We start from the raw sequence: 56,462 nt of genomic DNA, 5'->3' as shown, positions 1-56,462 counted from the left end.
TCCTGGGCCCGGGCGATGTGCCAGCCGGCGAAGTTGCTGCTGCCGGAGTACAGGATCTTGCCTTGCTGGACGGCGACCTCGATAGCCTGCCAGATCTCATCCCAGGGCGTGTTCCGGTCCACGTGATGGAACTGGTACAGATCGATGTAGTCCGTCTGCAGTCGTTTCAGGCTGGCATCGAGCGCCCGGCGGATGTGCAGTGCCGAGAGTTTGGACTCGTTGGGCCGGTCGGTCATGGTGCCGAACAACTTGGTGGCAAGCACCGTGCGCTCGCGGCGCTCGCCCCCCTGGGCGAACCAGCGGCCAAGTATTTCCTCCGTCCAGCCGCGGTGGCTGGACCCGCCATACACATTGGCCGTGTCGACGAAGTTGATGCCGGCGGCCTGCGCGGTGTCCAGGATGGCGAAGGCCTGCGTCTCCTCGGTCTGCGGGCCAAAGTTCATGGTGCCCAGGCAAAGGCGCGAGACTGTCAGGCCCGAGCGGCCCAGATGCGTATAGCGCATGAAGTTTTCCTCTCCGCCCTGGCCTCCTCTGCCCTGACGGGTTGCGGGTTTCTCCGGAGCGGGACGGTGCGTGCCGGCCCGCTCCGGAGTCTGGCGTCAACGCTCCAGGCGGAACCCGAGCTTGATGGTGACCTGCCAGTCGGCGACCTGCCCGTTTTCAAGGTGGCCGCGGATCTCCTTGACTTCGAACCAGTCAAGGTTCCGGAGGGTCTTGGCGGCCTCGGCGATGCCGTTCCGGACGGCCGCATCGACGCCCTCGTTCGAGGTTCCGACAATTTCAGAAATGCTGTAAGTGTGATTAGGCAACTTCGCTCCTCGTGATCGCCATCGATGCCCGGCTGTGGGCCGTTCCTGCAGACTAGCCGACCGAACCCGGCCGGACTAGGGGTTTGTGCCCGGAGTCCGGGACCCCGGGAGGCGGTCCGGGCAGCGGGCGTTTGGCCTGCCGGGGCGGGGTGTCTGCGCGCGGCCTGATCCGGCTCACCATCCAGGGCAGCATGTAGTGCGCCATCCATGCCAGGTCACCGGCCCGGGTCTCCCGCCAGTTGCCCGGCGGCATCGGCTTCGGTTCCAGCGGCCGCAGACGGTGTGGCACGCTGAGCGTGTCCAGGACCATAGCCGCAATGGTGTGGTGTCCCAGCGGCGAGAAGTGCAGGCGGTCCGGATCCCACATCCGCGGATCGCTCAGTTGCCGCAGGGCCCACAAATCGGCGATGACGACATCACGCCGGGCGGCGATGACACGGATGTTCTCGTTGAATACCGCGACCTTCCCCCGGATGTGTCCGAACACAGCGGTCTCGCCCCAGTCCGGCCCGGTGAACAGGACCACCGTGGCCCCGGTGGCAGAGAGGGCTGCCACGGCGTCGTCCAGGGCCGCGGCCATCCGGTCCGGATCGCCGCGATGAAACACGAGATCGTTCCCGCCGGCGGAGAGCGAGACGAGGTCAGGCTTCAGGTTCAGGGCCGGTCCGAGTTGCTGGTCGAGTATTTCGCGCAGGACCAGGCCGCTGATGGCAAGGTTTGCATACCCGAACTCGCGGCGGCCCTCGCCGAGTTCCTCGGCGATGCGGTCCGCCCACCCCCGAATGCCCCCGGGGCTCAGCGGTTCCGGGTCGCCGACGCCTGCCGTGAACGAGTCGCCCAAGGCGACATACCGGCTCCAGGGCCGGGATCGCAGGTCACCGGCACGCCCGCGTGCGGAGCTCTGATCCCCTGGGTGCCACGGCCCCGCGGCGGGGAGGTTGACGCCGGTACCGCCGGCGTCCGGCTCTAGGAACCTGGCGGCGTTCACATCACCAGCAATACGCCGATATTCCATGCCTCGCTAGGTACTTATGCCCCTAGCGGGGCGGCATGCGGCCGCAGCGGCCACCCCTGGCCGTCCGCCACCCGGGAGGCGAAATACTCAGGGGGGTATAATGTGGAGCCTGACGCATCGAACCGGAGGAACCAATGGAACTCGATCCCACCGACATGAAGCCTGTCATTAACCGGCTTCGCCGCGCCCAGGGCCAGCTCGCGGCCGTCACCAGGATGATCGAGGAGGGCCGTGACTGCAAGAGCGTCGTGACCCAGCTGGCGGCCGTGTCGAGTGCCCTGGACAAGGCTGGGTTCTCCATCATTGCCACGGGCCTGCAGCAGTGCATGCAGCAGGAAGACCCCAGCCTGGACCGCGCCGAACTCGAGAAGCTCTTCCTCTCGCTCGCCTGAGCTCATCATCCGGGCAAAGTGCGGGTCCGCGTCAGGCGGGGCCCCCGGCCAGCACGAAGGTCTTCAGATCGTCAAGGGTCTGCTGCATGTGGGCGTCCATGGCGTCGCGGGCGCGGTGCGGGTCGCGGGAGGCCAGGGCGTCAGCGATGTTCTGATGGTGCCCGATGGCGTGCTCCTGGATCTCCGGCACCTTGGAAGTTTCCGTCCGCCGTTTTTCCAGCACGCGGTGCAAGGGTTCGAATAACACGGCGACGAAGACGTTTTCCGAGGCCTGCAGGATGAGGTCGTGGAAAGCGAGGTCTTCCTCCACGAATGCCGCGAGATCATTCCTCTCGTGGGCCAGCCGCATCCTGTCGACGTGCGCGCGGAGGGCCTGGATGTCCGTGTCCGACATTCGCCCGGCAGCCAGTTCGCAGGCGCCCGTCTCCAGCATCCGCCGGAGCTCGATGAGCTGGATGGCGGCCGAGGCGTCGTTTGTGCCCTCCGAGGCTGCCCGCAGCACGGCGTCCAGGGAGCCCCAGCGGTTCACCGGGTTCACGAACGTGCCCCGGCCGCGTTCCACGCTGAGGATCCGCTGGGCTTCAAGGGTTTTCATGGCCTCGCGCACGGTCATGCGGCTGACTTCGTGCCGGGAGCTGAGCTCCAGTTCGCCGGGGACGCTCGCGCCGGGCGGGAACTCGCCGCCAATAATCCGATCCAGCAGTTCGTCGGCCACAACGCCGACCAGCGATTTCCTAGCCAATTCTCCCCGTCCAGCGACTTGTTGCCTGATGGTGTGCTCCGTGATGGCCAAGTCTACTTGCGCGTCGTTGTGCCATATGCCACACTAGCATTCATATGCAAGATGTCTGACATCTTACATTTTGTTCCTGCTGCGGCTCGCGGAGAACCGCAGTTTTCCACTGACAGATCCACACACAATGGAGTGCATAGTGCCCCTCGAAGCAGACGTGCTGGCCGCTTTCCCCGCGGAAGTACAGATCCCCGCCCGGCTGGTGGCAGACAGCGTGGCCGCCTCCTCCGAGGCATCCCCCCGTGTCCTGGTCGTACTCGACGACGACCCCACCGGCACCCAGTCCGTGGCGTACCTGCCGGTCCTCACCCGCTGGGAAGTGGCGGACTTTGCCTGGGCGTTCGCCTACGAAGTCGACGGCCAGCGCCAGCGCGCGGTCTACGTGCTCACCAACACCCGCAGCCTTGACCCTGCCGAGGCGGCTGCCCGCAACGAGGAGATCGTCCGCAACGCACTCGCGGCCGCAGCGTCCGCTGAACCCGCGCTTCGGCTCAGCTTTGTCAGCCGCAGCGACTCCACCCTCCGCGGACACTACCCGCTCGAACCGGACGTCATCGCAGCCACCGTCACCGCCGTCAACGGCGAGAAGACGGACGGCGTCGTGATTGTTCCCGCGTTCCCCGACGCCGGCCGCGTCACGGTCGGCGGCGTGCACTTCACCCGCGGCACAGGCACGGACTCCGGGCAGCTCACCCCCGTGGCCGAGACCGAATTCGCCCGGGACGCCAGCTTCGGCTTCGCCAACTCGGAGATGGCCAAGTATGTCGAGGAGAAGTCGAACGGCCGGTTCCCCGCGGATTCGGTGATCGTGCTGGATCTGGACATCATCCGGGCGTCCGCCGATCCGATGATCTCCGCCAAGGCCATTGCCGATGCCATCGACGCCGCCACGGATTCGACTCCGATCGTGGCGGACATCGTCACCGAAAACGACCTGCGGGCGCTGGCCCTGGGCCTGGAAGAAGCGGAAAGCCGCGGCAAGAAGCTGCTCTACCGCGTGGGCCCGCCGTTTGTCCGGGCACGGATCGGCCAGGAAATCCGCACCGAACTCAGCGGCGAGGAAGCCTATGCGGGCAACATCCCCACGGAAGCCGGTGGCCTGATCGTGGTCGGTTCGCACGTCGGTGTCACCACCCGCCAGCTCAACGCCCTCACCGAGCAGCACAGCGCGGCCCGGATCGTGGAGATCGACGTCGAGAAGCTCCTCGGCGACAACGCGGGGGAGTACCTGGACGAAACCGTGGACACGGTCGTCGCTGCCCTCCGCGGCGGCGACGTGATCGTGCACACGAGCCGGCTCCTGATCAAGACCTCCGACGCCGCCGAAAGCCTGCGGATCGCCCGCACCGTCTCTGCCGCCGTCGTTGCCGTGGTGAACCGCACGCTAAAGACCTTCCCGCCCCGCTTCGTGATCGCCAAGGGCGGCATCACGTCCTCGGACGTGGCCGCACACGGCCTGGAAATCCGGCACGCGATAGTCCGCGGGCCCATGCTGCCGGGCATCGTCAGCCTGTGGGAACCGGTGGACGGTCCCGCCAAGGGCATCCCGTACATCGTCTTCGCCGGCAACGTGGGCGACGACCAGTCCCTCGCCGATGTCACGCGCAAGCTCAGCAACACCTTCTAATCCCCCCAGCACCACACGTCATTCGATGGAGAACACCATGACCAGCAACTACACCATCACCGTCCTTGGCCTTGGCGCCATGGGCCTGCCCATGGCCACGCGCCTGGCAAGCGAGCTCACCGTCCACGGCTTCGACATCGCCGAACCGCGCCTGAAGCTGGCTGAAGAGGCCGGCATCCGCACCTTCGCCTCCGCACGGGAAGCCTCGAAAGGCGCCGACGCGCTGCTGCTGGCAGTGCGCAACGGTGAACAGCTAAACGATGTCCTGTTCGGCGAGAACGGCGTGGCCTCCGTGCTCAAGCCGGGCGCCGTCGTGATCCTGGGCAGCACCGTGGGCACCGAGGCCATCCCGGCCGCCGTCGACCGCCTGGCCGAATACGGCGTCGAACTGGTTGATGCCCCGCTGTCCGGCGGCCCCAAGCGTGCCGGCGAGGGCGACCTCCTGATCGTGGTGGGCGCCTCGCCCGAGGCCCAGGAAAAGGCCCGCCCGGCCCTTGAGCTGCTCGCCTCCACCCTGACCGTGGTCGGCGACAAGCCCGGCGACGGCCAGGCCCTCAAGACCGTCAACCAGCTGCTCTGCGGCATCCACATCGCCGCCGCCGCCGAGGCGATGGCCCTGGCCGACGCCCTCGGCCTGGACCAGGCCAAGACCCTCGCCGCCCTTGAAGCCGGCGCGGCGGGTTCCTTCATGCTTTCCAACCGCGGACCGCGCATCCTGGAGGCCTACACCGAGGACGGCGCCGAAGTCCTCAGCCGGCTGGACATCTTCGTCAAGGACATGGGGATCGTCGGCAAGGCCACCCGCGCCGCCGGCCTCGCCGCCCCGGTGGCCGCCGCCGCCGAGCAGCTCTACCTCCTCGGCCAGGCCCAGGGCCTCGCCGCCGCCGATGACTCCGCCGTCATCAAGGTCGTCGCGCCCACCAGGCGCACCGCCTAACCAGCCACCCCCATCCCCGACGACGGCGTTCCCCCCCCTCCGCCGTCGCCGGGTCCCCACCCCACTGTTCCCGGCGACTGACTCGCTGGGCGACCTTCCTGTCAAAGGAGACACCTCTTCATGACCCCCCTGCTCAATTCCCTGATGGTGCGCGCAGCCGACGCGCCCGTCATCAAGCCGGCCGTGGAGCTGGGAACTCCGCTGCTGCTGACAATCGCGGCGGCCGGCGTCGCCCTGCTGCTGGTGATGATCATCCGCTTCAAGATCCAGGCCTTCGTGGCCCTGCTGACCGTCAGTATCCTGGTGGCCGTGGCCGCGCAGATCCCGCTCAAGGACGTGTTCACCGTGGTGGCCGCCGGGGTGGGAGGCACCATGGGCAAGGTCGCCCTCCTGATTGCGCTCGGCGCGATCCTGGGGCGGATGATCGAGGTATCCGGCGGCGTCCAGTCCCTCGCCGACCACTTCACCGCCAAGCTCGGGGCCACCCGGGTGGCCGTCGCCCTCACCGCAGTCGGCTTCCTGGTGGCGATTCCGGTGTTCTTCGAGGTCGGCATCATTGTCCTGGTGCCGGTCGTCTACGCCTTCGCTAAAATTGCCAACGTCCACCCGGTGAAGTTCGGCCTGCCCATGGCCGGCATCATGCTAGCCATCCACGTGGCCGTGCCCCCGCACCCGGGGATTGTTGCCGGTGCCGGCGTGCTCGGCGCCGACATCGGACTGATCGCCCTGATCTCGCTGACGATCTGCGTGCCGCTGGGCTTCCTGTCCTACTGGGTCGCGTCCATCATGAACCGCAAGACCTTCGAACTGCTGCCGGCCGTCAAAACCCAGGTGGACGAGTTCGGCTCCGCCACCATGGTCCGCGTTGGCCACGAGGGCCCGGGCAGCAAAGCCATCGCCCCGCCCCGTCCGGGACTGATCATCTTCCTCATCGCCACCCCGATCGTGCTGATCCTCCTCGGCACCGTCGGCACCCTGGTGATCGACAAGAACGACTTCTGGTACGGCGTCGCGGCGTTCGTGGGCAACCCCGTCTTCGCCCTGCTGGTGGCCGTTGCGCTCTGCTTCTTCCTTCTGGCCGTCCGCCGGCAGTGGTCGCTGACGGAAACCGGCGAAATCTTCGAAGGCGCGTTGCCTCCGATCGCGTCCATCCTGATGGTTGTTGCGGCAGGCGGCGTGTTCGGCAGCGTCCTGCAGGTGAGCGGAATCGGCAAGGCTCTCTCCGAATCCCTCGACACGCTCGGCGTTCCGCTGCTGCTGCTTGGCTTCATCATCTCCCTCGCCCTCCGCGCAGCCCAGGGCTCGGCCACCGTCGCGATCGTCACCACGGCCGGCCTGCTCTCCTCCGCCGTCGCCGGCGGCGGCTACACGCCGGCGCAGACCGCCGTGATCGTGATCGCCATCGGATTCGGCGCCCTCGGCCTCTCCCACGTGACCGACGCCGGTTTCTGGGTGGTTGTGCGCTACTACGGACTGACCGTCGCCGACGGCCTCAGGACCTGGACCGTGCTCACCACCGTGCTGGGACTGGCAGGCTTCGCCCTGACATTCGTCGCCTGGATGCTGGTGGGGGGACTGAGCGCCTGATGCGTACCCAACTGGACACCCTGGTGACCGGCGCCCTGCAGCAAGGCTCTGCCGTTCCGGCGTTCACCTGTTACGACTTCACCACCGCGCTCGCCGTTGTGGGGGCGGCCGAGGAATCCGGCCGGGGCGCCATCCTGCTGGTCGCACCGAAGACCGCGGCAACGCCCAACGGGCTGCGGCTGGTCGCCGCCCTGCGCGGACTCGCCGACGCAGCCTCCGTGCCGATTGCGGTGCAGCTGGATCATGCCACCGACCCGCAGGTGATCGCCGACGCCGTCAGTGCCGGGGCCGACTCGGTGCTGGTCGACGGGTCCTCGCTGCCGTACGAGGACAACATCGCCCTGGTCCGGAACGTCCGCGCGGCCTTGGCAGCGCAGGGCCGGGCCGACGTCGTCATTGAAGCAGAACTCGGCGGACTCGCCGGCGACGAGGACCGGGCCTTCGGGACCGACGCCGCGGATAACGCAGGCAGCACAGTGGCGGACGCCCCCGCCGGGCTCACCGACTCCGCCCAGGTGGAGGACTTCGTGGCCCGCACCGGGGCGCAGCTGCTCGCCGTGGCTGTGGGCAATGTCCATGGCAAGTACAAGGGGGAGCCCCGGCTGCGCTGGGACGTGCTGCAGGACATCGCCGTGCGGACCCGGATCCCGCTGGTCCTGCACGGCGCCTCCGGCATTCCGGCCGAGGAACTGGTCAAGGCCGCCGCGATGAACGTGGGCAAGGTCAACTTCAACACGGAGCTGCGCACCGGCGTCCTGGCGGTCCTTGAGGAACAGACCACAGCGCACCGGGCCGACGGCGAGAACCTCCAGGCACTGCTGGGCCTGTGGAATGCCTCGGCCAGGACCTTCGCGGCCACCGCCCTGGCCACACTCTCGCGCTGACACTGTGACTGCCAGAGCAGTATGGCCCGCAGCCGGCGCGCATCCGGGCCATACTGCTCTGGCAGCCAGGGCGCCGCGGCCCGACAATGATGGCAACACAGCCTGTCTTCCCGAGGGGTGCCATGCTTGCGCAGCAGCGGCCAACCGGCGACCCGGCGCCGATGCCGGACCGAGACCCGGTGATCGACCTTGTCCGGTTCTTTTGCCTGGCATTGGTGGTGGTCGCGCACACCATGATGGTGAGTCCCGTACTGCACCCGGACGGCACCGTGACGTCCGAGAACACCTTGGGCGATCAGCACTGGTTTGAACCAGTGGTGTGGGTCTTCCAGATCATGCCGCTGTTCTTTGTGGCCGGAGGCATCACCGGGCTGCAGTCCTGGCGCCGGCTCCGCGCCAGGGGCGGCAACGCCTTCGATTTCATGCAGGCCCGGCTGCTGCGCCTGATCCGGCCGGCCGCCGTCCTGCTGGCGGTCATGTTCGTTGGCCTGTCGGCGGCCCGCCTCGCAGGGGTTGACCCTCAGGTCATCGAGCTGCTCACCAGCGGAGCCGGCATGCCGCTGTGGTTCCTGGCCGCGTACCTCGCCGCGCAACTCAACCTTCCCTGGCTGGCGGCCCTCCACACCCGCGCGCCATGGCTGACCTTCGCCGGCCTCACCGCCCTGGTGGTGACGGTCGATTGCCTGCGGGGAGTGCTGCCGCTGCTGGCATACCTGAACATGCTGTTCCTGTGGTGCGCCGTGCAGCAGCTCGGATTCATCGTGGCGGATGGCCCGCGGCTGCTGCCGGGCCGGCCGGCGCACCTGGGCATCATGGTTGCCAGCAACATGCTGCTGGGGTTGATAGTCCTGCTGGGGCTGTATTCCGGGAACATGCTGGTGAACCTCAATCCGCCCAATGTGACGCTGCTGCTCCTGGGCATCTCGCAGGCCGCCGCCCTCCAGCTCTTCCGGCCGGTGCTGTCCCGGATCGCGTCCGTGGCCGGGGTGCGCCGGATGATGGGCGTGGCCGGCCGGCGGTCCATGACTGTTTATCTGTGGCATCTGCCCCTGCTGGCGGCGATGTCCGGGTTGCTGCTGCTGACGGATTTCCCGCAGCCCGCCGGAGGGAGTGCGGCCTGGTGGTGGGGGCGGCCCCTGGTGCTGTTGGGGGTCATCGCCCTGCTGCTGCCGGTGGTGGCATTGTTTGGCAGGCTGGAGGAGCGGCCGACGGCGTCCGGCCCGTCGCCGAGCCGGCCGGCGGCCGCCGTGCTGCTGGCCGCAGTCGCCGTTTTTGTCCCGGCAGTCAACGCCGCGCTCACCGGGCTCACGCCCGGGCTCCTCGGCGGGGGTGCCGCCTGCTTCGCGCTCGCCGTCGTGCTCCTGGGCCGGATTCCGGTTCGGCTCACGACGCCACCTGACGGGCAGGGCGGATCGGAACCGCCATTGCCACGCCCGCCATTAAGTGCCAATGTCGAACCATGACGGAGAACTCGGCAACCACGGAAGACACCTTCACCCCGGACGTCTCCACCACCCGGAACGACGAGCTGCACCGTTACGAACTCCGTGTCGGCGACAAGCTCGCCGTCCAGGTGCGCTTCATCGACAGGCCGGGCCATATCGACTTTATCCACACGGATACCGCAGAGCAGTTCCAGGGCCAAGGGCTCGCCAAAGTGCTGGCGCACTTCGCCCTCGATGACGTGGTTGCCTCCGGCAAGCGGATCATCCCGAATTGCCCGTTCATGTACCGCTACCTGCGCAAACATGAGTCGTACCACCAGTATGTGGATTGGCCGGAACGGGTCCCAGAGGGAGCCTGAGCGCCTGGCACGGGAGCCGGAACGGAGTCATCGGCCTGCCCGCTTGTGGGCAGCGGACCAACCTCGTAAAGTTTGACCAGAGTTATGCAGTTGGCTCTTGGACAGGTGACTTTGGAGTACCCCATGAACCATAAACTGCGTGTGCTTGTCCGGGTGGATGTCGATCCCGCACAGGTCACCCTCGAAATTACCGGCTGCGTTACCCAGTCTGACTCAGCAACCCTCCTGCACATTGTGCGCCGCGCCTGCCGCCTCGAACCGGGCGCCGCCGTGGTCATCGATCTCCACGGCGCCTCCCACCTGGACCCTGAGGTGCTGCTGGATCTCCGGCGTCTCGCTGATGCCGGACACCTGCCCTCTCCCGATGCCGGGGGCTCCGCAGAGTCCGGACCGCTTCGTTTCACCCTCGACGAGCCGGCGGTGCTGCCAATCTGCCTCGTGCACGTCGGCGCCGACGCCGAAGTCCTCGCCGGACTCGACACCGACGACCGCCCGGCCCCCGTTGCCGTCGCCGGGAACGGAGACAGCGAAGCTGCCGGACTGCTCGACGTCGGGCCCGGCTCCGGATCCGGCTCCGGGCTGGGGGAGGCCAACAGCCCGCTGGCCGCGGAAACCGGCGGCGCCAGCGACCTTGGCTCCATCGACGGGCTGGCGCTTTCGGAGTACTTCGAGGGAACGCTGGATCCTGTGGCCACGGTCCGGGCACTGTCCGACACGGCGTTGTGCCGGCTCGCGGACGCTCTCTACCGCCACCTCGACACCAGCAGCCCCTCTTTCGGGGCGCACACCTGGTACGAGCTTGCGGCCGAAGAGCTTCAAAACCGCCACCTGCTCGATGACGGTGACCCGGCAGGGGACGAACTGGCGCAGGACACGGCCCTGGCCTGAGCCGGGACGAGACTAGGCTGTCGCTATGAACCCTCAAACAGCCTCTACATCCGGCAGCACAGCCATGGTCACGGGCGCGACGGCAGGCCTTGGCGCCGAGTTCGCCCGCCAGCTCGCCGAGCAGGGCCACCGCGTGGTGCTCGTGGCCCGCGACGCCGGCCGCCTCGCGGCCACCGCTGCGGAGCTGGAGAACAGCTACGGGACCGCGACGGAGACGATCGCCGCGGACCTGACCGACGACGCAGGGATTGCCGCCGTCGTCGCGCGCCTGACCGACCCCGCGCGGCCGGTGGAAATCCTGGTCAACAACGCGGGAATCGGCCTGCTGCGGCCCTTCGAGGACAACGACATTGCCGAGGAGAAGAAACACCTGAAGCTCCATGTCGAAACCGCCATGGAGCTCAGCCACGCCGCCCTGCAAGGCATGCTCGGGCGCCAGTCCGGCAGGATCATCAACGTCGCCAGCGTGGCGGCCTTCCTGCCCCGCGGCACCTATTCCGCAGCGAAGGCCTGGCTGCTGAGTTTCTCGCGCTCGGCCAACATGGCCTATGCGGCGCGGGGGGTGAAGGTCACCGCCGTGTGCCCCGGCTTCACCCACACCGAGTTCCACGACCGGATGGGGATGGACAAGACGGCGACGCCGCGCTGGATGTGGCTCGAGGCCCGGCAGGTGGTCAGCGAGGGACTGGCGGACAACGCCAAGGGCAAGGCCGTCTCGATCCCCAGCAAGCGCTACAAAGTCCTGACCTCGGTTTCGCGGGTGCTGCCCTCAAAGCTCATCGCCGGGCCGGCGCGGCGCGCCAAGTAGCCGCCGGGTACATCAGCGGACGGCCAGGCGCCGTCGGCGGATCAGTACGACGACGGCGATCCCGACGGCGGCGCCCACGAGTGTTTCGACGGCCCGTTCGGTCACCAGCACGGCGGGATCGGCCGGCGCGGCAAGCTGTCCGACCAGCAGGATCACCGGGGTGAAGGAGACCATGGCAAGACCGTAGTGCCGGGTCATGAACAGCTCGGTGCTGAACTGCAACACGATCACGAGGCAGACCAGGACGGCGGCCTCCTGCCCGGGGAAGGCCAGCAGCGGTGACCCCGGCCACGGGAACAGGACCGCCGCGACCACCACGAGACCGCCCAGTGTCCCGACGATCCGGTGGACGCCGCGGTACACGCTGCTGGGCAGGTCCGCACCGGCAAGCGGCACCGCCGCCGCGGCCATGGCCCAGTGCGGGTGGCCGCTGCCGCTGAGGACCCCCAGGGTCCCGGCGCCGCCGACAGCGGTGACGTAGCGGGCGGCATGCAGCCACGCCGCCCGGCGCCCGGCCCCGCGCAGCACTGTGACGTCCCGCCGCCTCCCGCGCTGCCAGGTGCGGCCGACAAACCAGCCGCCAAAGCCGACCATGATGGAGAACGCGGCCGATCCCGCGGCGATGAGAACGCCCGTGTGCCAGGGGACGGCGGCGGGAACGGAGGCGCACGCGCCCAGGGCCAGGATCCCGAAGAAGGGACCGGCGGGTTTCAGAGCCGTCTTGTCCGTGAACAGCGAGCCCACGCCGGCGAACGCGGCCTCAATGATCACCAGGGCCCACGAATGAATGTGGTGGGCCGAGAGGAAGACGCCGACTCCTACGCCGGCAACCAAAAGGACAGCCGCCTGGCCTTGATGCCGGAGCCGGAGCTGGTGAGGCTCGGTGCGGCCGTACATGCCGGTCAGCGCGCCGAAAACAGCGTAGCCCGCCAGCCCGGGGCGACCGGCCGCCAGGAGCGCCAGGGACGGAACGGCCACGCTGATCGCCACCCGCCAAGCCGACACGTGGTCCTTGTTGGCCGGGGCCAGGCTGTGCAGCGAACGGATGTGGTGCAGCAGGGACTTCACAACTGCCTCTCCGATTCCTGTGGTTCCTGTGGTTTTCCCGGGCCCGGGGTTTGCGGGGTTCGCGGGGCCCGGGTGCTGATAGTGGTTCGGACACGCCTAAGGCCTGCCCGGATGCGTCCCCCGACGGGTAAGCATCCGGAACAGGCCTCAAAGGGCGGGGCTGTCAGCTACGTAGCCTGGACTGCTGCTGCCGGTCCGGGCGGACCGGCAGGCTTAGGCTGTGGCCGGGACTTTCTCGCCTTCCCCGCGCCCTGCGGTGGAATCGACGGCCGGTGCGACCATGGGCATGTCCATGTGCTCGAGGTCGATCAGCGGGTTCTCGTCCTGCGTCGCGACCAGTTCGCGGGCCTCAGCCTGGGTGTCCACGCTCGGCATGGAGCCGGGCAGCGGCATCTGGGCGGATTCCTTGAGGAAGTAGATCGCTACTGCGCCGATCGCCGAGGTGGCCATCAGGTAGTAGGCCGGCATCATGTCGTTGCCGGTTGCGCTGATCAGGGCGGCAACGATGAACGGCGTGGTGCCGCCGAAGATGGCCACCGAGAAGTTGTACGCGATGCCCATGGCGCCGTAGCGGCTGGCCGTCGGGAACTGGGCCGGCAGGGCCGACGCCAGGTTGGCCACGTAGAACGTCACGGGGAAGGCAATCAGGGAAAGGCCGGCCAGCGTGGACCAGATTTCACCGATGCCGATCAGCAGGAAGGCGGGGGTGGCGAGGACGACGGTGCTGATGGCGCCGATCCACAGTACGGGGCGGCGGCCGATCCGGTCAGAAAGCCTGCCGGTCAGCGGGATGCAGAGGCTCATGATGACCAGCACGGGGATGGTCAGCAGCGTGCCGTGCAGCTCGTCGTAGCCCTTGGACTCCGTCAGGTACGTCGGCATGTAGGAGGTCAGTGCGTAGCCGGCGGTGTTTGCTGCCGCGACCAGGATCATCGCGACGATGAGGGAGCGCCAGTACGCCTTCACGATGCCCACCGGGCCCTTGGAGGCTGTGGTGTCCGAGGCGGTTGCGTCCTTGGCGAGGTTCTCCTGGGCATCCAGGGTTGCCTGGAACTGCGGGGATTCCTCGATCTTGCTCCGGAAGTACACGGCGATCAGGCCGAGCGGGCCGGCAAGGAGGAACGGGATGCGCCAGCCCCACTGCTCCATGGTGTCCTGGCCGAGGGTCAGCTGCAGCACCGAAACGAGGGCCGCGCCAAGGGCGAAACCGAGGTAGCTGCCCATGTCCAGGAAGCTGGCGAAGAATCCGCGGCGCTTGTCAGGGGCGTACTCGCTCACAAAGGTCGTGGCGCCGGCGTATTCACCGCCGGTAGAGAAGCCCTGGATAACTTTGAACAGGACCAGCAGGACCGCAGCCCAGATGCCGATCTGTGCGTAGCCGGGCAGGAGCCCGACGGCGAAGGTGCTGGCGGCCATGATCATCAGGGTCGCGGCGAGGACCTTCTGGCGGCCGATCTTGTCGCCAAGCCAGCCGAACACGACTCCGCCGAGGGGGCGGGCGATGAAGGTGGCGGCGAAGGTTCCGAGCAGGAACAGGGTCTGGACGGACTTGTCCGCCTCCGGCAGGAATACGGGTCCCATGGTGGTGATCAGGTAGCCGAACACGCCGACGTCGTACCACTCCATGGTGTTACCCACGATGGTGCCGCCGAGTGCCTTCTTGAGCATCGGCTGGTCGACAACGTTGACGTCGGACTCGCGGAGTCGACGGCGACGTAGCTTCGGTTTCTTCACACCCTTGGGTGCGCCTTGGTTGGTTCTGCTGGCGTCGATGACGCCTGCTGAAGAGTCGGTCGTGCTTCGGTCTGTGGGCATTTGGGAAGCTCCTAGGGAGATCATTTGCTTGCGACTTGTAGCTGCCCCGCTCTGGGCAGGCTTTCAATTTTACGGGAATTCTCTGGAGTTTCCGAGTTGCGTGCCGTATGATCGCCCATTTCGCGTGCAAATTGGGGGCAATTCACTAATTTCTTTTGCCCGCTTTCGCCGCGCGGATACTGGGAACCGGCCATCCGGGCGGCGCCGCGCCCAAAATTTTCCGCGCCAGCCCTCGATTGCGGGGGTTTCCGACGGGATTCGGGCCGACGGAAAGTCCGACGGCGGGCGCTACAGACATCTCCCCGGGGCAGTCCTACGATTGATGGACACTTCATTTCACAGCGGTTAATTACAGCGGGAAGGAAGATCAATGGCGGATCATCAGTTCGGAGAAGAAATCGAGCCCGAGGTCGCGAGCCATCTGGCGCAGTCCATGGCTGAAGCCCCGGGACCCGAGGCCCTGCACCACGCTCCCCCCGGGCCCGGCCAGGGACAGCAATGGCCGGACGGCAGCGGCAAGCAGCGGCACCCCAAGGACCGCGACACCGCCCGCGGGCGGCAGGGCCAGCAGGTGGCCGCCGGCGCCATGCACCGGCAAAGCCGTCCGCAGCTGCCCCACCACGACTAGCCCCATCACCGCTGGCCCCACACGACTAGGGGCCGGCGGCAGGGTCTGCCACGACGTCGGCTGGCGCCTTATCCAGGCGCCAGCCGCGCCACACCGGGTGCCGGAGCTTCCCGCTGCCGGTCCATTCCCCGTAGGTGACCTCGCCGACGAGTTTTGCGCTCACCCAGTTGGCGTCTGCCGCGTCAGCGTCCGGCACGTCCCGGAACGGGGAGGTTTTCCGTGGCAGGGCGTCGAGTTGTTGCCTGAGCTCCTTGAGTTCACGGGTGCTGAAGCCGCTGCCCACCCGGCCCACATACCGTAGTTTCGAGCCGTCCGGAATCCCCAGCAGCAGCGAGCCCACGGATTCCCGGCGCCCCCCTTTTCCGGGCCGCCAGCCGCCCACCACCACCTCCTGGGTCCGTTCAACCTTGAGCTTGAGCCAGGACCGGCTGCGCTGGCCGACGTAGCGCCCGTCCGTGCGCTTGGCCATGACCCCCTCGAGTCCGAGCTCGGCGGCGCTTTCCAGGATGTGCGCGACGTCGCCATCGATCACGCCGGAAAGCTCCACCGGGGCGGCGGAAGGGCGGAAAAACTGCTCCAGCCGGCGGCGCCGCTCACTCAGCGGCTGGCGCCGCAGGTCCTCGCCGGCGTCGAAGAGCAGATCGAACAGCATCAGCCGCACGGGCGTCGACTGCTGCGCCCGGGCGACGTCGGCGGCCCTGCTCAGTTTCATGCGGCCCTGCAGCAGCCCGAAGTCGGGCCGGCCGGAGCGGCCGACGGCGATGATCTCGGCGTCGGCGACGAAGCCCTGCTCCGGCCAGGAGGACCGGTCCGTCAGCTCGGGGTAGCTCACTGACATGTCGATGCCATTGCGGCTGATGAGCCGGACTGTCGTTGCGTCGCCGATCACCAGGGCCCGCACCCCGTCCCACTTGAGCTCGATCTGCCAGTCCAGGTCCGGAAGGTCCGCCAGGGTCCCTGATGTGGCCAGCATCGGGCTGAACCCTGAGGCGTCGGGGGCACGTTCGGTGCCGGCGGCGGTTTCCGCTCCGCCCTCGCGGTGGCCGCGGCCGTCCGCTGCCTCGTCAGTGTCCTTCTCGGTATGCTCCGCTGTGTCGGCCGGGTTGTCCGCCGTGCCGGCCGGGGGCCGCGGGCCGGGACGGCCCTGCGGGCCCGCAGGGTCCATCAGGTGGATCAGCCACTGGTCATCGGCCCGGCCGGTGTGGATCAGGGCGAACCTGCGCGCTCCGCCGAGGCCGCCGCCCTCCGCGCCGGTCAGGGTGGCGATGACCTCCTTGCCCGCGATCCATTTTTCGCATTCGTAGTGTCCGTGGTCCCAGATGCTGACCGTCCCGGCGCCGTACTGGCCCTTGGGAATGTCACCCTCGAAGTCGGCGTAGTCCAGCGGGTGGTCCTCGGTCTGGACCGCGAGGTGGTTCTTGGTTTTGCTGGTCGGGACGCCCTTGGGCAGCGCCCAGGACACCAGCACGCCGTCGCGTTCCAGCCGGAAGTCGTAGTGGAGCCGGCTGGCGTGGTGCTCCTGGATGACGAACTTCTCCCGCCGTGTCCCGCCGTCGTCCCCGGCGTGGTGACGGTCCGCGGTGAAGGGCTCGGGAGTGGACGACCTGTCCCGTTTGGTGCGGTAATTTTCCAGCCGCGGATCGGTGTCGCCGCCGTCGCCGGCCGGCTCGGGAGAGATTTCGGCCCGCCCTCCGGGCAGGTGGACGTCCCGGTGGTCCACCCGGCGGTCCGGCGCGTGCGCCGCCGGGGCTCCGGCGCCGTGCCGGCCGCCGGAAACCGGGGCGAACGGATCCTTGCCGGCTGCGACGCGCTTCATCACCTCCTGGAAATCCAGCTGGTGCAGCGACGCGGAGCTGAGTTCCCGCCATGTCCGCGGGGCGGCCACCGTCGGCCGGAGCTGGCCGCGCAGCGAGTACGGCACGATCGTGGTCTTGGCCGCGTTGTTCTGGCTCCAGTCCACCAGCACCTTGCCCGTGCGTAGGGTCTTTTTCATGTCGCTGACGGCGAGATCCGGGTGGTCTGCCTCGAGCGAGCGGGCCAGTTCGCGGGCGAAGTCGGAAATCCGGTCCGAGGTCTGGGACCCGTCCAGGGCCGCGTAGAGGTGGATGCCCTTGCTGCCGCTCGTCACCGGTACGGGGTCCAGGCCAACGTCCTGCAGGATGGTGCGGGCCAGCCTGGCCACCTCCACGCACTCCGCCAGTCCCGCGCCTTCGCCCGGGTCCAGGTCCAGCACCAGCCGGTCGGGCGGCATGGCGTTGCCGTGGGAGTCAACCCGCCACTGCGGCACGTGGATCTCCAGGGCCGCGATCTGGGCCAGCCAGGTGAGGGTGGCGGGATCATTGACCAGGGGATATTGGATGGTCCGGTCCTTGTGCGTGATGGCGGCACGGGGCACCCAGCCGGGCGTTGAATGGTCCAGGTTCTTTTGGAAGAACATCTCTCCCGGGGCATCTGCGGTCCCGACGCCGTGGACCCAGCGCTTCCGCGTGGCCGGCCGGTTGCGGGCGGCGGGGATCAGCACCGGCGCGACGGCGGCGTAGTAGGCCAAGACGTCGGCCTTGGTGGTGCCCGTCTCCGGGTACATGATTTTTTCCAGGTTGGTGAGCACCAGTTCGCGCCCGTCCACGCGGACGCGTTCCTTACCGTTGGGCAAAACCCTTCACCTCCGCGCAACTGTGATGTTCACTTGATCCATGAGAGCCATCTGGAAAGGCGCAATAGCGTTCGGGCTGGTCAACGTGCCGGTCAAGGTCTACAGCGCCACCGAGGACCACGACATCAGCCTCCACCAGGTCCACAACGCCGACGGCGGCCGGATCCGCTACCAGCGCCGTTGCGAGGTCTGCAGCAAGATCATCGACTACGAGGACATCGACAAGGCCTACGAGGACGACGGCCGCACGGTGGTCCTGACCCGCGACGAGCTCAAGTCCATCCCGGCGGAAAACAGCCACGAAATCGAAGTGGTCCAGTTCGTTCCGGTCGACCAGCTCGATCCGATGATGTTTGAAAAGAGCTACTACCTTGAACCCGACTCCAAGTCGCCCAAGGCGTATGTGCTGCTGCGGCGCGCCCTCGAGGACACAGACCGGGTCGCAATTGTGCAGTTCGCGCTCCGGGACAAGACCCGGCTTGGCGCGCTGAGGATTCGCGACGAGGTCCTGGTCCTGCAGTCGCTGCTGTGGGCCGACGAGGTCCGCGAGGCCAGCTTTCCCGCACTCGAGACCTCCATCCGGATCTCGGCGCAGGAACGCGAGATGTCCGCGGCCCTGGTTGACTCGATGGCCTCCGACTTTGAGCCGGACCAGTTCACGGACGATTACCAGGAGCAGTTGCGCCAGCTGATTGAGGCCAAGCTGGACAAGGGGGAGTCGCTGGACACGGAGGAGACCTTCGGCGCCCCCGCCGAGGCCGGCGAGGGCGAAGTTATCGACCTGATGGAAGCCCTCAAGCGCAGCATCGAGAAAAAGCGCGGCGGCGGGCCGGCGGAGACTCCTGCCGGGGGCTCCGGTTCTGCTGCGAAGGCCGCCCCGAGGACCTCCGCCAAGACGGTGGCAGCCGATTCCACAGGCACTAAATCCACGGCCACCAAGACGGCGGCAGCCAGGAACGGCTCCAAGACTGCGGCGGCTTCCAAGACTGAAGCGGCGCCTAAAGTGACGGCGTCGAAGACGGCGCGAAAGCGTGCCTGAGCCCGGATGCCGGCTGGCGCCGTCGTGCACGTTAATCAGGAGTTCCGCAGGGCGGAGATGAGCTCGTTCTTCTTCTTGGCCGAGTAGCCTTTGAGGCCGATCTCCTTGGCGCGTGCCTTCAGCTGCGGCACTGTCCAGTCCTCGTAGTCTCCGGCTTTGCCGCCCTTGCGGCCGACCGAGGAACGGCCCCGTTTGGCGGCGGCGTTGGAGATCCTGGCGGCTTTTTGCTTGGAGGCGCCGTCCTCGAGCAACTTCTCATAGAGCTCGGGGTCCTTGATGCTGGGGCTCTCTGAGCCTTGTGGCTTGCCTTTCGTCGTTGGCATGGCTTGCGCGATCATCTCCTTCGGCCGGGAACCACATGGGCGGCGGCCCGCGGTCGGTGCCGCCGGGGGATTCCAAACTAGCCGCGCCGCGGGGCCGTGACAAGCATTTGCTAAGGCCGCTTATAAAAGTTGCCCCGACGGTCCGCCGCCAGAGCAACGCGGGGTCACTTAGCGCCCAAGTACCCCACCGGAATGGGCCGTAAATGACCCCGCGTTGCTTCTGAACGAAGCGGCAGGCAACGCGAAGGCCCGGCCGGCCCCTGATCGGGGCCGGCCGGGCCAACTGAAGCTGCCGGTGTTCCGGCGCGGGGCCGGAAGGTGGGGCTATTCGGCGTCGTGATCCGTCTCAAGGATCTGCACGAGGCGGTCAAGTGCGGCGTCGGCGCCCTCACCTTCGGCACGCAACACCACAACTTCGCCGTGCGATGCGCCGAGGCTCATCAGCGACAGGATGCTGGCGGCGTCCATCGCCTCGTCCTCGGGCTCGCCCAGCCGGGCAATCGTGATCTCGAGGTTGTCGAACTCGCCTGCAGCCTCGGCGAAGATGGCGGCCGGACGGGCGTGCAGCCCGACCCGGCTGGCAATGGTGGCGTTACGTTCGGTCATTTCTGCTCCTTGAAGTCAGCTTGGGTGTTTGTCAGCTGTGAGTATCTGCTTGGAAAATCGTCCCGGTTCAGGCGGCTACGGGAACCGTTTCCACCGTATCAACCGGTTTCTTGACTGCCCAGCGCTTGAGCCCGATCACGGCGAAGGCGCCGACAACGGTACCGGCCGCAATGGCGATGCAGAACCACAGGAACGAATCGATCGCGAAGAAGACGAAGATTCCGCCGTGCGGGGCCTTCGAGCCCACACCGGCCGCCATCGAGATGGCACCGGTCACGGCGCCGCCGAGCATGCTGGCGGGGATGACGCGGAGCGGGTCCGCGGCGGCGAACGGGATGGCGCCTTCGGTGATGAAGGAGGCCCCCAGCAGCCAGGCAGCCTTGCCGTTTTCCTGTTCCGCAAGGCTGAAGAGCCTCTTGTTCAGCACGGTCGCGGCCAACGCCATGGCCAGCGGCGGGACCATGCCGGCGGCCATGACGGCCGCCATGATCTGCCACGGGGCCTGGTTGGTGATGGAGGCTGCGCCCAGGCCGGCGACTGCGAAGGAATAGGCAACCTTGTTGACGGGACCGCCGAGGTCGAAGCACATCATCAGGCCCAGGATGACGCCCAGGGCGATGGCGCTGGCACCGGTGAGGCCCGACAGGAACTCGTTGAGCCCGACAGTGACCCGGGCGATGTAAGCGCCCAGGAACACGAACAACAGGCCCGACGCCGCGAGCGACGCCACGAGCGGGATAACGACCACCGGCATCAGGCCGCGCAGCCAGCGGGCCACTTTAAGCTTGCCGATCGAATGGGCCACGTAGCCGGCGATCAGGCCGCCCACGATGCCGCCGAGGAACCCGGCACCCATGAAGACGGCAACGGCGCCGGAAACGAAGCCCGGGGCGATGCCGGGCCGGTCAGCAATGGCGTAGGCGATGTAGCCGGCCAGCGCGGGTACGAGGAAGCCCAGGGACAGGGCGCCGATCTTGAAGAGCACGGCCCCCAGGTAGGCGCCCAGCGGGCCCCAGGCCAGCTCCGGGTACACGGTAGGCAAGTTCGTGAGGCTGTTCTCCGCCAGGATCTTGTCCGCGAAGGCGGTGATGTTGTAGCCACCCAGCAGGAAGCCGAGGGCGATCAGCAGACCGCCGCCAGCCACGAACGGGATCATGTAGCTGACACCGGTCAGGAGGGCCTTCTTCAGCTTCGTGCCAATGTGCTCACTCTTTTCCTCGGCGGCCATCTCAGCCTGCTCCTCGGCGCCGAAGTGGGGCACGCGGTGGGCGTGCGGGTTGTCCGCTGCGGCGAGTGCCTCGGCGACCATCTTGTCCGGTTCGTCGATGCCTCGCTTGACCGGCGCGTTGATCACCGGCATGCCGGCGAAGCGCTCCTTGCCGCGCACGTCCACGTCCACTGCAAAGATCACGGCATCGGCGGCGGCGATCACGGCGGGGTCAAGTGCCTTGGCGCCGGAGGATCCCTGCGTTTCGACCTGCAGGTCCACGCCGACCTCCTTGGCCGCGGCGACGAGCGAGTCGGCGGCCATGTAGGTGTGGGCGATGCCGGTGGGGCACGCGGTGACGGCGACGAGGCGCTTGGGCCCCTTGGCCTTCGCCGCGCCGGCACCTTCACCGGTTGCGGCCGCCGCGGCTGAGGCGCCGGCCGCGGATGCGGCGCCGGTCGCTTCGGCAGCGGTGTGGGCGGCCGGCTTGTCCGCCAGGGCGGCGTCGACGAGGTCGACAATTTCCGCCTCGGAGGTCGCGGCGCGCAGGCTGGCCGTGAAGTCCTTCTTGATCAGCGACCGCGCCAGCTTCGAAAGCAGCTTCAAGTGGTCCTGGTCCGCGCCCTCGGGAGCGGCGATGAAGAAGATGATGTCAGCGGGCCCGTCCTTGGCGCCGAAGTCGACCGGCTGGGACAGCCGCGCCATCGCCAGCGTGGGTTCGGTGACCGCCGTCGAGCGGCAGTGCGGGATCGCGATGCCGCCCGGGACGCCCGTGGCGGTCTTGGATTCCCGGGCGAAGGCGTCGGCGAAAAGCCCTTCGGCCTCGGTGGCGCGTCCGGTGGCTGCAACCCTGCCTGCCAGATGCCGGATCACGTCCTCGGGCGAGCTGCCCAGATTCTGGTCGAGCTCGACCAGTTCGGTAGTAATGAGCTGTGTCACTGTCAATCCTTCCGGAGGGCCGTGATGGTTACGGCATCAGGGGTGGTTTGGTTGACTGCCGGGACAGTGGAGCCAGGCAGGGAAGCGGCGGCGGCACCATGGGCCACCGCCTGACGGAGGCAATCGACCGGGGCGGCGCCCTGGCTGGATGCGAGCAGGTATCCGGCCAGCGAGGAATCGCCGGCGCCGACAGTGCTGACCGCGGTGACCGGCGGGTGCGTGGCCAGCCACGCGCCGTCGGCCGTCACAAGAACGGCACCCTTGGAGCCGAGGGTGGCCAGTACGGCACCCACTCCGGATCGCACGACGGCGGAGGCGGCAGCTGCTGCAGCCTCCGGGTCCGCTTCGAGCTCCTCGGCGGACTTGTTCGTGGCGAAACCGGCTGCGGCAGCCAGTTCCACCAGTTCCTCGGCGTTGGGTTTTAAAAGGTCCGGCTTTCCCGAGGTGTCGCCGGAGACCGCTGCGGCGAGGGGTTCGCCGGATGAATCGACGGCGACCCGTGGTGCGGCCTCGCCGTCGAACATGGACCGCAGCCGCCGGGTGACGGTTGCGTAGAAGTCGGCCGGGACCCCGGGTGGGAGCGAGCCGGCCAGGACTACCCAGGCGGCACCGCGGGCGTGGTCCAGCAGCAGGCTGATCAGGGCCTCCTGCTGGTCCTCGCTGAGGGCCGGTCCGGGTTCATTGATCTTGGTGGTGACGCCGCCGGGCTCGGTGAGGGCCACGTTGCTGCGCAGCGGCTCGCCAATCGGCAGGGCCGCGAACGGAACGTCGGTCTCCCGCAGGCCGGTGAGGACGGGGTCGGCCTCGGCGCCGGGGAGAACGGCGACTGTCTTCAGCCCCGACGCGACGAGGGCGCGGGAGACGTTGACTCCCTTGCCGCCGGATTCCTGGCGGACGGAGAGGGCCCGCTGAACTTCCCCGCGGAGGAGGGGGCCGGGCAGCGCCACGGTGCGGTCCAGGCTGGGGTTGGCGGTGAGGGTGACAATCACGCGACCACCACCTCCACTCCGGCTTCCGCAAGGGCGTCGGCGAGTTCCCGGCTGGGTTGCGAGTCTGTGATCACGGTGTCCAGATCTTTCAACGAGGCGAACTGGACCAGCGTTTCCGCGTCCAGCTTGGAGGAGTCAGCCAGCACCACAATGCGGCGCGCTGATTGGACGAAGGCAGCCTTGACAGCGGCTTCTTCAGGATCGGGTGTGCTCAGCCCGAAGGCTGCATGGATGCCGTTGGTGCCGATGAAGGCGATGTCCGGGCGGATCCGGCGGGCGGCTTCCACCGTGGACTGGCCGACGGCGGCCTGGGTCAGGCCGCGGACCTTGCCGCCGAGCAGGTGCAGGGCGATCCCGGGTCCGCCGGACAGCCGGGACGCGATGGGCAGCGAGTGGGTGATGACGACGAGTTCGGCGTAGGACCCGGACGCCGCAACGGTGCCCTGCGCGGCGGCTCCGGCGGCCCGGGCGGACAGGAGTTCGGCGAGGGCCTCCGTGGTGGAGCCGGCGTCGATCAGGATGCTGCCGGTGAGGCCCTGGGGAATGAGGGCCAAGGCGGCCTCGGCGATCCGGGTCTTCTCGGGCTGCCGCTGGACGGTCCGCTCCAGGATGCTTTCTTCCGTGGTGCTGAAGCGGTCCGGGGAGACCGCGCCGCCGTGCACCCGGCGCACGCTTCCGGAGGCTTCCAGGGCGGCGAGGTCCCGGCGGATGGTTTCGGTGGTGATGCTGAAGCGCTCGGCCAGGTCCGTGACACTGGCCCGGCCGCTGGCGTAGATGAGCCCCACGATCAGCTGCTGGCGTTCTTCGGCGAACACTTACCCTCCATTGCGTACTGCGTCTGACTTGGTTCTTGTTCTTGCCGTGCGTTGAGCTGGAATTGCGCCCTGGCCGCCTCGGTGACTCCCGTCACATGAAGTGGAATTATTTGACTTTATCTTTGTTCTTGTTGGTTTGTCAATGAAAAACCACATGAACGCAGAAGGGTGGGCTTCGCCGCGGGACATGTCCAGTGGTCGGGCCGGGCGTCTGGGGACATGTCCGGTGTTCGGGCCGCGGAGTGGGCACTTGGGGAATATGTCCATGGGCCGCCGCGGGGGTTGGGCATGTGCTGCGCTTGGGGTGGTTGCGGGCCGGGTTCCGGAGGGGACATGTCCAGTGTTCGGGCCGGGGAGTGGGCATTTGGGGAATGTGTCCATGGGCTGCCGCGGGGGCTGGGCATGTGCTGCGCTTGGGGTGGTTGCGGGCCGGGATGGCGGAAGCCGGGCCCGACCTCGAGGTCCGGCCCGGCTTCCGGGTCGTTTGATTCCGCGCCGCTCAGTGGGTGCGGGGAAATCTCAGATGCCTGCGTCGCGGCTCTCATTGCGGGTGATGGTCTCGCCGGTGTTGGGGTCCACTACCGTGCGGCTTTCGCTGACCCGGCGCGTGCGGCCGCGTCCTGGGCCGGCGAGGACGAGAGAAGCGATGAGTCCAATCACGCCGACCGCCATCAGGATGTAGCCGATCATGGCCTGGTTCACATTGGGGATCAGCCCCGGGACGACGGCCCAGGCCAGGATGGCGCCGATGGCGATGAGGAAGATTGCGGAACCGATTCTCATAACGTGCTCCTTGATGCCCGGGGGGCGGACTGATGATGGTAAGCATGCTGTCCAGCGTCACGCTACAACCCCGCCCCTACTGTTTCAATGAAGCACCCTCCGCCCCGCGGGGAAAATTTCCGCGCCGGTTTCGGCCAGCCGCGCCTTTTCCAGACGGATGCGCCACGGATCCGGGGGGCGGAGGTCCGCTTCCGCCGCGGAAACCGCGGAGCGCGGCCCCGTGCCACGCGTCCCGCCCCGCACGGGGCCGCGGAGCGCGGCCCCGTGCGGGGCGGGACGCGTGGCGGTGCTGGATAGGCTGAGCCAATGGAGACGGTGATCTGGTCAAAACCCGAACACGAACGCGGCGGCACCCCGCTGCTGGTGATGCTGCACGGCTACGGCACGGACGAATTCCGCATGTCCAAGCTGTTCGCTTCCCTGCCGCCCGAGTTCAGCTGCGCCGCCCTGCGTGGACCCAAGGACATTGGAGACCACTACGGCTGGTTCCTGCTGGACTATTTCCTCACCCATGACTTTGCCGACGTCATCGCCTCCACGAACGCGGTCTTCGCCTGGATCGAGTCGGTCAAAGCCCGGCACAGCAGCGTCAGCCTGTTCGGATTTTCGCAGGGGATGGCGATGGCCAGCACGCTCCTGCGGCTCCGGCCGGAACAATTCCGCGCAGCTGTGGGGCTCTCGGGTTTTGTCCTGGACAACGAACTGCTGGCGATGAGTGAATCGTTCACCGCCCGGCCGCCGTTCTTTTGGGGCCGGGACAAGGGCGACGTCGTCATCAACGACGCCGCTACCGAGCACACCGAGGCGTGGCTGAACCGGAATACCCAGCTCACAGCCAGGACCTATCCGGGCATGGGTCACACGATCTCGAAGGCCGAACTCGTGGACGTCAGCGCGTTCCTGCGGCACTACGTCCTGCGCTGACCGGGCGCTGACCAAGGCATTACGTCCTGCGCTGACCGGGCGCTGACCAAGGCGCTGACCAAGACACCCGCCGGTCCCGCCAACCCACGGCCAAGCAGGCCTGCCAACCCGTTCCCGCTCCGCTGCCAAACTCAGAATCATCCACTTGCATGCCAAATATGTAAGCGCTTACAATCGACCTCGGCCATGAACACCGGGCCCACTACTTCGGGGGGAAGAAAGGGCTGAGTCCGTGCCGCAGGCCAATACCCCGCGCGTGAGAATCCAGCACGTCCCCGCGCTCCCCGGACTCTCCAGCTGCACCGTCTCCTCCGGACCTCGTGCTCGACGCCGGCTCCAGCATCGAAGGCGGCCGGCTGGCCATGGTGGAGCCTGTGGAAAACCCCGGGATGCCGTCCGCGGTCTTCGCCGGTTGCGACGAGACAGCCTGCGGTGCGCTCATGGCCATGCGGGAGCTCGGTTTGTCAGCGCCGGAAAACGTGTCCATCATAGGAATAGACGATCATCAGATGAGTTGGTTCCTGGGCCTGACCATAATTGCCCAGCCGCTGGCCGGCCAGGGCGCGTTCGCGGCCAACCTGCTGATTGAAAGACTTCATCGCTCAGGACTTGCCACGCCGCCTGCCAGTCCGCCTTCGAACCATCTGCTGGACACCAAATTGGTAGAGCGCACCAGCACGCGCCGACGCTGATCCGGACGGCGTCCGACGCCGGAACGGCCCCCAACAGAGCAGCCCTGAACTGCCTGCCTTAGACCATCGCTTTGACCAAACCGTCTTGCCTGCCCGTCGTCTGAAAGGACCTCGACTCATGACTGTAGTTCCCGACACCTCCGGCCTCGCCGGTGCGCTCTCCGGTGCAACCGCCATCCTTTTTGACCTCGACGGCGTCCTGACCCCCACCGCCGTGGTGCACGAGCACGCCTGGAAGCAGCTCTTTGACGGCTTCCTGGCCTCGGTCCCCGGTGCTGAGCCCTACCGTGAGAGCGACTATTTCGACCACATCGACGGCAAGCCGCGGTTTGACGGCGTCCGGGACTTCCTGGCCTCCCGCGGGATTGTGCTGCCCGAGGGCCCGCTGAACGACGAGCCCGCGCATGACACCGTCCACGGACTCGGAAACCGCAAGAACAAGGTCTTCAACGACATCGTCGAGGCCGGCGGAGTCCAGCCGTACGAGGGCTCCGTCCGGCTGGTTGAGGCCGCGCTGGCCCGCGGACTCAAGCTCGCCGTCGTCTCCTCTTCCCGCAACGCCCCTGCCGTGCTGAAGGCTGCCGGCCTGTCCGACTACTTCCCGGTGGTGGTCGACGGCGTCGTCGCCGTCGCCGAGGGGCTGCCCGGCAAGCCCAGCCCGGCCACCTACGAATACGCCGCGAGGCTTCTGGGCCTGCCAAGCCAGGAGTGCGTCGTGGTGGAGGACGCCGTCTCCGGCGTCCAGGCCGGCAGCGCGGGAGACTTCCGCTCGGTGATCGGCGTCGACCGCGGCGCCGGCCGGCAGACCCTGCTCGACGCCGGGGCCACGGTCGTGGTCAACGACCTCGCCGAACTGCTCTAGCCCGGCCCGCTCACCCCACCGCCCAGCCCACTGCCCACTCCCGCCGAAGGAACCCCCTAAACCATGGCTCTCATCACCTCGGACCGCGCCCGGTTCCCCAACGATCCCTGGCAGCTGGTCGAGACCGTTCACCTCCCCGGCAATGCCGGCACCCTGGAGACCCTGTTCAGCCTCGGCAACGGGCACCTGGGCATCCGCGGCGCGCACTGGGGTGCCGCGGACGCCGAACTTCCGGGCAGCTTCATCAACGGCTTCCACGAGACCTGGGACATCAAGCACGCGGAAAACGCGTACGGCTTCGCCCGCACCGGCCAGCGGATACTCTACGTCCCGGACGCCAACAACTTCACCGTCATCATCGACGGCGAGCCGCTGAGCCTGGAGGAGTCCACCGTGCTGGACTACCGCCGCTCGGTGGATTTCGCCACGGGTATCTACGAGTGCCGGATCACCTGGCAGTGCCGTTCCGGCGCGACCGTGACCACCACCGAACGGCGCGCCGTCGGTTACGCAACCCGCGGGGCGCTGGGCATCAGCCTCGAAGTGGCGGCCGACCGGGATATCTCCGCGGACGTCACGTCCTCGGTCATCAACCGCCAGGACCAGCCGGTGGAGGACCACTCCGCCCATGATCCGCGCCGCGCCGGCCGCCACGCCGGCCGTGTGCTGCTGCCCCTGCGGCTCGACGGCGGGGACGGCTCCCTGCGCCTGTCCTGGGAAGCCTCGGAATCCAAGCAGCGGCTCGGGATGGCCGTGGATCACTGGACCTCGGCCGGCGTGCAGCCGTTCGACACCCAGGTGGACCAGGACGACAGCAGCGTGCGCTACGTGCTCGCCGTCAGCGCGGACGCACCGTTCGTGCTGGAGAAAAGCGTCAGCTACGCCGTGGGTCAGGCCGCCGAGGACCTCGCCGACAACGCCGAAGCCAGCCTCAAGCCGGTCAGCGAGATCTTCACCGAGAGCGAGGACCACTACCGCGCCTACTGGAGCACAAGCGACATCGTCCTTGCGGGCCAGACCGAGCTCCAGCAGGGCGTGCGCTGGAACCTCTTCCAGCTCGCGCAGGCCACGGCCTGCGCCGATGTGGCCGGCATCCCGGCCAAGGGCGTGTCCGGCTCCGGCTACGACGGCCACTACTTCTGGGACCAGGAGGTGTACCTGCTGCCCTACTTGACCTACACGAACCCGGGCAACGCCCGCCAGGTCCTGGAATTCCGCCACGACCTCCTGCCCGAGGCGAAGATCCGCGCCAAGGAACTCAGCGTCGACGGCGCCCTCTTCCCCTGGCGCACCATCAACGGACTCGAGGCCAGCGCCTACTACGCGGCCGGCACCGCACAGTTCCACATCGCCGCCGCGATCGCCTTCGCGACCAACCGGTACATCTGGGCCAGCGGGGACACCGGGTTCCAGGCCACCCTGGGCTCCGATCTGCTGATCGAGACTGCACGGATGTGGGTCTCACTCGGCTTCTTCGGCAAGGACGGACTGTTCCACATCCACGGCGTCACGGGCCCCGACGAGTACACCGCCGTCGTCAACGACAACCTGTACACGAACGTCATGGCGCGCTTCAACCTGCGCGCCGCGGCGGCACTGGACCACCCGGAGATCGACGACGCCGAACGCCAGCTCTGGGAGCAGGCAGCAAACCGCATGCAGCTGCCCTACGACGAGGACCTCCAGGTCCATTCCCAGGACAACGACTTCATGACCCTGGAACCGTGGGACTGGACCACTCCCCGGTCCAAGTACCCGCTCCTGCTGCACTTCCACCCGCTGGTGATCTACCGGCACCAGGTCCTTAAGCAGGCCGACACCGTGCTGGCCATGTTCCTGCAGTGGCAGGACTTCACCGCCGAGGAAAAGCGCCGCGCCTTCGATTTCTACGACCCCATCACCACGGGCGACTCCACGCTGTCCGCCTGCGTCCAGGGCATCATGGCGGCCGAGGTCGGCTACGGCAAGGCCGCGCTGGACCACTTCACCCACGCCCTGTTCATCGACCTCGACGACACCCACGGCAACACGATCGACGGCGTCCACATCGCCTCCACCGGCGGGGTGTGGAGCTCGCTGGTCAGCGGCTTCGCCGGGCTGCGGGACCAGGGCGCTGTGCCGTACTTCGACCCCCGGCTGCCTGCCGAATGGGACGGCCTCGAGTTCCACCTGAAGATCCAGGGCAGGCTCCTGCACGTCGGACTCGAACCGGATTCGATCAGCCTGACCGTCCGCGACGGCGCGCCGCTGGAGGTCGACGTGCGCGGGGAACTGCTCACGGTCGACGGCGGCCCGGTCCGGGTCCCGCTGGCGCCCGTCACCGTCCCGGAACCGACCATCTTCCCCAGCGGCCTTCCGACGTCGTCGATCCCGGTGGTGCGCGCCGCAGTCTAAACCGCCGCCGAAGCAACGCGGGGTCACTTATCGCCCATGATCCCCCCGGACATGGGCGCTAGGTGACCCCGCGTTGGTCTGGGCCGGGCTGCCCTGGTCCGGAGGATTCGGCAGGGGCCGGGGCGTCGGCGGGTTCCTCACCGCCGGCGGGCTCCTCACCGCCGGCGAGGGGGTGGGCCAGTTCATCGGCCGGCATCCGCGCCACGACCATCGCGACGACGGCCATCGCCGGGCACACGGTCCCGGCGACGAGGAAGATCAGCCACACCGGCAGCACCTCGGCGGCCGGCCCGGCGAGTGCCATGGAGACCGGCATGAGGGCCAGGGATACAAAGAAGTCCAGGCTCGAGACGCGGCCCAGCAGATGCGGCGGCACCCGGCGCTGGAGCAAGGTTCCCCAGATCACCATGCCCACGCCGCCGGTGGCGCCGAAGATGAAGAGGGCGGCGGCCACGGCCCAGAAACTGTCCATGATTCCGACGGCGGCGATCGGCAGGCTTCCCGCTCCCCAGGACACCATCATCACGGTGAGGTAGCGGCGCGGGAGGGGAAAAGAAGCCGTGGCCAGCGAGGCTGCGGCGCCGCCCAAGCCCATGATGGCGAGCAGGAAGCCGAACATGCGCGCGTCCCCGCCGAGCTGGTCCCGGACCACGAAGGGGATCAGGACCTCGATGGGGCCGATCAGGAACAGCACCGAAATGCAGGCCCAGAGCAGGGTCCACAGCAGCCAGGGCGTCCGAACGGTGTAGCTGACGCCCTCGCGGAGGTCGTGGCGCAGGGACGTCTTGGCCCGCGGCTGGCCAGATTCGGTAGCCCCACCGCTGTCCGGGACTCCCGCCGCGGGCTGGCGGTGGAGGAGGTTCAGGATGCAGAAGGCCACCAGATGGCAGGCCGCCACTCCGGTGACGGCGTAGGCGGGGGACAGGGCCGCCACCAGGATGCCCGCAACGGCCGGTCCGGCGGCCTGCTGCAACAGCGGCCGCATCGTGCCTTCCAGGCCGTTGGCCGCCAGCAGGTCCTCGGGCGGCAGGATCCGCGGCAGGATGGCGGAGTAGGCGGGGAAGAAGAACGCAGCCCCGACGCCGAGCACGAAGGCCCCCAGCGCGAGATGCCACAGCTCGAGCAAGCCGGCCAGGGCCAGCCCGCTGACAGTGGCAACGACGGCGAGGTTGGCGCCCTCGACCGCGATGATCAGGAGCCGCTGGGGCACGCGGTCCGCGGCGATGCCGCCGGCGAGCAGAAACGTCACCAGCCCGACGCTGCCCGCCGCGGCCACGACCGAAAGCTCCAGCGGTCCGCCGCCCAGATGGATCACCTCGTAGACCATCGCGACGGCCCACATCCCGGAACCGAAGATGGAGATGGCCAGCGCCGTGATCAGCACACGGTACTCCCGGTGCGCGAAGGGGCGGAGGGCTCGCAGGGCGGGCATGGGCCCAGTCTAGTAGCCAGCCGCGCGGCCGGGCTGGACCCCTCCGGGGCGCAGCGGCGACCCCGCCTGCCTGCCCGTGTGTAGTGTTAAGTGCACTTAGTTTTATGGTTCCGACGAGAGGCGATCATGGCCAAGCGCAGCAACCCGGCAATGAAGATTGCCCAGGAAACAGCCCACAGCGCGATGTTCGACGCGGCAGGCCAGCCCCGGCCCGGCCTGCACAAGGTGCTCCTGCGGGCGGTTGAAGTCCAGCGGCCGCTGGTGCTGGCCAATATCCGCAGGCTTCAGCGCAGGCACCCGCAGGCCACCGCGGCGCAGCTCGCCGCCATCCTGGAGCGCGACTACCTGCTGGCCGTCACCGGCGGCGGTGCGCTGGTCGGCGGGGCTGCCGTGATTCCGGGCGTCGGAACTGCGGCCGCACTGGGTCTCTCGGCCGCCGCAGCAGTCGGGTTCCTCGAAGCCACCGCACTGTATTCCACGGCCCTTGCTGAACTGCACGGCATCCGGATGGTGGACCCGGACAGAGCCAGCACCCTGGTCATGGCGGTCATGCTGGGCGAGGAAGGCACCCAGCTACTGAGCTCGCTGAGCGGACAAGCGGCGGGCCGGGGCAAGGGGCCCACCCAGGCCTGGACCGCGGCCTTCACCCGCCGCGTCCCCCTCGCCGGCTTCGGTACAGTGCGGGCCAAGATCCAGACGATGTTCCTGCGCTCCCTGCTCAAGACCCAGGGCACAGCCTGGCTGGGCCGTGCCCTGCCCTTCGGTATCGGCGCCGTCGTAGGCGGCGTGGGCAACCGGGTGATGGGCCATGCGGTCGTCGCGAACGCCAAGGAAGCATTCGGGCCCATCCCGGACACGATTCCGGGAGAACTGCAGGCCCTTGCGGAAACCACCGGGCCGGCCGCGCTCTACGAAACTTCCCTGGACGCGCAGCCGGGCGGCGGCACCCAGGGCGGCGGCACTCAGGGCAGCGGCGCCCCGAAGGCTTCAACGAAGGACGGCGGCACGTTTTGGATCTGAACACTGACCTGGGGGAGTCCTTCGGGACCTGGACCAAGGGCGCCGACGCCGCGATGTTTCCGCTGGTCACGAGCGCCAGCGTGGCCTGCGGGATGCACGCCGGGGACCCCGTGACCATGCTGGACACCTGCCGGGCGGCGTACGAGCTCGACGTCAACGTCGGTGCCCACATCGGCTACCCGGACCTGGCCGGCTTTGGCCTGCGCTCGCTGGACATGACCTTTGACGATCTCTTCGGCGCGGTCCTTTACCAGCTCGGGGCGCTCGACGGCGTCGCCCATGCCGTGGGCGCCTCGGTGGACTACGTCAAGCTGCACGGGGCGCTCTACGACCGCACCGTGCACGACGGCGAGCAGGCCTCCGCCGTGATCGCCGCCATCCAGGCCTACGATCCCGGACTGCCCGTCCTCGGCTTCCCCGGCTCAGCCCTGCTGGAAATCGCCAAGGAAGCCGGGCACCCCGTCTTCTCCGAGGCCTTCGCCGACCGCGCCTACTTCCCCGACGGCACCCTCGTGCCGCGCACCGAGGTGGGAGCAATGATGCTCGACACCGGACAGGTTGCCGAGCGGGCGGTCAGGCTCGCCACGAAGGGCGAAATCGAGGCCGTCGACGGCACCGTGCTCCGGATCGAGCCGCAGTCGCTGTGCCTCCACGGCGACACCGCCGGCTCCGTTGCCGCGGCGACCGCGATCCGTGCGGCGCTGGAGGCTGCCGGCGTCGAGCTGGAGAGCTTCGCCTGAACCGCGAGCCCCGACCCGCGGGGCCGGCCGGCTGGCCCTGAACTGCGGGGCCGGCCGGGCAGCTCCCGGGCCGCCCGGACCCGGGCCTGCCACAGTGTCCTAAGGCCCTGTTCCGGCCAGAGGGGGCACCCTAGCTTGAAGGAATGACTGCCGGAGACGCGGCGGGGCTGGACGGGCCCGCCTCGGATGCAATGTTGAAGCTGGGCCGATTCTTTACGAAATGGGACCAGACCGACGACGGCAGGGCGGTGTTCCGCGAGGGTGGCCGCAAGGGCGACATCTTTTACCGGGACCGCTGGAGCCACGACAAGGTGGTCCGGTCCACGCACGGGGTGAACTGCACCGGCTCCTGCTCCTGGAAGGTGTACGTCAAGGACGGCATCATCACCTGGGAATCCCAGCAGACCGACTACCCCTCCGTGGGCCCGGACAGCCCGGAATACGAGCCGCGGGGCTGCCCGCGCGGCGCGGCCTTCTCCTGGTACACCTATTCACCCACCCGGGTGCGTTTTCCGTATGCGCGGGGAGTCCTCGTCGAGATGTACCGCGAGGCCAAGGCCCGGCTGGGTGACCCGGTGCTGGCCTTTGCCGACGTCGTGGGCGACCCCGAGCGGCGCCGCCGCTACCAGCAGGCCCGCGGCAAGGGCGGCCTGGTGCGGGTCTCCTGGCAGGAGGCGATCGAAATCGCCGCCGCCGCGCACGTGAACACCATCAAGGCCTACGGCCCGGACCGCTGCGCCGGGTTCTCGCCCATCCCGGCGATGTCCATGGTCTCGCACGCGGTGGGGACCCGCTTCATCCAGCTGATCGGCGGGGTGATGACGTCCTTCTACGACTGGTACGCCGACCTCCCCGTGGCCAGCCCGCAGGTGTTCGGGGACCAGACCGACGTCCCGGAATCGGGGGACTGGTGGGACGCCCGGTATCTGATGATGTGGGGATCCAACGTCCCCGTCACCCGCACCCCGGACGCGCACTGGATGGCCGAGGTGCGGTACCGCGGCACCAAGGTGGTCACGGTCAGCCCGGACTATGCGGACAACACGAAGTTCGCCGACGAATGGCTCCCCGCGCAGGCCGGAACCGACGCCGCGCTGGCCATGGCGATGGGGCACGTCATGCTCAAGGAATTCTTCGTCGACCGTGAGGTGCCGTTCTTCGCCGACTACGTCCGCCAGTACACCGACCTGCCGTTCCTGGTCCGTCTCGAGCGGCGCGACGACGGCTCCCTCACCCCGGCCAAGTTCCTCACCGCCAAGGACCTTCCCGCCGCTGAAGGGGCCGAGGACGCGGCGTTCCGCACCGTCCTGTTCGACAAGAAGACCGGGCTGCCGGCGGTCCCCAATGGCTCGATGGGCTTCCGCTACTCAGAGAGCGGCGAGGGCAAATGGAACCTGGATCTCGGAGCGATCGAACCGGCGCTGTCCCTCCGGGAAGTGTCAATGGAAAGCGCCGAGATCCTGCTGCCGTGCTTCGAGGACGCCGGCGGGGACGGCAGCGTGCTCCGCCGCGGCGTGCCCGTCCTGGCGGTGGAAGGCCAGCTGGTCACCACCGTCTTCGACCTCATGCTGGCCCAGTACGGGGTCGGCCGCGACGGGCTTCCGGGGGACTGGGCCGCCGGCTACCAGGACGCAGCGACACCCTACACGCCGGCCTGGCAGGAGGAGATCACCTCCGTCCCGGCGCAGGCCTGCATCCGGGTGGCCCGCGAATTCGCCCGCAACGCCGAACAGTCCAAGGGCCGGTCGATGATCATCATGGGCGCCGGGATCTGCCAGTGGTTCCACGGCGACACCACCTACCGGGCGGTGCTGGCCCTGGTGATGCTGACCGGCTGCATGGGCCGCAACGGCGGCGGCTGGGCGCACTACGTCGGCCAGGAAAAGACCCGGCCGGTCACCGGCTGGCTGTCGCTGGCCAACGCCCTTGACTGGTCCCGGCCGCCGCGGACCATGATCGGCACAGGCTACTGGTACATGCACACGGACCAGTGGCGGCAGGACGGCTACTCCGCGGATGCGCTGAAGTCCCCGCTCTCCACCGGGGCCCTGGACGGCATGCTCACCGCGGATGCCCTCGCCCAGTCCGCCCGGCTCGGCTGGATGCCGTTTTACCCGCAGTTCGACCGGAACCCGCTGGACCTCGCGGACGAGGCCGGGGCGGCCGTCGCCGCCGGCACCGCGACGGACGCCGCCGGCTACATCGCCGATGCCCTGAAGAGCCGCACCCTGAACCCGGCGATCGAGGACGTGGACGCCCCGGAAAACTGGCCGCGGACCCTCGTGCTGTGGCGCTCCAACCTGTTCGGCTCCTCGGCCAAGGGCAACGAGTACTTCCTGCGGAACCTGCTGGGAACCCACAACAATGTCCTGGGCCAGGACCATGCCGAGGGGCTCAAGCCCAAGGATGTGAAATGGCATGAGCAGGCGCCCGAAGGGAAGCTCGACCTGCTGGTTTCCGCGGACTTCCGGATGACCTCCACCACCCTGCTGTCCGACGTCGTGTTCCCGGCCGCCACCTGGTACGAAAAACACGACCTGTCCTCCACCGACATGCATCCGTTCGTGCACGCCTTCACCCCCGCGATTGACCCGCCGTGGGAGACCAAGACTGACTTCGACACCTTCCACCTGCTGGCCCAGGAGTTCTCCCGGCAGGCCAAAACCCACCTCGGCGTCCGCCGGGACCTGGTGAGCGTGCCGCTGCAGCACGACACGCCCGGCCAGTTGGCCCAGCCCGGCGGGATTGTGCGGGACTGGCGGGACATGTCCGTCCCGGCGGTCCCTGGTCAGAACATGCCCATTTTTTCCGTCGTCGAGCGGGACTACACCGCCATCGCGGACAAGCTCGCCGCCGTCGGGCCGCTGGCGGACAAACTGGGCTTTACGGTCAAGAACGTCACGTACAAACTTGCCGGCCCGTTGGACCGGCTCAGCCGTTCCAACGGGGTGATGCTTGGCGGCGCCGCGGACGGCCGTCCCGCGATCGATACGGACGCGAAGATGGCCGAGGCCATCCTGGCGTTCTCCGGCACCACCAACGGGACGCTGGCCGTGCAGGGCTTCAAGGACCTGGAAATCCGCACCGGGAGGAAACTGGCGGACCTGGCCGAGGGCTCCGAAGAAAAATACATCACCTTCGCCCAGACCCAGGCCGGCCCGGTTCCGGTGATCACCTCGCCGGAATGGTCCGGCTCCGAGACCGGCGGCCGGCGCTACGCACCCTTCACCATCAACGTCGAGCGGCTCAAGCCCTTCCACACGCTGACCGGCCGGATGCACTTCTTCCTGGACCACGACTGGATCCGGGACATCGGCGAGGCGCTGCCGATCTACCGGCCGCCGCTGGACATGCACCGGCTCTTCGGCGAACCCAGGCTCGGCCAGGACGGGTCCATGGAGGTGGTGGTCCGCTACCTGACGCCACATTCCAAGTGGTCCATCCACTCCGAATACCAGGACAACCTGCTGATGCTCTCGCTCTCCCGCGGCGGGCCCACGGTCTGGATGAGCCCCGCCGACGCGGCGGCCATCGAGGTCAAGGACAACGACTGGGTGGAGTGCCTGAACATCAACGGCGTCCTGGTGGCCCGGGCGATCGTCAGCCACCGGATGCCGGCCGGTGTGGTCTACGTCCACCACGCGCAGGAACGCACCATCGACGTGCCGAAGTCCGAGGCCACCGGGCGGCGCGGCGGCATCCACAACTCCGTGACCCGGCTGCTGGTCAAGCCCTCGCACCTGATCGGCGGCTACGCCCAGCTCGCCTACGCGTTCAACTACCTTGGCCCCACCGGAAACCAGCGCGACATGGTGGCCACCGTCCGGCGTCGTTCCCAGGACGTGCAGTACTGATGCGTGTCATGGCCCAAATGGGCATGGTCATGAACCTGGACAAATGCATCGGCTGCCACACCTGTTCCGTAACCTGCAAGCAGGCGTGGACCAACCGTGCCGGCACCGAATACGTCTGGTTCAACAACGTCGAAACCCGGCCCGGGCAGGGCTATCCGCGCCGCTACGAGGACCAGGAGAAGTGGCACGGCGGCTGGGCGCTGAACAAGCGCGGGAAGCTGGTGCTCAAGGCGGGCGGCCGGGTGAAGAAGCTCTTCGGGATCTTCGCCAGCCCGGTCCAGCCCGAGCTCAAGGACTACTACGAGCCATGGACCTACGACTACAAGACCCTCGTTGACGCGCCCCTGGGCGACGACTTCCCGGTGGCCCGGCCCAAGTCCCTGATCACCGGGGAGGACACCAAGATCACCTGGTCCGCGAACTGGGACGATGACCTCGGCGGCTCCGCCGAGAACGGCCACCTGGACCCGATCGTGGAGAAGGTCCGGCGGGAATCCGAGGACAAGATCAAGTTCGCGTACGAACAAACCTTCATGTTCTACCTGCCGCGGATCTGCGAGCACTGCCTGAACCCGTCCTGCATGGCCTCCTGCCCCTCCGGCGCGATCTACAAGCGGGTGGAGGACGGGATTGTGCTGGTGGACCAGGACAAATGCCGCGGCTGGCGCCAGTGCGTCACCGGCTGCCCCTACAAGAAGATCTACTTCAACCACAAGACCGGCAAAGCCGAGAAGTGCACCTTCTGCTACCCGCGGGTGGAGGTGGGGCTCCCGACAGTCTGCTCCGAGACCTGCGTGGGCCGGCTGCGGTACCTGGGGCTGTTCCTGTACGACGCCGACGCCGTCACCGCGGCGGCCGCCGTCACGGACCCCCGGGAACTCTACGACGCCCAGATGGACGTGCTGCTGGACCCGAACGACCCCGCCGTCCAGGCCGAGGCCCGGGCCCAGGGCATCCCCGAAGACTGGATCGACGCCGCCGGGCGCTCGCCGGTCTACGCCCTGGCCAAGGTCTACAAGGTGGCGCTGCCGCTGCACCCGGAATACCGGACCATGCCGATGGTCTGGTACGTGCCGCCGCTCTCACCCGTGGTGGACCTGCTGCGCGACCAAGGCCACGACGGCGAGGACACCGGCAACCTTTTCGGCGCCATCGACGCGCTGCGCATCCCGGTGGAATACCTCGCTGAACTCTTCACCGCCGGCGACGCGGACCGGGTCACCGCGGTGCTGAAGAAGCTCGCCGCCATGCGCTCCTTCATGCGCGGCATCAGCCTCGGCAACGACCCGGACGACGCCATCCCGGAGGCCGTGGGGATGGACAGCCAGAGCATGTACGAGATGTACCGGCTGATGGCGATCGCGAAATACGAGGAGCGCTACGTCATCCCGAAGGCCCACGTGGAACAGGCCCACGACCTCGAGGAAATGGGCTGTTCGCTCGACTTCGAGGGCGGCCCCGGCATGCAGGATACCGCCCACTTCGGCGAAGCCAGCGGCCGGCCCGTCCCCGTGGCGGTGGAAACCTTCAACGCCCTCCGGGACCGGCAGACCTCCGGCTCTGCGCCCGGCGAAACCACCCTGCGCGGCAGGGTGAACCTGCTGAACTGGGACGGCACCGGAGCACCCTCCGGGCTTTTTCCGGAAAAGGCGTTGCTTCCGGAAAAACCGCCTCCGGCGGAACCGCCGCCGCCGAAACCGGCGGGCCCCGCGGAATCCCCTCCGGCGGGGGAGCAGCCATGACCCGCCGCCAGCAGGTCCTCTACCTCGCTGCGGCCTGGTGCCTGTCCTACCCTGAGGAGGAACTGACCGGCCGGGTCCCGCTGATGCGGGCCGCGCTGGCCGAGTTCCCCGGCGCCACGGCGGACTTCGCTGCAGTCCTGGACCAGCTGGAGTCCACGCCGCCGATCCAGCTCCAGTCCCAGTACGTGCGCGAGTTCGACCTCGGAAAGCGCCACGCCCTGCACCTTTCCTACTGGACTGACGGGGACACCCGGCGCCGCGGCGAGGTTCTGGGCAACTTCAAGAAGATCTACCGGCAAAGCGACATCCTGGTGGACACCCACGGCGAACTGCCCGACTACCTCCCGATGGTCCTCGAATACGCCGCGCTGGTGGACCTGGCGGCCGGCCGCGAGCTGCTGACGCGCTTCCGGGCGAGCCTGGAGATGCTCCGCTTCGGGCTGCTCCGGGACCAGCTGCCGCACGCCCGGATCCTGCAGGCCGTCTGCGCCACGCTGCCCGGGAAATCCCCGGCGGACGAGCAGGCCGTCATGCGGATGGCCGGGTACGGCCCGCCCACCGAGGCCGTGGGCCTGGACCCGTACGATCCGCGCCTGCTGCCCGTGAAGGGGGCCTGAGCATGCTGGCATTCGAAGCGGAACCCGGATCCGCCGTCGGACTCTCCGCACTGGACATCGTGCTGTGGGGCGTTCTCCCGTACGTCATGGTGGTGGTTTTGGTCGGCGGGCTTCTCTGGCGCTACAAGTACGACCAGTTCGGCTGGACCACGAGGTCTTCCCAGCTCTATGAGTCCAGGCTGCTGAGGATTGCGTCCCCGTTGTTCCACTTTGGCCTGCTCGCCGTAATCGCCGGTCACTTCTTCGGCCTGGTCATTCCGATGGGCTGGACCCAGGCGGCCGGGATGAGCCAGGAGTTCTACCACTTCAACGCCCTGCTGGTCGGCGGAATCGCCGGGGTCGGAACGCTGGGCGGGATCCTCCTGCTGATCTACCGCCGCCGGACCACCGGGCCGGTCTTCATGGCCACCACCGGCAATGACAAGACCATGTACGTGGTGCTCACCGCGGCCATTGTGTTCGGGCTGTGGACCACCTTGGCGAGTGTCTTCGAGGGCGAGCACGGGCACAATTACCGCGAGACCGTGGCCCCGTGGTTCCGCTCGCTGTTCATCTTCCAGCCCGACATCGCGGCGATGGCCGCGGCGCCGTTCTCCTTCCACCTGCACACCCTGGTAGGCATGGCGCTGTTCGTGATCTGGCCGTTCACGCGCCTGGTCCATGCCTTCACGGCCCCGTTCCACTACCTCTTCCGCCCCTACATCGTCTACCGCTCCCGGGACCGGGACACCGGTGGGGCCGGGGCCAAAGGCACAGCCGGCGCTGCCGGCGCCCGGAGCTCCACGGCCGGCGCGCGGCGGGGCTGGTCCGCCGTCGGAACCCGGGACCGGGACACCAGGAACCGGTAACCCGGTGCCACCGCTGAAGCTGCGTTGCTGAACTGCTTGTTGACCAAGGAAGGAGACCGCCGTGGCCGGAGCAGTGTCCCCGCCCGTCGCCGCCCCCGCGGGCCGGGCGCTCAATCTGACGCTCGCCACCTCGACCTCCGTGGTGTGCTTCTGGGCCTGGAACTCCATCGCCACGCTGAGCGCGTTCTACACCCAGCACCTGCACCTCAATCCGGCCACCACCGGCGTGCTCGTGGCCATGCCCGTCTTCGTCGGCTCGCTGGGGCGGATCGTCGTCGGCGCCTTGACGGACAAGTACGGCGGCCGCGCCATGTTCACTTTTGTCCTGCTGGCCTCCATCGTCCCGATCCTGCTGGTGGCCGTCGGCGGCAGCCTCGACTCCTTCGCCCTGGTGCTGGCTGCCGGCGTGCTGCTGGGGGTCGCCGGAACCGTCTTCGCCGTCGGGATCCCCTTCGTCAGCGCTTGGTACGAGCCCGCCCGGCGGGGTTTCGCCACCGGCGTCTTCGGCGCGGGCATGGGCGGAACGGCCCTGGCCGCTTTCCTGAACCCCCGGCTTGTCGCCGCCATCGGCTACGTTCCCACCCACCTGCTGATCGCCGCGATTCTGGCGGTCATGGCCGCCATCATCTGGTTCCGATTGAAGGAGGCGCCGGGCTGGACCCGCAGCAACGCGCCCGTGATGCCCAAGCTGATCGACGCCGCGAAGACCCCGGTCACGTGGAAGCTGTGCTTCCTCTACGCAGTCCTCTTCGGTGGCTTCGTTTCCTTCGCCACGTATCTGCCCACGTACCTCCGGGATGTCTACAGCTTCGATCCCAGCGCGGCCGGCGCCCGTACCGCGGGGTTTGCGCTCGCAGCCGTGCTGGCGCGGCCGGTGGGCGGCGTACTCGCCGACAAGATCGGTCCCAAGCCAGTGGTGATCGCTGCCCTCGCCGGCGTCGCCGTCCTTGCCTGGGTGGTGAACCTGCAACCCGACGGCGACGTCCCCGCCGGCCTGACGTTCGTCGCCATGGCGGCGGCGCTGGGCCTGGGCACGGGCGGGGTGTTCGCCTGGGTGGGGGTCCTCGCGCCGGAGGGCAAGGTCGGCAGCATCAGCGGGGTGGTCAGCGCGGCCGGCGGCCTGGGCGGCTACTTCCCGCCGCTGATCATGGGCGCCACCTATGACGCCGCGGCGCACAGCTACGCGATCGGGCTGCTGCTGCTCGTCGCCACAGCGTTCGCGGCGCTTGTCTTCACCATCTTCGCCATGCACGGCAGGACCAAGGCCAAGGTCGCGGCCGCCTAGCCGGTGCCGCGGGATTAGCCGAACAGGAGGGTGGCCAGCGTAAAGATGGCCAGCCCGGCCAGGGCGCCCACCACCGTGCCGTTGATCCGGATGAACTGCAGGTCCCTGCCGACCTGCAGCTCGATCTTCTGCGACGTCTCTTCGGCATCCCAGCGGGCCACGGTGTCCGTGATGACCCCCGCGATGTCCGAGCGGTAGGTCTTCACGAGGTAGCCGGCCGCGTCGCCGATCCAGGCGTTCACCTTGCCGGCGAGCTCGGGATCGACCAGCAGCCGGGTGCCGAAGTCATGCACGGCCGCCTTGAACTTGACGGTCAGTTCGCTGTGCGGGTCATCGACGGCGGTGAGCAGGGCCGTCTTGATGGTCTCCCAGGTGCGGGAGGCGAGCTCGCGGACCTCCGGGTCGCCGAGCACTTGGGCCTTGATGCCCTCGGCGCGGGCGATCATGACAGGATCATGCTGCAGGTCCTGCGCGAGTTCCTTGAGGTACTTGTCGATCGAGAGGCGGACCTGGTGCTGCGGGTCGGACTGCACGGCGCGGGTGAACTTGAGGATCTCCACGTACACCTTGTCGCCCACCAGCCCGTCCACGAACGAGGGCACCCACGTCGGGGACCGGTCGGTGACCAGCCTGTTGACCGTCTCCTGGTTGTCCCGCACCCAGTCCACGGTGCGGTCCACCAGCAGGTCCACCAGCGCATGGTGGTGCCCGTCGTCGAAGATCCGCTCGGCGAGCCGGCCCACCGGCGGCCCCCACGGCGGGGTGAGCAGGTGCTTGCGGACCATGGACTCGATCACGGCCTGGACGTCGTCGTCGTTGAGGACCTTGAACGCGCCGCGGATGACGGCGGCACCTTCCTTGGCGACCCGGTCCGGGCCGCCGGGGCTGGACAGCCAGGCGCCGGCCTTGCGCGCAATGTCTGCGGACGCCAGCTTCTCCTGGACCACCTGTTCGGAGAGGAAATTGGTTTCCACGAATTCGCCCAGCGAGGCGCCGATCTGGTCCTTCCGGCGCGGGATGATCGCGGTATGCGGGATCTTGATGCCCATGGGGTACTTGAACAGGGCCGTGACGGCGAACCAGTCCGCGAGGGCCCCGACCATGCCGCCCTCGGCCGCGGCACGGACGTATTCGAGCCCCGGATACTGCTTCTGCAGGGCGAACGCGATGATGAAGATCACCGCCATGACGACCAGCAGCGAGAGGGCCAGGAGCTTCATCCGGCGAAGCGCCGCGGCCTTCTCGACGTCGCTGGAGGCAGCGGAACGCTGTCCGGGGGGACCGCCCGGCCGGGCGCCGCCCGGACGTCCCGCGGCGCCGGTCAGGGAAGTTGACTCAGTATTGACCTGCATGAGCCCAGCCTAGCCCGCCACGGAAACGGACGGTCCGCTAACGTGGCACCATGACCACTGATGAGCCTGCCGCCGCCCGGCCTTTGGTCTATGCCCACCGCGGCGCCAGCGGAACATTCGCCGAGCACACCCGGGCCGCGTACCTGCAGGCAATCGCCGACGGCGCCGACGGCGTCGAATGCGATGTCCACCTGACCCGGGACCAGCACGTGGTGCTCCTGCACGATGCCACCCTGGACCGCACCTCGGACGGCACCGGCCAGGTGGCCGACCGGACCCTGCAAGAACTCCAGGAACTGGACTTCTCCTCCTGGAAGGGAGCCCGGATCCCGGAGGCCTACGGCGCCAAGTCCGGGCAGTTCCTGACCCTGCCGGACCTGCTCGACATCCTGTGTGCGGCCGGCCGCGGGATCGGGCTGGCGATCGAGTTCAAACACCCGAGCCCGTACCAGCTCAGACTCGAGGACCGGGCCCTCGAGGTCCTGAGGGCCCAGGGCTGGGATCCGCGGACGTCGATGCTGGAGAACATCACGGTTTCCTTCATGAGCTTTAGCCCCGACTCCGTAAAACACCTCCTGGAGTCCGTACCGGCCGCGGCTGTCTGCCAGCTCGTGGATGACGTCAATGTGGCGGACATCCGGGAGGAACTGGGCCTCGGTGCCCTGACCGGCGGGGCGCTGGCCAACGTGATGAAGGCCGCCCAGGCTGAGGGGGAACGGATCCTGGCGGCGGCCGAGGCCGGCATTGCCGGCCCCGGCATCGGGTACGTCCGCACGCACGCCCCGGCCGTTCAGCGCTGGCTCGCCTCGGGGCTGCGGTGCCGGGTGTGGACGGTCGACACCGAGGACGACGTCGAACGGTGCCGGAAACTCGGGATCCAGGAGATCACCACCAACTGGCCCGCCCAGGTCCTCTCCCAGCTCATGGCGGACAGCCGGCCCCCACGGTAGCCGTCTGGCTGCCACACGGATCTTGGGCTGACATCTTCACATCCCCCGAGTCCCGGGCGGATTACGGCCGGCGTGGCCGCTGTGGTTGAGTTGTTGCATGCCATTTCGCCGGCCCGTCCCGGACCTCCAGACGCTGTCCGCGGCAGCGATGAGCGCGCTGCTGCTCACCAGTGCCGCCAAGCACTTCCGCGAGCCTGAATTTTTCCACCCGGTGGTACCTGACTTCCTGTGCCGGGACGACTCCGGCGAGCAGCCGAACGGGCCCCTGGCCGTCCTGTCCCGTGAGGAATGGGTGGCAGTGAGCGGGCTGCTGGAAGCCGCCGCCGCCGTCGGGCTCCTGGTCCCGGCCACCCGGAGGGCCGCCGCGGGCTGCGTCACGGCGATGTTCGCCGCCTTCCTCGCCGGCCACGTGGATGCCCTGCGCAAAGCCTACGGGCCGGAGGGCTCGCCGCGCCGGCGACGCGTGCACACCCTGCGGCTCCCGCTCCAGGCGCCCCTCATCGCATGGGCCTGGACTTTGACGCGGCGGAACCGGCGCCCGTGAAAATCCTGCAGTCACCGGCGGTGCGGATCGGTTTATCGATCAGCATCGCCACCGGTCTCTACGGCGTCTCCTTCGGTGCGCTGTCCGTAACCTCGGGCCTGGATTTCTGGCAGACCATGGCACTGAGCCTGCTGCTGTTCAGCGGCGGCTCGCAGTTCGCCTTCATCGGTGTGGTGGCCGGAGGCGGGTCCGGCGTCGCAGCGATGGGCGCCGCGACGCTGCTGGGCATGCGCAACGGCATCTACGGCATGCAGATCAATGCCCTCCTGCAGCCGCGCGGGTGGCGGAAGTTTGCCGCGGCCCAGCTGACCATCGACGAGTCCACCGCCACCAGCACAGGGCAGACGGACCCCGACGAGCAGAAACGCGGCTTCTGGACCGCCGGAATCGGCGTCTTTGTCCTCTGGAACCTGTTCACCGCCCTCGGCGCACTGGCCGGCGGGGCGCTCGGGGATCCCAAACAGTGGGGACTGGACGGCGCCGCCGTGGCGGCCTTCCTGGGCCTGCTCTGGCCGCGGCTGAAAGGCAGGGAACCTGTGGCCATCGCGGTGGTCTGCGCGCTGGCCACCGTGCTGGCCGTGCCGTTCGTGCCCCCGGGAGTGCCGATCCTCGTCGCCGCCGTGGTCGCGGCAGGGATCGGCTGGTTCAGCCACGGCCGCAGCGACGAGGGCCTGGAACCGGACGTCGATCCGTACGCGGAGGACCACGTGCACCACCACCACGACCCGGCCCGCGAATCCCGCGGTGACCGCCCCGGAGACGACGCATGAATCTTTGGATGTGGCTGCTGCTCTCCTGCCTGCTCGCCTACGCCTGGAAGCTGCTCGGTTACCTGGTGCCGGCCAGCCTGCTCCGCAACCCGCGGATGTCCAGGATTGCCGGGACCATGACAATCGGGCTGCTGGCGTCCCTGACGGTGGTCAATGCTGTCGCCTCCGGCCAGTCGCTCGTCCTGGACGCCCGGCTGGGCGCATTGGCGGCGGCGGGCATCGCCTTGTGGTTGCGCGCGCCGTTCCTGGTGGTGGTGATCGCCGGCGCGGCCGCGGCCGCTGGGCTCCGGCTGCTCGGCTGGGACTGACCCGCCAGTGGAACGCCTGACCGCGCTGGAGCGCGGATGGGCTGTGGGTGCCGCCGGAACGGTCTTTAGTCCCTACTTGGTGCCGGGATCGCATGGGAGCATTCGAACATGACTGAACACGACGGCGAGCTGCCGGCTGCCGGCCGGGAGGCTGCCGACGAGCAGGCCGCGGAGCAGCAGGCCGCGGAGCAGCAGGCCGCGGAGCCGCGCAAGGATCAGCGCACCAAGCAGCACGAGCCGTATGTTTCCGGCGGGGCTGAGTCCACCCGGGAAATGCGCGAAATGTCCCGCCGCCGTCGGGAAGCCGAAGAGAAGCTTCAACAACACCTTCTCGAAGCCAAGGAAAAGCCGGCCGAAGACTAGCGCCGGGCACCGGGCTGTCGGGGCACCTGCAGGATCCGGCGCTTATGGGTGCTAGCCGAGAACGGCGTCGAACGCGGTGCCCGTCAGCGGGGCCTGCGGCGGCAACGCCCGGTCCGGCCGCTCCGTCCGGATGGCGTCCTCAACCAGCGCCACGGGCCGGCGCCACGCGTCGGAGCCCGGCTCCATGGTGTCCACGACGCCGATCAGCATGGCCAGCAGGCGGATCATGTCCGTCATGGAAATATCGCTGCGCAGGGTGCCCTGCCCCTGGCCCCGGCCCAGCAGCACGGCGATGGATTCAATCAGGCCACCCGTAATCCCGGTCAGCAGCCCGCGCCGGCCCGCGACAGCTCCCAGCAGGTTGGCCTCTTCGCTGGCGACATGCATCGTGGCATCGATGACCCGAAAGAGCCCTGCGGCGGCGTCAGGATCGGCCAGGGCCTCATCGATGGCCGGATCCACCTGCAGCCGGAGCTGCTGGTTCAGGGCAGCGAGCACCAGCTCTTCCTTGTCGGCGAAATTCCGGAAAAGGGTGGCGGGACCCACGCCGGCGGTGACGGCAATGGTCTGCAGCGGCACCTCGGGGCCGTGCTCGCGGAAGCACTGGCGGGCCGCGGCGATGATTTTGTCCACGTTGCGCGCGGCATCTGCGCGGAGCGGCCTGCGGTCTACTGCCCGGTTCATTTGCCTAGGGTAGCAACGCGAAGGGTGTGCGAACCTGTTACCGGCGGGTAGTGACTTATGTGACGGTGGCGGAGGTGCGCCCGGCCGCTGCCGGGCTTGAATCGCGTGAAAGACTGGTGCCGGACAGCCCGGAAGTTTTCGCCCCCGGTGTCCTGACTGAGTGAAGGGAACCACCACATGCTGGTCGCATTCTCCGTAGCACCCTCCGGTGACCCCGCCAACGGGCAAGCGCCCGGCGACGCGTCGGTGCACGACGCCGTCGCGGCCGCGGTGCGGATCGTCCGGGAGTCGGGCCTGCCCAACCGGACGAGTTCCATGTTCACCGAGATCGAGGGCGACTGGGACCAGGTCATGGACGTCGTCAAGCGGGCCACGGACGCGGTGGGCGCCTACGGTTCGCGCGTCTCGCTGGTCCTCAAGGCGGACATCCGGCCGGGCTACAGCGGCGAGCTGACCGGCAAGGTGGAACGGCTGGAAAACGCCATCGACGGGCAGGGCGCCGGCGGGACCGGCCCGCAGATTCCAACCCGGCCGGGAAACCAGGCGTACTGAGCCGGACCGCACGCCGAAACGCGGGCGGGAACGGCGCGCCCGGAGGGGTACCGCCAGGCGCGGGCGGCTGGAACACTGGGGGCATGATCGAGCATCAACCCGCCCCCGGCTGGGTCGCCGTCGAGAACTTCCTCTCCGACGCGGTGGTCCGCCCGGACCGTTCACTCAAGCGCGCCGTGACCAGCGCACTTGAGGCAGGCATGCCGGCCATCGAAGTGGCCCCCAACGCCGGCAAACTCCTGAAACTGCTGGTCCAGCTCTCCGGTGCGCGCCACGTCCTGGAGATCGGCACGCTGGCCGGCTTCAGCACCATCTGGATGGCCCAGGGACTGCCCGACGACGGCCGGCTGGTCACCTGTGAATACCTCCCCCTGCACGCCCGCGTCGCGCGGACCAACGTTGACGACGCCGGGCTGGGCCACAAGGTGGAGATCCGGGTCGGCGCGGCGCTGGACACCCTGCCCGAGCTGGAAAGCGAGGCCGGGCCGCCCTTCGATTTCGTGTTCATCGATGCCGACAAGGAAAACAACCCGCACTACCTGGACTGGGCCATCCGGCTTGGCCGGCCCGGCACCACCATCGTGGTGGACAACGTCGTGTGGGAGGGTGCGGTGCTGGACGCGTCGATGGACCCGGTCAACGCCCCCGGAATCATCAGCACGCTCCAGATGATGGGCGATGACCCGCGGCTGGACGGCACCGTGATCCAGACCGTGGGTTCGAAAGGCTGGGACGGCTTCGCCCTCGCGATCGTCCGCTAGGCGCAAGAGACTGTCCGCCGGGGCGAACGCGCCGGTGGCAGCCGACCCCGTGCAGCCCCCGGCCACCCCCAAGTGCTAAGTATGCTTAGATTACTTGTCGACGGCGCCAGCGATGGCGGCGCGGCCGCGGACGCGCAGGACTTCAGCCACGTGGCCGGGCCCAGCCCGAATCCGCCCAGCCCGAATCCGCCCAGCCCGAAGGAACACAGGCAGCCGAAATGAACGGGATCCCCATCTCCGACCACCCCCTACCCGTCCGGATCAGCTCCGCGGCCGCAGACCTGGAGACGATCAGCCCCCTGCTGTCCGAGGCGCAGGACGCCGTCCGCGATGTCCCGGGGCTGCTGGAGCTGGCCAAGGCGGCCGCGGCGGCGGCGCCCAAACCCGGGGACGGCCGGACCGCGTTCCTGTGGGAGATTCTGGCCTCCGTAACCGCCGTCGATGTCGCCGCCGGACGGGTGCTGGAACCCCACCTGGACGCCGTGGCGATCCTGGCCCAGGCCGGCGACGAGGCGGCACGGCACGGCCGGGACTGCCCGGACCCCGACGATGCCAACTTCGAGGGGGCCTGGGGTGTGTTCGCCGCCGAGGCGCCCGGCCTGCGGCTTGAAGCCAAGGAATCCGCAGACGGCTGGATCCTGCAGGGATCCAAGCCCTGGTGCTCGCTCGCCGCCCAACTGGACCATGCCGTGCTGACGGCCCATCTGGAGGCCGGAGGCCGGGCCGCCTTCGCCGTCGACCTCCACGCGAACGGCGTGGGCTTCGCGAATCCGGAGTGGACCAGCCTGGGACTGCGCGAGATTCCCAGCGGCACAGTCCACTTCGAGGCCGTTCCCGCCGTGCCCCTCGGCGGCGCCGGCTGGTATTACCAGCGCCCTGGTTTCGCGTGGGGCGGCATGGGCGTGGCCGCCTGCTGGCTCGGCGGCGCCGTCGCCGTGGCGCGCAGCTTCGCCGACTCCCTGCGGCACGCCGCCGACGGCGGACGGGAACCGGACCAGATTGCGCTGGCCCACCTCGGCGAGATTGACCGAACGCTTGCCGCCCTCACCGCCTACCTGGCCGGCACGGCCGCAAGGATCGACGCAGGCGAACTCTCGGACCGCGGTGCGTGGCAGGAAGCCCTGCGTGTGCGCGGCAGCGTGGCCGCCGCCGTCGAACGCGTCCAGACGCTCGTGAGCCAAAATCTCGGTCCGGCCCCCCTCGCCTTTGACGAGCGCTACGGAAAACGGATGGCCGATCTCGCCCTGTACATCCGCCAGCACCACGCGATGCGCGACGACGCGCAGCTGGGCGCCCTGGCACTGGCCGAAAGCAACCCATGGTGACTTTCACACACAACGACGCCGGGACGTCCGAGGCCGCCTGGGCCGGCAGCCCCGCCGCCAGGCTGCCGGACCTGCCGCTGGATGACGCGGCGCTCGCCGGCCGGGCCTTCATTGTCCTGGCCGCGCACCCGGACGACGAATCGCTCGGGGCTGGCGGGCTGATGGCCCGGCTGCACGCCGTCGGCGCCACGGTCCGCGTGCTGCTGTGCACGGCGGGGGAAGGATCCCACCCCGGCTCGCCAACGACGACGCCGGAACAGCTCGCCGCGGTCCGGCTGCAGGAGTTCGGCGACGCCCTGAAACGCCTTTCCGGAGCCGGGAACGGGGCCGGGAACGTGGCGTGGCAGTGCCTGGGCCTGCCCGACGGTCACCTCGCCGGGCACCGGGAAGAGATCCGGGCCGCGGTCCGGGACGCGGTCCGGGAGGCGGCGGCCGTGTTCGGTCGCCCCGCCGACGAGGTGGTTCTCGTGGCGCCCTACCGCTCCGATGGACACACCGACCACGACGTCCTCGGATCCGTTGCCGCCGGGCTCAGCGCCGCGGCGGGCCACGCCCTCCTCGAATACCCCATCTGGTACTGGTTATGGGCGGCACCAGGCGCGCCGGACGCCGGTGGCGGCCCGGCCGGGGCGGCCGGCCTGACCGGACCCGGCGACCCGGACGGCGGGGCATGGCGCGGCTGGTTCCGGCTGCCGCTGCGCCCGGCAGAGCTTGAGGCCAAGGCCGCCGCGATGGCGGCACATGTGTCCCAGGTGCGCCCGCTCTCCGCGCTGCCGGGCGACGAGGTGCTCCTGCCCCCGGCCTTCCTGACACACTTTGAGCGGACCTGGGAGACGTTTGCCTGGCACCCCGCGGTCGCCCCGGCGGATGGGCCGGGCGACGGCCCGGGCGATGGCGGGGCGGATGGAGGGTCCCGGCGGCCCTTCGCCGCGGGCGACGCGGAGCGCGTGTTCGATGCCGTCCACGCCCGGGAGGAGGACCCCTGGCAGTACACCTCGAGCTGGTACGAGCAGCGCAAACGCACCCTCACGCTCGCCGCGCTGCCCGGCAGCAGCTACACGTCCGGGTTGGAGATCGGCTGCTCCATCGGGACCCTGAGCGTGGAACTCGCGCCGCGGTGCGGAAGCTTCCTCGCCGTCGATGCCAGCGGCACCGCCCTGGACCGTGCCGCCAGGCGGCTCGCGCACCTGCCCGCGGCGGCGGCGCGACACCTGACCGTCCCGAACGAGTGGCCGGACGGATCGTTCGACCTGATCGTGGTTTCAGAGGTGGGCTACTACCTCTCGCCGGCAGAGCTCGCCGGACTGTTCGACCGGATTCAAGGCTCGCTCATGCCTGGCGGGACCCTCGCGCTGTGCCACTGGCGGCACCCCATTTCCGGCTGGGAGCTCGACGGCGACGCGGTCCACGCCGCGGCCCGGCGGCACCTGGGCTGGGCCGGCGGCGGGACCTACCAGGAGCGCGACTTTGTGCTCGAGGTGTTCCTTGCCCCGGACGCTGTACCGGGTGCCGCGCCGGGCCTGGGCGGCCCGGAACGGATGCGGTGACCCCGATGACGGCGCTGCCGTTGCCGCGCGGGCACCGCATCGACCGGGTCGCCGTCGTCATGCCCGCAAACAACGAAGAAGACCACCTGGAACTGGCGTTGGAGGCCGTTCAGCGGTCCGCGGACGCCCTGCGCAGGGTCCGGTCCGACGTCGAGACCCGGGTGACGGTGGTGCTGGACAGCTGCACGGACGGTTCCGCCGCCGTCATGGCCGGCTTCGCAGCCTCGGACCCGCGTTTCAGCGCATTGGAGGTCAGCTACCACAGCGCCGGCGCCAGCCGGGCCGCTGGCGTCCGGGCCTCCGGCATCGGCGTGACCCGGCGGCGGCCGCCCGGCCAGCGCTGGACGCCGCCGCCCTGGGCCGGCCGGACCTGGCTGGCCAACACCGACGCCGATTCCCGGGTGCCGGAGAACTGGCTGGTGCGCCAGCTGGAGTTCGCCGAGGCCGGGGCCGACGCCGTGCTGGGTTCCGTGGAACCCGACCCCGCCGGGATGGACCCTGAGCTGCTCCGGCGCTGGCACGAACGCCACCCCTTCCGCGAGGACCACCCCCATATCTATGGCGCGAATTTCGGGGTCCGGGCTTCCGCCTATCTTGCCGCCGGAGGGTTCGCCCGGGTCACGTCCGAAGAAGACCGGACCCTGGTGCACAGCCTCCGCAGCCGCGCCTTTACGGTCACCGCGACGGACAGCATCAGGGTCATGACCTCCGGCCGGACCCATGCCCGGGCGCCCCACGGCTTTGGCACCTACCTGCGGAGCTTGGGCCACCTGCTGCCGCCTGCCAGCTGAAGATTCATTGACGCCGGGACCAGGCCGCTCCACACTGAAGAAGTGACGGACGATGCGAAAGAACCCAGCATTGATCAGGTTGTCGAGCGTCTGGCTGCCAGGTTTCCGCACGTACCGCGGAGGCACATCGCCGGGATCGTCGGCGAGGAATTCGATGCCCTGAACGCAGGCCGGATCCGGACCTACATACCCACACTGGTTGAGCGCGGCGCCCGCGTGCGGCTCAAGAGCGAGTTCGGGATCAGCGCCGCCGAAGACTAACGCACGTGACGCCGCCCCCTACCCCCGAGTTCGCCGGATCCGCGCCACACCGCCGGAAAGTTCCGGCGATCCCGCAGCTGTCCGGCGATTTCGACGGCGGCGGCCGGCGGTCTGCAGTGCCCGTGAGGGGCGGAGCGCGGGGGTGAATCCGGGGCCGGGGCAGGACTCGCTGTCAGCCGTCACCGGACTCAGCGCCGACGAAGCTGCCCGGCGGTTGAAGCAATTCGGTGCCAACAAACTGCCCGAGCCCCGTCCGGTCCCCGGCTGGCGAAGGCTCTTGGCTGAGCTGACCCATTTCTTCGCGATCATGCTCTGGGTGGCGGCCGTCTTCGCGATCATTGCCGGCATGCCGGAACTGGGCATCGCCATCGTGGCGGTGATCCTGGTCAACGGGGTGTTCGCCTACATCCAGCAGGAGCGGGCCCAGCATGCCGCCGCCAAGCTCCGCGAACTGCTCCCGGCCATGGTGTCAGTCCGCCGGGACGGCCGCGTCATCAAGGTCCACTCCACCGAACTGGTGCCGGACGACGTCGTGGTGCTCGTGGCCGGCGACCGCGTTCCGGCGGACCTCCGGCTGGCCCTGGCCACCGGCTGCGAGGTGGACGAGTCCATGCTCACGGGCGAAAGCGAGGCAGTCGCCAAAACCCCCGGCGACACCGCCTTCGGCGGGACCTTCCTGGTCAACGGGCACGCCGAAGGCGTGGTCTCGGTGACGGGCGGCCAGACCCGGCTCGCGGAGATCGCATCCCTGACAGGTAAAGTCGAAGCCCCCACCAGCCCGCTGTCGCTAGAACTGCAAAGAATCGTCCGCATCACCGCCACCATGGCCCTGGGCATCGGCGCCCTGTTCTTCGTCCTCTCGCTCGTGATCGGCATTTCCTGGCGCGACGCCTTCCTGTTCGCCATCGGGGTGGCCGTCGCGCTGGTCCCCGAGGGCCTGCTGCCGACCGTCACGCTCTCCCTGGCCGTCGGCGCGCAGCGCATGTCCAGGCGCAACGCCCTCGTGCGCAACCTCCAAGCCGTGGAGACCCTCGGCTCCACGACCTTCATCTGCACCGACAAGACCGGAACCCTGACGCAGAACCGGATGAACGTCGTCGAGGTCTGGACCCCGGCCGGGCTGCTGACCATCAATGGCCAGGGCTACGGCCCCGAAGCCGAGATGACGGGCGGCGGCCTTCAAGAAGCCCGGCGGCTCAGCGTCGCTGCCCGCGCCGCCTCGGTGGGGCGCGCCGTCCTCCACGAAGACCGCTGGATAGCCGAGGGGGACCCGATGGAGGCGGCCATCGACGCGCTCGCCGTCCGCCTCGCCCTTCCGGGTGAGCAGCCGGAATGGCCGACGCCGTCGCACCGGTTCGCGTTCGACTCCCGCCGGCTGCGGGAGTCGGCAATCGTCGGCACCGCCCTCTTCGTGAAGGGGGCCCCGGAGTCCGTGATTCCGCTGTGTCTGGCCACCGGAGGCGGGGCTTCTGATCCCGGCTCGAACCGCGCAATGGACATGGTTGACGAGATGGCCGCCCGTGGCCTGCGGGTACTCGCCGTCGCCCAGCGCAGCCTGCCCGGGCCGCCCGGCGCCGCGTTCAAGCTGGAGGACGTCGAGGCCGGGCTGACGCTGCTGGGCCTGATGGGCCTGCACGATCCGCCCCGGACCGAGGTGAAAGTGGCACTCCAAGCGGCCCGCGACGCAGGAATCAAAGTGGCGATGGTGACAGGCGACCACGCCTTCACCGCCGCCGCCATCGCCCGGGAGACGGGGCTGCTCGGCCCCACGGAAACCGTGCTGCAGGGAGGGGACCTGCCCGGCGATGACGCCGTCCTGGCCGCACTGCTGGACTGCGACGGAGTGGTGGTCAGCCGGGTGACGCCGGAACAGAAGCTCCGCGTGGCCCGGCTCCTGCAGGGCCGCGGGCATGTCCTGGCCATGACCGGCGACGGCGTCAACGACGGCCCGGCGCTGCAGCAGGCCGACATCGGGGTCGCGATGGGACGCAGCGGCACCGACGTCGCCCGTGAGGCCGCCGACCTCGTGCTGCTGGACGACGACTTCGCCACAATCATGGCCGCGGTGGAGCAGGGCCGTGCCACCTACGCGAACATCCGGCGCTTCCTGACGTACCACCTGACGGACAACGTCGCCGAGCTCACGCCCTTCGTTATCTGGGCCTTGTCCGGCGGCCACTTCCCACTGGCGCTGGGCGTGCTGCAGATCCTCGCCCTGGACATCGGCACCGACCTGCTGCCCGCCCTGGCCCTGGGCAGCGAGGCGCCAAGCAAGGGGACGCTGAAGCGGCCGCCCGAGCGCCGGCACCTGATGGACCGCGCCCTCATGTTTCGGGTGTTTGGGCTGCTGGGACCGGTCGAAGCGCTGATGGAGATGACGGCGTACACGGTGGTTCTGCTCGGTGCGGGGTGGCGGCCCGGCGCCGAGCTGCCGGCTAGCGACGTGCTCCTGGCGGCGTCCGGCGCGGCCTTCACCACGGTTGTCCTGGCCCAGCTGGCGAACGCCTTCGCCTGCCGCAGTGCCACCGTCCCGCCCTGGCGGCTGGGCTGGTTTACCAACAGGCTGCTGCTGTGGGCCGTGCTGGCCGAGCTGGGGCTGCTGTGCGTGTTCCTGTTCCTCGGGCCGTTGGCGGCGCTGCTGGGCCACGCTCCGCCGACGCCGGGAGGCCTGGCGGTGGCGCTGGCCGCCGTCCCTGCCGTCCTGCTCGCCGACTGGCTGTACAAGATCGTCCGCCGCCGCCGGGCTGGTTCCGCCGGCGACGCCGGGCCCGGCGCGGGAACAGGAGGCTTTCCCCCAGGCGGCACAGTAGCCGGCGGTGGCGCGCGGGTCCAAAGCCCCTGACCCCGGGACACCGGTCCCGCGCAGTATGGGTCCACCGACAATCCGCAGGAGTACTGACATGGCTGAATCGCCCGTGATGTGGTTTGACGAGATCGGCATGGCCGACGTCCCGCGGGTCGGCGGGAAGAACGCCTCGCTCGGCGAGCTCATCCGGACCCTCCAGAGCGAGGGGATACGGGTTCCTGACGGGTTCGCCACCACAGCCGCCGCGTACCGCTCGTTCGTCGTGGCCAACGGGATCGACGCCGCCATGCGATCGCGTATTGCCGCCTACCGGGCCGGGGACGCCACGCTGCGCGCCACCGGCGAGGCCATCCGGGACCTGTTCCTGGCCAGCGAGTTCCCCGGCGACATCGCCGAAGCCATCCGCGCCCACTACCGGACGCTGGGGGACCGGGCCGGCATGGACCGGCTCGCCGTGGCGGTGCGCAGCAGCGCGACGGCGGAGGATCTCCCGGACGCGAGCTTCGCCGGGCAGCAGGAGACCTTCCTGAACATTGCGGGTGAGCGGGAACTGCTGGACGCCTGCCGCCGCTGTTACGCCTCACTCTTCACGGACCGGGCCATCAGCTACCGCGAGGTCAAGGGCTTCGACCACATGGACGTCGCCCTCTCGATCGGCGTCCAGCGGATGGTGCGCTCCGACGTCGGGGCGTCCGGGGTGATGTTCTCCATCGATACCGACTCGGGCTTTCCCCGCGCCGCCGTCATCAGCGCGGCCTGGGGCCTCGGCGAAACAGTCGTCCAGGGCACCATCAATCCGGACAAGTACCTGGTCTTCAAGCCGCTCCTGACAGAGTCCGCGGCCGCGGAGGGCATCACCCCGATCATCGAGAAATCCCTCGGCTCCAAGGCCCGGAAGATGGTCTACAGCCGCGGCGGGAGCGCCCGCACCCGGATGGTGGACACCTCGGAGGCCGAGCGCCGGGCCTTCGTGCTGGGCGACGCCGAGATCCTCGCCCTCGCCCGCTGGGCCGTCACGGTCGAAAACCACTACGGCCGGCCCATGGACATGGAATGGGCCCGGGACGGCGAGACCGGGGAACTCTTCATGGTCCAGGCCCGGCCCGAGACGGTCCAGTCACGCCGGACCGGGCCGCAGTTCACCATCCACCACCTGCTGGAACAGGGGCCCGTGCTCGCCACCGGATCGGCCATCGGCGACTCGATTGCGCACGGCACGGCCTGCGTCATCCGGACCGCAGCGGACATCGCGGCGTTCCGCGACGGCGCCATCCTCGTGACCGAAATGACCGACCCGGACTGGGTGCCCATCATGAAACGGGCAGCCGGGATCGTCACGGACCACGGCGGCCCCACGAGCCACGCGGCGATCGTCAGCCGAGAGCTGGGTGTCCCCGCCGTCGTCGGAACCGGCAACGCCACGGCCGTCCTGGCCGAGGGCCGGTCCGTGACGATCTCCTGCGCCGAAGGTGATCTGGGCCGGGTCTACGACGGCACCCTGGCGTTCGAAACCGAAGATGTGGACCTCGGCGCGCTGCCTGCGACGCGCACGGCCGTCATGGTCAACATCGCCAGCCCGGCCGCGGCCTTCCAGTGGTGGCGGCTGCCGGCGGACGGCGTCGGGCTTGCCAGGATGGAATTCATCATCAGCAGCCTGATCCGCGTCCATCCCATGGCGCTTGTCCACCCGGAACGGGTCACGGATCCCGCCGAGGCGCACCAGATCCGGGAGCTGGCGCAGGCCTATGCGGACCCGGCCGAGTACTTCGTGGACGCCTTGTCGCTGGGGATCGCCAAGATCGCCGCGCCGTATTATCCGCGCCCCGTGATTGTCCGGCTCAGCGACTTCAAGACCAACGAATACGCCCACCTGCTCGGCGGGGCCGCCTTCGAGGAACCGGAAGAGAATCCCATGCTCGGGTTCCGCGGCGCCTCGCGCTACTACGACCCCCGTTACCGTGAGGGGTTCGCGCTCGAATGCGCCGCGCTCAAACGGGTCCGCGAGAAGCTCGGGTTCACCAACGTGATTGTCATGGTGCCGTTTTGCCGCACGCCGCAGGAGGCGGACAAAGTCCTGGCCGTGATGGCCGAGCACGGTTTGGTCCGCGGCAGCAACGGGCTGCAGGTCTACATGATGTGCGAAATCCCATCCAACGTGGTCCTGGCCGAGAAGTTCGCGACGCGGTTCGACGGGTTCTCGATCGGCTCCAACGACCTCACCCAGCTGGTCCTGGGCGTGGACCGTGACTCCGGCCAGCTCGCGGCGCTCTTCGATGAGCGGGACGAGGCCGTGATGGCGATGATCAGCGAGGCCATCCGCAAGGCCCACGCCGCCGGGATCAAGATCGGCATTTGCGGGCAGGGACCGAGCAACCACCCGGAGTTCGCCGCGTTCCTGGTGCGCGAAGGGATCGACTCGATCTCCCTGAACCCGGACAGCTACCTCAAGACCGTGCCGCGGATCGCGGAAGCGGAGACTGAGTCAGCCGTCGCGGCAGCGGAGACAGAGTCAGCCAGGAAATAGTCATCCCGGTAGCGGGGCCTGCCGCGCGCTTTCCCGGGACCGCACCGGGCTGGCGGCGCCGTGGCGGCCGGGGCCGAGTGAACGCAGGGCATTGAGGATCGTGGC

52 protein-coding genes (2 of these 52 running past the window's edge) are annotated in these 56,462 nt (G+C 68.8%); 35 read left to right on the top strand and 17 right to left on the bottom strand.

All coding sequences use genetic code 11. The annotated features are described in order from the left end of the window. The 3 genes from AC1D1A_RS07975 to AC1D1A_RS07965 form a co-directional block, all read right to left on the bottom strand. A protein-coding gene (locus AC1D1A_RS07975) for an aldo/keto reductase (RefSeq protein ID WP_476873300.1) crosses the window boundary here: on the bottom strand, positions 1-503 show its 5' portion. The gene continues 469 nt to the left of window position 1, outside the view; the window shows 503 of its 972 coding nt (coding positions 1-503); it begins with the start codon at positions 501-503; its stop codon lies off the left edge, out of view. A gap of 96 nt (positions 504-599) precedes the next feature. Next, a complete protein-coding gene (locus tag AC1D1A_RS07970; RefSeq protein WP_223914666.1) occupies positions 600-809 on the bottom strand; it encodes a dodecin in 210 nt (69 codons plus the stop codon). A 52-nt stretch (positions 810-861) separates the two neighbouring features. Continuing rightward, positions 862-1,824 (bottom strand): SGNH/GDSL hydrolase family protein, encoded by a 963-nt coding sequence (locus tag AC1D1A_RS07965; protein ID WP_476849881.1) that lies wholly within the window; start codon positions 1,822-1,824, stop codon positions 862-864. A gap of 134 nt (positions 1,825-1,958) precedes the next feature. Here AC1D1A_RS07965 and AC1D1A_RS07960 point away from each other — a divergent pair, with 134 nt between their 5' ends. Further along, positions 1,959-2,216, top strand: coding sequence for a metal-sensitive transcriptional regulator (locus tag AC1D1A_RS07960; RefSeq protein ID WP_018774886.1), 258 nt, complete (start codon positions 1,959-1,961; stop codon positions 2,214-2,216). 31 nt (positions 2,217-2,247) lie between these two features. Here AC1D1A_RS07960 and AC1D1A_RS07955 read toward each other — a convergent pair whose 3' ends face one another. Next, complete coding sequence (locus AC1D1A_RS07955) at positions 2,248-2,958, bottom strand: FadR/GntR family transcriptional regulator (RefSeq protein WP_223914664.1); 711 nt, start codon at positions 2,956-2,958, stop codon at positions 2,248-2,250. A 190-nt stretch (positions 2,959-3,148) separates the two neighbouring features. Between AC1D1A_RS07955 and AC1D1A_RS07950 the strand changes: the two genes are divergently transcribed. The 8 genes from AC1D1A_RS07950 to AC1D1A_RS07915 all read left to right on the top strand — a co-directional run bounded on the left by AC1D1A_RS07950 (position 3,149) and on the right by AC1D1A_RS07915 (position 11,544). Further along, positions 3,149-4,636 (top strand): four-carbon acid sugar kinase family protein, encoded by a 1,488-nt coding sequence (locus tag AC1D1A_RS07950; RefSeq protein ID WP_476947479.1) that lies wholly within the window; start codon positions 3,149-3,151, stop codon positions 4,634-4,636. A gap of 37 nt (positions 4,637-4,673) precedes the next feature. After that, the gene (locus AC1D1A_RS07945; protein ID WP_476849879.1) at positions 4,674-5,573 is read left to right on the top strand and encodes an NAD(P)-dependent oxidoreductase; all 900 of its coding nucleotides are present in this window, start codon (positions 4,674-4,676) and stop codon (positions 5,571-5,573) included. Between the two features lie 120 nt (positions 5,574-5,693). Further along, positions 5,694-7,160 (top strand): GntP family transporter, encoded by a 1,467-nt coding sequence (locus AC1D1A_RS07940; RefSeq protein WP_476947478.1) that lies wholly within the window; start codon positions 5,694-5,696, stop codon positions 7,158-7,160. Beyond that, positions 7,160-8,044, top strand: coding sequence for a class II fructose-bisphosphate aldolase (locus AC1D1A_RS07935; RefSeq protein ID WP_476947477.1), 885 nt, complete (start codon positions 7,160-7,162; stop codon positions 8,042-8,044). Before AC1D1A_RS07940 ends, AC1D1A_RS07935 begins: the two co-directional genes overlap by 1 nt. A gap of 122 nt (positions 8,045-8,166) precedes the next feature. Continuing rightward, positions 8,167-9,507, top strand: a complete 1,341-nt coding sequence (locus AC1D1A_RS07930; RefSeq protein ID WP_476886739.1) for an acyltransferase family protein — start codon at positions 8,167-8,169, stop codon at positions 9,505-9,507. Beyond that, entirely contained in the window at positions 9,504-9,848 is a 345-nt protein-coding gene (locus tag AC1D1A_RS07925) for a GNAT family N-acetyltransferase (protein ID WP_028276599.1), read from the top strand. The genes AC1D1A_RS07930 and AC1D1A_RS07925 overlap by 4 nt, the downstream gene beginning before the upstream one ends. Positions 9,849-9,971: 123 nt before the next feature. After that, entirely contained in the window at positions 9,972-10,736 is a 765-nt protein-coding gene (locus AC1D1A_RS07920) for a hypothetical protein (RefSeq protein ID WP_476947476.1), read from the top strand. Positions 10,737-10,761: 25 nt separating this feature from the next. After that, positions 10,762-11,544, top strand: coding sequence for an SDR family NAD(P)-dependent oxidoreductase (locus AC1D1A_RS07915; RefSeq protein WP_230008345.1), 783 nt, complete (start codon positions 10,762-10,764; stop codon positions 11,542-11,544). Between the two features lie 12 nt (positions 11,545-11,556). Here the strand turns inward: AC1D1A_RS07915 and AC1D1A_RS07910 are convergent, their stop codons facing one another. Together AC1D1A_RS07910 and AC1D1A_RS07905 are read right to left on the bottom strand one after the other, a co-directional pair. Next, on the bottom strand, positions 11,557-12,612 hold the full coding sequence (locus tag AC1D1A_RS07910; RefSeq protein ID WP_476932311.1) for an FUSC family protein: 1,056 nt from the start codon (positions 12,610-12,612) through the stop codon (positions 11,557-11,559). Positions 12,613-12,825: 213 nt separating this feature from the next. Then, positions 12,826-14,427, bottom strand: a complete 1,602-nt coding sequence (locus tag AC1D1A_RS07905) for an MFS transporter (protein ID WP_476947475.1) — start codon at positions 14,425-14,427, stop codon at positions 12,826-12,828. A 370-nt stretch (positions 14,428-14,797) separates the two neighbouring features. Between AC1D1A_RS07905 and AC1D1A_RS07900 the strand changes: the two genes are divergently transcribed. Further along, complete coding sequence (locus AC1D1A_RS07900; protein ID WP_223914655.1) at positions 14,798-15,055, top strand: hypothetical protein; 258 nt, start codon at positions 14,798-14,800, stop codon at positions 15,053-15,055. Positions 15,056-15,080: 25 nt separating this feature from the next. Here AC1D1A_RS07900 and AC1D1A_RS07895 read toward each other — a convergent pair whose 3' ends face one another. Next, positions 15,081-17,639, bottom strand: coding sequence for an ATP-dependent DNA ligase (locus tag AC1D1A_RS07895; protein ID WP_476947546.1), 2,559 nt, complete (start codon positions 17,637-17,639; stop codon positions 15,081-15,083). A 109-nt stretch (positions 17,640-17,748) separates the two neighbouring features. On the opposite strand from AC1D1A_RS07895, the gene ku reads away from it, so the two are divergent. Next, complete coding sequence (ku, locus tag AC1D1A_RS07890; protein WP_476947474.1) at positions 17,749-18,747, top strand: non-homologous end joining protein Ku; 999 nt, start codon at positions 17,749-17,751, stop codon at positions 18,745-18,747. A 35-nt stretch (positions 18,748-18,782) separates the two neighbouring features. On the opposite strand, the gene AC1D1A_RS07885 is transcribed toward ku, so the two are convergent. The 6 genes from AC1D1A_RS07885 to AC1D1A_RS07860 all read right to left on the bottom strand — a co-directional run bounded on the left by AC1D1A_RS07885 (position 18,783) and on the right by AC1D1A_RS07860 (position 24,409). Beyond that, positions 18,783-19,070, bottom strand: coding sequence for a DUF7218 family protein (locus AC1D1A_RS07885; RefSeq protein WP_476873295.1), 288 nt, complete (start codon positions 19,068-19,070; stop codon positions 18,783-18,785). Between the two features lie 324 nt (positions 19,071-19,394). Then, a complete protein-coding gene (locus tag AC1D1A_RS07880) occupies positions 19,395-19,676 on the bottom strand; it encodes an HPr family phosphocarrier protein (RefSeq protein ID WP_018774864.1) in 282 nt (93 codons plus the stop codon). Positions 19,677-19,743: 67 nt separating this feature from the next. Next, positions 19,744-21,822, bottom strand: coding sequence for a PTS fructose transporter subunit IIABC (locus AC1D1A_RS07875; RefSeq protein WP_476947473.1), 2,079 nt, complete (start codon positions 21,820-21,822; stop codon positions 19,744-19,746). A 2-nt stretch (positions 21,823-21,824) separates the two neighbouring features. Next, positions 21,825-22,811, bottom strand: a complete 987-nt coding sequence (locus tag AC1D1A_RS07870) for a 1-phosphofructokinase family hexose kinase (protein ID WP_476873293.1) — start codon at positions 22,809-22,811, stop codon at positions 21,825-21,827. Further along, the gene (locus tag AC1D1A_RS07865; RefSeq protein ID WP_476947472.1) at positions 22,808-23,626 is read right to left on the bottom strand and encodes a DeoR/GlpR family DNA-binding transcription regulator; all 819 of its coding nucleotides are present in this window, start codon (positions 23,624-23,626) and stop codon (positions 22,808-22,810) included. The genes AC1D1A_RS07870 and AC1D1A_RS07865 overlap by 4 nt, the downstream gene beginning before the upstream one ends. Positions 23,627-24,145: 519 nt before the next feature. After that, positions 24,146-24,409 (bottom strand): DUF6458 family protein, encoded by a 264-nt coding sequence (locus tag AC1D1A_RS07860; RefSeq protein ID WP_476932316.1) that lies wholly within the window; start codon positions 24,407-24,409, stop codon positions 24,146-24,148. A 306-nt stretch (positions 24,410-24,715) separates the two neighbouring features. On the opposite strand from AC1D1A_RS07860, the gene AC1D1A_RS07855 reads away from it, so the two are divergent. From AC1D1A_RS07855 to AC1D1A_RS07840, 4 genes are all read left to right on the top strand, one after another. Continuing rightward, complete coding sequence (locus tag AC1D1A_RS07855) at positions 24,716-25,333, top strand: alpha/beta hydrolase (RefSeq protein ID WP_079552210.1); 618 nt, start codon at positions 24,716-24,718, stop codon at positions 25,331-25,333. Positions 25,334-25,653: 320 nt separating this feature from the next. After that, entirely contained in the window at positions 25,654-26,025 is a 372-nt protein-coding gene (locus AC1D1A_RS07850; RefSeq protein ID WP_476870181.1) for a substrate-binding domain-containing protein, read from the top strand. A 118-nt stretch (positions 26,026-26,143) separates the two neighbouring features. Then, positions 26,144-26,887 (top strand): HAD family hydrolase, encoded by a 744-nt coding sequence (locus tag AC1D1A_RS07845; protein ID WP_476870180.1) that lies wholly within the window; start codon positions 26,144-26,146, stop codon positions 26,885-26,887. Positions 26,888-26,950: 63 nt separating this feature from the next. Continuing rightward, positions 26,951-29,281, top strand: a complete 2,331-nt coding sequence (locus AC1D1A_RS07840) for a glycoside hydrolase family 65 protein (RefSeq protein ID WP_476932317.1) — start codon at positions 26,951-26,953, stop codon at positions 29,279-29,281. Between the two features lie 58 nt (positions 29,282-29,339). Here AC1D1A_RS07840 and AC1D1A_RS07835 read toward each other — a convergent pair whose 3' ends face one another. Then, positions 29,340-30,713, bottom strand: a complete 1,374-nt coding sequence (locus AC1D1A_RS07835) for an MFS transporter (protein WP_476947471.1) — start codon at positions 30,711-30,713, stop codon at positions 29,340-29,342. 126 nt (positions 30,714-30,839) lie between these two features. Here AC1D1A_RS07835 and AC1D1A_RS07830 point away from each other — a divergent pair, with 126 nt between their 5' ends. From AC1D1A_RS07830 to AC1D1A_RS07800, 7 genes are all read left to right on the top strand, one after another. Then, a complete protein-coding gene (locus AC1D1A_RS07830) occupies positions 30,840-31,733 on the top strand; it encodes a hypothetical protein (protein ID WP_476870177.1) in 894 nt (297 codons plus the stop codon). Beyond that, the gene (locus AC1D1A_RS07825; protein WP_476947470.1) at positions 31,724-32,473 is read left to right on the top strand and encodes a LamB/YcsF family protein; all 750 of its coding nucleotides are present in this window, start codon (positions 31,724-31,726) and stop codon (positions 32,471-32,473) included. Before AC1D1A_RS07830 ends, AC1D1A_RS07825 begins: the two co-directional genes overlap by 10 nt. 143 nt (positions 32,474-32,616) lie before the next feature. Further along, positions 32,617-36,327: a nitrate reductase subunit alpha gene (locus AC1D1A_RS07820; RefSeq protein WP_476947469.1), complete on the top strand. Its 3,711-nt coding sequence runs from the start codon at positions 32,617-32,619 to the stop codon at positions 36,325-36,327. After that, positions 36,327-38,069, top strand: coding sequence for a nitrate reductase subunit beta (gene narH / locus AC1D1A_RS07815; protein WP_476947468.1), 1,743 nt, complete (start codon positions 36,327-36,329; stop codon positions 38,067-38,069). Before AC1D1A_RS07820 ends, narH begins: the two co-directional genes overlap by 1 nt. After that, entirely contained in the window at positions 38,066-38,686 is a 621-nt protein-coding gene (gene narJ, locus AC1D1A_RS07810; RefSeq protein WP_476947467.1) for a nitrate reductase molybdenum cofactor assembly chaperone, read from the top strand. The genes narH and narJ overlap by 4 nt, the downstream gene beginning before the upstream one ends. 2 nt (positions 38,687-38,688) lie before the next feature. Beyond that, entirely contained in the window at positions 38,689-39,534 is an 846-nt protein-coding gene (narI, locus tag AC1D1A_RS07805; RefSeq protein ID WP_476947466.1) for a respiratory nitrate reductase subunit gamma, read from the top strand. A gap of 61 nt (positions 39,535-39,595) precedes the next feature. Continuing rightward, positions 39,596-40,819, top strand: coding sequence for an MFS transporter (locus tag AC1D1A_RS07800; RefSeq protein WP_476886726.1), 1,224 nt, complete (start codon positions 39,596-39,598; stop codon positions 40,817-40,819). A 14-nt stretch (positions 40,820-40,833) separates the two neighbouring features. Here the strand turns inward: AC1D1A_RS07800 and AC1D1A_RS07795 are convergent, their stop codons facing one another. After that, positions 40,834-42,171: a DUF445 domain-containing protein gene (locus AC1D1A_RS07795; RefSeq protein WP_476947465.1), complete on the bottom strand. Its 1,338-nt coding sequence runs from the start codon at positions 42,169-42,171 to the stop codon at positions 40,834-40,836. 50 nt (positions 42,172-42,221) lie between these two features. Between AC1D1A_RS07795 and AC1D1A_RS07790 the strand changes: the two genes are divergently transcribed. The 5 genes from AC1D1A_RS07790 to AC1D1A_RS07770 all read left to right on the top strand — a co-directional run bounded on the left by AC1D1A_RS07790 (position 42,222) and on the right by AC1D1A_RS07770 (position 45,106). Further along, entirely contained in the window at positions 42,222-43,121 is a 900-nt protein-coding gene (locus AC1D1A_RS07790; protein WP_476947464.1) for a glycerophosphodiester phosphodiesterase, read from the top strand. A gap of 97 nt (positions 43,122-43,218) precedes the next feature. Then, a complete protein-coding gene (locus AC1D1A_RS07785) occupies positions 43,219-43,665 on the top strand; it encodes a DoxX family protein (RefSeq protein ID WP_230008480.1) in 447 nt (148 codons plus the stop codon). Continuing rightward, positions 43,626-44,435, top strand: a complete 810-nt coding sequence (locus AC1D1A_RS07780) for an AzlC family ABC transporter permease (RefSeq protein ID WP_476856157.1) — start codon at positions 43,626-43,628, stop codon at positions 44,433-44,435. Before AC1D1A_RS07785 ends, AC1D1A_RS07780 begins: the two co-directional genes overlap by 40 nt. Next, a complete protein-coding gene (locus AC1D1A_RS07775; protein WP_230008482.1) occupies positions 44,432-44,743 on the top strand; it encodes an AzlD domain-containing protein in 312 nt (103 codons plus the stop codon). Before AC1D1A_RS07780 ends, AC1D1A_RS07775 begins: the two co-directional genes overlap by 4 nt. A 108-nt stretch (positions 44,744-44,851) precedes the next feature. After that, on the top strand, positions 44,852-45,106 hold the full coding sequence (locus tag AC1D1A_RS07770) for a hypothetical protein (protein ID WP_476947463.1): 255 nt from the start codon (positions 44,852-44,854) through the stop codon (positions 45,104-45,106). A gap of 51 nt (positions 45,107-45,157) precedes the next feature. On the opposite strand, the gene AC1D1A_RS07765 is transcribed toward AC1D1A_RS07770, so the two are convergent. Further along, positions 45,158-45,790: a TetR/AcrR family transcriptional regulator gene (locus AC1D1A_RS07765; protein ID WP_028275272.1), complete on the bottom strand. Its 633-nt coding sequence runs from the start codon at positions 45,788-45,790 to the stop codon at positions 45,158-45,160. A 177-nt stretch (positions 45,791-45,967) separates the two neighbouring features. On the opposite strand from AC1D1A_RS07765, the gene AC1D1A_RS07760 reads away from it, so the two are divergent. The 8 genes from AC1D1A_RS07760 (at position 45,968) to ppsA (ending at position 56,357) form a co-directional block, all read left to right on the top strand. Beyond that, positions 45,968-46,342 (top strand): thiamine-binding protein, encoded by a 375-nt coding sequence (locus tag AC1D1A_RS07760; RefSeq protein ID WP_476947462.1) that lies wholly within the window; start codon positions 45,968-45,970, stop codon positions 46,340-46,342. Between the two features lie 83 nt (positions 46,343-46,425). Next, the gene (locus AC1D1A_RS07755; protein WP_476947461.1) at positions 46,426-47,103 is read left to right on the top strand and encodes an O-methyltransferase; all 678 of its coding nucleotides are present in this window, start codon (positions 46,426-46,428) and stop codon (positions 47,101-47,103) included. A 218-nt stretch (positions 47,104-47,321) separates the two neighbouring features. Next, positions 47,322-48,428 (top strand): acyl-CoA dehydrogenase family protein, encoded by a 1,107-nt coding sequence (locus AC1D1A_RS07750; protein ID WP_476856162.1) that lies wholly within the window; start codon positions 47,322-47,324, stop codon positions 48,426-48,428. Next, the gene (locus AC1D1A_RS07745; RefSeq protein WP_476947460.1) at positions 48,422-49,975 is read left to right on the top strand and encodes a PIG-L family deacetylase; all 1,554 of its coding nucleotides are present in this window, start codon (positions 48,422-48,424) and stop codon (positions 49,973-49,975) included. The genes AC1D1A_RS07750 and AC1D1A_RS07745 overlap by 7 nt, the downstream gene beginning before the upstream one ends. A gap of 5 nt (positions 49,976-49,980) precedes the next feature. After that, complete coding sequence (locus AC1D1A_RS07740; RefSeq protein WP_230010083.1) at positions 49,981-50,766, top strand: glycosyltransferase family 2 protein; 786 nt, start codon at positions 49,981-49,983, stop codon at positions 50,764-50,766. 42 nt (positions 50,767-50,808) lie between these two features. Continuing rightward, positions 50,809-51,027 (top strand): three-helix bundle dimerization domain-containing protein, encoded by a 219-nt coding sequence (locus AC1D1A_RS07735; protein WP_079552243.1) that lies wholly within the window; start codon positions 50,809-50,811, stop codon positions 51,025-51,027. Between the two features lie 142 nt (positions 51,028-51,169). After that, a complete protein-coding gene (locus tag AC1D1A_RS07730; RefSeq protein ID WP_476947459.1) occupies positions 51,170-53,869 on the top strand; it encodes a cation-translocating P-type ATPase in 2,700 nt (899 codons plus the stop codon). 58 nt (positions 53,870-53,927) lie between these two features. Then, positions 53,928-56,357, top strand: a complete 2,430-nt coding sequence (gene ppsA, locus AC1D1A_RS07725; RefSeq protein ID WP_476947458.1) for a phosphoenolpyruvate synthase — start codon at positions 53,928-53,930, stop codon at positions 56,355-56,357. Here ppsA and AC1D1A_RS07720 read toward each other — a convergent pair whose 3' ends face one another. Next, positions 56,358-56,462: the end of a heavy metal translocating P-type ATPase gene (locus AC1D1A_RS07720; RefSeq protein WP_476947457.1), read on the bottom strand. The gene runs 1,815 nt beyond the window's last position; only the last 105 of its 1,920 coding nucleotides appear in the window; the start codon falls outside the window, past its right edge; it ends in the stop codon at positions 56,358-56,360.

The sequence above is a fragment of the Arthrobacter sp. P1_B9 genome, assembly GCF_056406495.1.
The sequence above is the reverse complement of the archived record's forward strand: the minus strand, read 5'-3'. Positions and strand labels throughout refer to the sequence as shown.

Excerpts from the sequence above, each read along its gene's own strand:
- AC1D1A_RS07965 (WP_476849881.1), bottom strand. The coding sequence starts at position 1,824 with ATGGAATATCGGCGTATTGCTGGTGATGTGAACGCCGCCAGGTTCCTA.
- AC1D1A_RS07960 (WP_018774886.1), top strand. The coding sequence starts at position 1,959 with ATGGAACTCGATCCCACCGACATGAAGCCTGTCATTAACCGGCTTCGC.
- AC1D1A_RS07945 (WP_476849879.1), top strand. The coding sequence starts at position 4,674 with ATGACCAGCAACTACACCATCACCGTCCTTGGCCTTGGCGCCATGGGC.
- AC1D1A_RS07940 (WP_476947478.1), top strand. The coding sequence starts at position 5,694 with ATGACCCCCCTGCTCAATTCCCTGATGGTGCGCGCAGCCGACGCGCCC.
- AC1D1A_RS07935 (WP_476947477.1), top strand. The coding sequence starts at position 7,160 with ATGCGTACCCAACTGGACACCCTGGTGACCGGCGCCCTGCAGCAAGGC.
- AC1D1A_RS07930 (WP_476886739.1), top strand. The coding sequence starts at position 8,167 with ATGCTTGCGCAGCAGCGGCCAACCGGCGACCCGGCGCCGATGCCGGAC.
- AC1D1A_RS07925 (WP_028276599.1), top strand. The coding sequence starts at position 9,504 with ATGACGGAGAACTCGGCAACCACGGAAGACACCTTCACCCCGGACGTC.
- AC1D1A_RS07920 (WP_476947476.1), top strand. The coding sequence starts at position 9,972 with ATGAACCATAAACTGCGTGTGCTTGTCCGGGTGGATGTCGATCCCGCA.
- AC1D1A_RS07915 (WP_230008345.1), top strand. The coding sequence starts at position 10,762 with ATGAACCCTCAAACAGCCTCTACATCCGGCAGCACAGCCATGGTCACG.
- AC1D1A_RS07905 (WP_476947475.1), bottom strand. The coding sequence starts at position 14,427 with ATGCCCACAGACCGAAGCACGACCGACTCTTCAGCAGGCGTCATCGAC.
- AC1D1A_RS07900 (WP_223914655.1), top strand. The coding sequence starts at position 14,798 with ATGGCGGATCATCAGTTCGGAGAAGAAATCGAGCCCGAGGTCGCGAGC.
- AC1D1A_RS07895 (WP_476947546.1), bottom strand. The coding sequence starts at position 17,639 with ATGTACCCGGAGACGGGCACCACCAAGGCCGACGTCTTGGCCTACTAC.
- ku (WP_476947474.1), top strand. The coding sequence starts at position 17,749 with ATGAGAGCCATCTGGAAAGGCGCAATAGCGTTCGGGCTGGTCAACGTG.
- AC1D1A_RS07885 (WP_476873295.1), bottom strand. The coding sequence starts at position 19,070 with ATGCCAACGACGAAAGGCAAGCCACAAGGCTCAGAGAGCCCCAGCATC.
- AC1D1A_RS07880 (WP_018774864.1), bottom strand. The coding sequence starts at position 19,676 with ATGACCGAACGTAACGCCACCATTGCCAGCCGGGTCGGGCTGCACGCC.
- AC1D1A_RS07860 (WP_476932316.1), bottom strand. The coding sequence starts at position 24,409 with ATGAGAATCGGTTCCGCAATCTTCCTCATCGCCATCGGCGCCATCCTG.
- AC1D1A_RS07855 (WP_079552210.1), top strand. The coding sequence starts at position 24,716 with ATGGAGACGGTGATCTGGTCAAAACCCGAACACGAACGCGGCGGCACC.
- AC1D1A_RS07845 (WP_476870180.1), top strand. The coding sequence starts at position 26,144 with ATGACTGTAGTTCCCGACACCTCCGGCCTCGCCGGTGCGCTCTCCGGT.
- AC1D1A_RS07840 (WP_476932317.1), top strand. The coding sequence starts at position 26,951 with ATGGCTCTCATCACCTCGGACCGCGCCCGGTTCCCCAACGATCCCTGG.
- AC1D1A_RS07835 (WP_476947471.1), bottom strand. The coding sequence starts at position 30,713 with ATGCCCGCCCTGCGAGCCCTCCGCCCCTTCGCGCACCGGGAGTACCGT.
- AC1D1A_RS07830 (WP_476870177.1), top strand. The coding sequence starts at position 30,840 with ATGGCCAAGCGCAGCAACCCGGCAATGAAGATTGCCCAGGAAACAGCC.
- AC1D1A_RS07820 (WP_476947469.1), top strand. The coding sequence starts at position 32,617 with ATGACTGCCGGAGACGCGGCGGGGCTGGACGGGCCCGCCTCGGATGCA.
- narH (WP_476947468.1), top strand. The coding sequence starts at position 36,327 with ATGCGTGTCATGGCCCAAATGGGCATGGTCATGAACCTGGACAAATGC.
- narJ (WP_476947467.1), top strand. The coding sequence starts at position 38,066 with ATGACCCGCCGCCAGCAGGTCCTCTACCTCGCTGCGGCCTGGTGCCTG.
- narI (WP_476947466.1), top strand. The coding sequence starts at position 38,689 with ATGCTGGCATTCGAAGCGGAACCCGGATCCGCCGTCGGACTCTCCGCA.
- AC1D1A_RS07795 (WP_476947465.1), bottom strand. The coding sequence starts at position 42,171 with ATGCAGGTCAATACTGAGTCAACTTCCCTGACCGGCGCCGCGGGACGT.
- AC1D1A_RS07790 (WP_476947464.1), top strand. The coding sequence starts at position 42,222 with ATGACCACTGATGAGCCTGCCGCCGCCCGGCCTTTGGTCTATGCCCAC.
- AC1D1A_RS07785 (WP_230008480.1), top strand. The coding sequence starts at position 43,219 with ATGCCATTTCGCCGGCCCGTCCCGGACCTCCAGACGCTGTCCGCGGCA.
- AC1D1A_RS07780 (WP_476856157.1), top strand. The coding sequence starts at position 43,626 with ATGGGCCTGGACTTTGACGCGGCGGAACCGGCGCCCGTGAAAATCCTG.
- AC1D1A_RS07775 (WP_230008482.1), top strand. The coding sequence starts at position 44,432 with ATGAATCTTTGGATGTGGCTGCTGCTCTCCTGCCTGCTCGCCTACGCC.
- AC1D1A_RS07770 (WP_476947463.1), top strand. The coding sequence starts at position 44,852 with ATGACTGAACACGACGGCGAGCTGCCGGCTGCCGGCCGGGAGGCTGCC.
- AC1D1A_RS07765 (WP_028275272.1), bottom strand. The coding sequence starts at position 45,790 with ATGAACCGGGCAGTAGACCGCAGGCCGCTCCGCGCAGATGCCGCGCGC.
- AC1D1A_RS07760 (WP_476947462.1), top strand. The coding sequence starts at position 45,968 with ATGCTGGTCGCATTCTCCGTAGCACCCTCCGGTGACCCCGCCAACGGG.
- AC1D1A_RS07755 (WP_476947461.1), top strand. The coding sequence starts at position 46,426 with ATGATCGAGCATCAACCCGCCCCCGGCTGGGTCGCCGTCGAGAACTTC.
- AC1D1A_RS07750 (WP_476856162.1), top strand. The coding sequence starts at position 47,322 with ATGAACGGGATCCCCATCTCCGACCACCCCCTACCCGTCCGGATCAGC.
- AC1D1A_RS07745 (WP_476947460.1), top strand. The coding sequence starts at position 48,422 with ATGGTGACTTTCACACACAACGACGCCGGGACGTCCGAGGCCGCCTGG.
- AC1D1A_RS07740 (WP_230010083.1), top strand. The coding sequence starts at position 49,981 with ATGACGGCGCTGCCGTTGCCGCGCGGGCACCGCATCGACCGGGTCGCC.
- ppsA (WP_476947458.1), top strand. The coding sequence starts at position 53,928 with ATGGCTGAATCGCCCGTGATGTGGTTTGACGAGATCGGCATGGCCGAC.